This window comes from Campylobacter sp. JMF_15 NE4 (assembly GCF_027737645.1).
Classification (GTDB): Bacteria; Campylobacterota; Campylobacteria; order Campylobacterales; family Campylobacteraceae; genus Campylobacter_B.
Genome location: NZ_JAOVTY010000002.1, coordinates 57672 through 114287, shown reverse-complemented (window position 1 = coordinate 114287; position 56616 = coordinate 57672). Strand labels below are relative to the sequence as shown.

Annotated in this window: 65 protein-coding genes and 1 tRNA gene (2 of these 66 running past the window's edge); 52 read left to right on the top strand and 14 right to left on the bottom strand. The window is 40.9% G+C overall.

Features of this window, described 5'->3' with window-relative positions; genetic code table 11:
• The 3 genes from OFN98_RS04875 to OFN98_RS04865 all read right to left on the bottom strand — a co-directional run.
• A protein-coding gene (locus OFN98_RS04875; protein ID WP_270864835.1) for a LutB/LldF family L-lactate oxidation iron-sulfur protein crosses the window boundary here: on the bottom strand, positions 1 to 48 show its beginning. The gene continues 1380 nt to the left of window position 1, outside the view; only the first 48 of its 1428 coding nucleotides appear in the window; it begins with the start codon at positions 46 to 48; its stop codon lies off the left edge, out of view.
• Positions 45 to 782 (bottom strand): (Fe-S)-binding protein, encoded by a 738-nt coding sequence (locus tag OFN98_RS04870; protein ID WP_270874249.1) that lies wholly within the window; start codon positions 780 to 782, stop codon positions 45 to 47. The genes OFN98_RS04875 and OFN98_RS04870 overlap by 4 nt, the downstream gene beginning before the upstream one ends.
• A 236-nt stretch (positions 783 to 1018) precedes the next feature.
• On the bottom strand, positions 1019 to 2647 hold the full coding sequence (locus tag OFN98_RS04865) for an L-lactate permease (protein WP_270869400.1): 1629 nt from the start codon (positions 2645 to 2647) through the stop codon (positions 1019 to 1021).
• 317 nt (positions 2648 to 2964) lie between these two features.
• Between OFN98_RS04865 and rplM the strand changes: the two genes are divergently transcribed.
• The 6 genes from rplM (at position 2965) to OFN98_RS04835 (ending at position 7233) form a co-directional block, all read left to right on the top strand.
• A complete protein-coding gene (gene rplM, locus OFN98_RS04860) occupies positions 2965 to 3390 on the top strand; it encodes a 50S ribosomal protein L13 (RefSeq protein ID WP_270868454.1) in 426 nt (141 codons plus the stop codon).
• 2 nt (positions 3391 to 3392) lie between these two features.
• Entirely contained in the window at positions 3393 to 3782 is a 390-nt protein-coding gene (rpsI, locus tag OFN98_RS04855; RefSeq protein ID WP_270858389.1) for a 30S ribosomal protein S9, read from the top strand.
• Positions 3783 to 3899: 117 nt separating this feature from the next.
• Entirely contained in the window at positions 3900 to 4901 is a 1002-nt protein-coding gene (locus tag OFN98_RS04850; RefSeq protein ID WP_270865880.1) for an OmpA family protein, read from the top strand.
• A gap of 53 nt (positions 4902 to 4954) precedes the next feature.
• Positions 4955 to 5605 carry an HAD family hydrolase gene (locus tag OFN98_RS04845; protein WP_270858387.1) on the top strand — a complete coding sequence of 217 codons (651 nt, stop codon included), beginning with the start codon at positions 4955 to 4957 and terminating at the stop codon, positions 5603 to 5605.
• A 7-nt stretch (positions 5606 to 5612) separates the two neighbouring features.
• A tRNA-Gln gene (locus OFN98_RS04840) sits at positions 5613 to 5686 on the top strand.
• Between the two features lie 95 nt (positions 5687 to 5781).
• Complete coding sequence (locus OFN98_RS04835) at positions 5782 to 7233, top strand: leucine-rich repeat domain-containing protein (protein ID WP_270876632.1); 1452 nt, start codon at positions 5782 to 5784, stop codon at positions 7231 to 7233.
• A gap of 99 nt (positions 7234 to 7332) precedes the next feature.
• On the opposite strand, the gene OFN98_RS04830 is transcribed toward OFN98_RS04835, so the two are convergent.
• A complete protein-coding gene (locus OFN98_RS04830) occupies positions 7333 to 7794 on the bottom strand; it encodes a DUF411 domain-containing protein (RefSeq protein ID WP_270874246.1) in 462 nt (153 codons plus the stop codon).
• A gap of 91 nt (positions 7795 to 7885) precedes the next feature.
• Complete coding sequence (locus OFN98_RS04825; protein ID WP_270858384.1) at positions 7886 to 8320, bottom strand: hypothetical protein; 435 nt, start codon at positions 8318 to 8320, stop codon at positions 7886 to 7888.
• 206 nt (positions 8321 to 8526) lie between these two features.
• Between OFN98_RS04825 and rplU the strand changes: the two genes are divergently transcribed.
• From rplU to OFN98_RS04700, 25 genes are all read left to right on the top strand, one after another.
• Positions 8527 to 8835, top strand: coding sequence for a 50S ribosomal protein L21 (gene rplU, locus OFN98_RS04820; RefSeq protein WP_270858383.1), 309 nt, complete (start codon positions 8527 to 8529; stop codon positions 8833 to 8835).
• A 10-nt stretch (positions 8836 to 8845) separates the two neighbouring features.
• On the top strand, positions 8846 to 9103 hold the full coding sequence (gene rpmA, locus OFN98_RS04815; RefSeq protein WP_270858382.1) for a 50S ribosomal protein L27: 258 nt from the start codon (positions 8846 to 8848) through the stop codon (positions 9101 to 9103).
• A gap of 101 nt (positions 9104 to 9204) precedes the next feature.
• Entirely contained in the window at positions 9205 to 10251 is a 1047-nt protein-coding gene (gene obgE / locus OFN98_RS04810; RefSeq protein ID WP_270874245.1) for a GTPase ObgE, read from the top strand.
• Complete coding sequence (fmt, locus tag OFN98_RS04805) at positions 10248 to 11168, top strand: methionyl-tRNA formyltransferase (RefSeq protein WP_270874244.1); 921 nt, start codon at positions 10248 to 10250, stop codon at positions 11166 to 11168. Before obgE ends, fmt begins: the two co-directional genes overlap by 4 nt.
• Complete coding sequence (locus OFN98_RS04800; protein ID WP_270874243.1) at positions 11159 to 11794, top strand: biotin--[acetyl-CoA-carboxylase] ligase; 636 nt, start codon at positions 11159 to 11161, stop codon at positions 11792 to 11794. Before fmt ends, OFN98_RS04800 begins: the two co-directional genes overlap by 10 nt.
• Positions 11791 to 12573 (top strand): ParA family protein, encoded by a 783-nt coding sequence (locus OFN98_RS04795; RefSeq protein WP_270858378.1) that lies wholly within the window; start codon positions 11791 to 11793, stop codon positions 12571 to 12573. Before OFN98_RS04800 ends, OFN98_RS04795 begins: the two co-directional genes overlap by 4 nt.
• Positions 12570 to 13436: a ParB/RepB/Spo0J family partition protein gene (locus OFN98_RS04790; RefSeq protein WP_270874242.1), complete on the top strand. Its 867-nt coding sequence runs from the start codon at positions 12570 to 12572 to the stop codon at positions 13434 to 13436. The genes OFN98_RS04795 and OFN98_RS04790 overlap by 4 nt, the downstream gene beginning before the upstream one ends.
• A 71-nt stretch (positions 13437 to 13507) precedes the next feature.
• Entirely contained in the window at positions 13508 to 13930 is a 423-nt protein-coding gene (locus tag OFN98_RS04785; protein WP_270874241.1) for a F0F1 ATP synthase subunit B family protein, read from the top strand.
• A 9-nt stretch (positions 13931 to 13939) separates the two neighbouring features.
• A complete protein-coding gene (locus tag OFN98_RS04780) occupies positions 13940 to 14452 on the top strand; it encodes a F0F1 ATP synthase subunit B (protein WP_270858375.1) in 513 nt (170 codons plus the stop codon).
• Positions 14452 to 14982, top strand: coding sequence for a F0F1 ATP synthase subunit delta (locus tag OFN98_RS04775; protein WP_270858374.1), 531 nt, complete (start codon positions 14452 to 14454; stop codon positions 14980 to 14982). The genes OFN98_RS04780 and OFN98_RS04775 overlap by 1 nt, the downstream gene beginning before the upstream one ends.
• Before the next feature lie 13 nt (positions 14983 to 14995).
• On the top strand, positions 14996 to 16510 hold the full coding sequence (atpA, locus tag OFN98_RS04770; protein WP_270858373.1) for a F0F1 ATP synthase subunit alpha: 1515 nt from the start codon (positions 14996 to 14998) through the stop codon (positions 16508 to 16510).
• A 12-nt stretch (positions 16511 to 16522) separates the two neighbouring features.
• The gene (atpG, locus tag OFN98_RS04765) at positions 16523 to 17434 is read left to right on the top strand and encodes an ATP synthase F1 subunit gamma (RefSeq protein WP_270858372.1); all 912 of its coding nucleotides are present in this window, start codon (positions 16523 to 16525) and stop codon (positions 17432 to 17434) included.
• A gap of 18 nt (positions 17435 to 17452) precedes the next feature.
• Positions 17453 to 18850 carry a F0F1 ATP synthase subunit beta gene (gene atpD / locus OFN98_RS04760; protein WP_270858371.1) on the top strand — a complete coding sequence of 466 codons (1398 nt, stop codon included), beginning with the start codon at positions 17453 to 17455 and terminating at the stop codon, positions 18848 to 18850.
• A gap of 9 nt (positions 18851 to 18859) precedes the next feature.
• Positions 18860 to 19264, top strand: a complete 405-nt coding sequence (gene atpC / locus OFN98_RS04755; RefSeq protein ID WP_270858370.1) for an ATP synthase F1 subunit epsilon — start codon at positions 18860 to 18862, stop codon at positions 19262 to 19264.
• A 2-nt stretch (positions 19265 to 19266) separates the two neighbouring features.
• Entirely contained in the window at positions 19267 to 19833 is a 567-nt protein-coding gene (locus tag OFN98_RS04750; protein ID WP_270862173.1) for a MotA/TolQ/ExbB proton channel family protein, read from the top strand.
• A gap of 6 nt (positions 19834 to 19839) precedes the next feature.
• On the top strand, positions 19840 to 20238 hold the full coding sequence (locus OFN98_RS04745; protein ID WP_270858368.1) for an ExbD/TolR family protein: 399 nt from the start codon (positions 19840 to 19842) through the stop codon (positions 20236 to 20238).
• A complete protein-coding gene (locus tag OFN98_RS04740) occupies positions 20231 to 21163 on the top strand; it encodes a TonB C-terminal domain-containing protein (protein WP_270874240.1) in 933 nt (310 codons plus the stop codon). The genes OFN98_RS04745 and OFN98_RS04740 overlap by 8 nt, the downstream gene beginning before the upstream one ends.
• Positions 21164 to 21216: 53 nt before the next feature.
• Positions 21217 to 22464 carry a Tol-Pal system protein TolB gene (gene tolB / locus OFN98_RS04735; protein WP_270862171.1) on the top strand — a complete coding sequence of 416 codons (1248 nt, stop codon included), beginning with the start codon at positions 21217 to 21219 and terminating at the stop codon, positions 22462 to 22464.
• Positions 22465 to 22515: 51 nt separating this feature from the next.
• On the top strand, positions 22516 to 22986 hold the full coding sequence (locus OFN98_RS04730; protein WP_270858365.1) for an OmpA family protein: 471 nt from the start codon (positions 22516 to 22518) through the stop codon (positions 22984 to 22986).
• Between the two features lies 1 nt (position 22987).
• Positions 22988 to 23818, top strand: a complete 831-nt coding sequence (locus tag OFN98_RS04725) for a hypothetical protein (RefSeq protein ID WP_270858364.1) — start codon at positions 22988 to 22990, stop codon at positions 23816 to 23818.
• 38 nt (positions 23819 to 23856) lie between these two features.
• The gene (locus tag OFN98_RS04720) at positions 23857 to 24489 is read left to right on the top strand and encodes an FKBP-type peptidyl-prolyl cis-trans isomerase (RefSeq protein ID WP_270858363.1); all 633 of its coding nucleotides are present in this window, start codon (positions 23857 to 23859) and stop codon (positions 24487 to 24489) included.
• Between the two features lie 3 nt (positions 24490 to 24492).
• Positions 24493 to 25422, top strand: coding sequence for an ACP S-malonyltransferase (gene fabD, locus OFN98_RS04715; protein ID WP_270874239.1), 930 nt, complete (start codon positions 24493 to 24495; stop codon positions 25420 to 25422).
• Positions 25419 to 26102: a 5'-methylthioadenosine/adenosylhomocysteine nucleosidase gene (locus tag OFN98_RS04710; protein WP_270874238.1), complete on the top strand. Its 684-nt coding sequence runs from the start codon at positions 25419 to 25421 to the stop codon at positions 26100 to 26102. The genes fabD and OFN98_RS04710 overlap by 4 nt, the downstream gene beginning before the upstream one ends.
• Positions 26099 to 26848 (top strand): ATP-binding protein, encoded by a 750-nt coding sequence (locus OFN98_RS04705; protein ID WP_270874237.1) that lies wholly within the window; start codon positions 26099 to 26101, stop codon positions 26846 to 26848. Before OFN98_RS04710 ends, OFN98_RS04705 begins: the two co-directional genes overlap by 4 nt.
• A gap of 98 nt (positions 26849 to 26946) precedes the next feature.
• Positions 26947 to 27792 (top strand): thiamine-phosphate kinase, encoded by an 846-nt coding sequence (locus OFN98_RS04700; RefSeq protein WP_270874236.1) that lies wholly within the window; start codon positions 26947 to 26949, stop codon positions 27790 to 27792.
• A gap of 196 nt (positions 27793 to 27988) precedes the next feature.
• Here OFN98_RS04700 and OFN98_RS04695 read toward each other — a convergent pair whose 3' ends face one another.
• From OFN98_RS04695 to OFN98_RS04675, 5 genes are all read right to left on the bottom strand, one after another.
• A complete protein-coding gene (locus OFN98_RS04695) occupies positions 27989 to 28699 on the bottom strand; it encodes a hypothetical protein (protein WP_270874235.1) in 711 nt (236 codons plus the stop codon).
• 284 nt (positions 28700 to 28983) lie between these two features.
• Positions 28984 to 29769 carry a DUF817 domain-containing protein gene (locus OFN98_RS04690; RefSeq protein ID WP_270874234.1) on the bottom strand — a complete coding sequence of 262 codons (786 nt, stop codon included), beginning with the start codon at positions 29767 to 29769 and terminating at the stop codon, positions 28984 to 28986.
• A complete protein-coding gene (locus tag OFN98_RS04685; RefSeq protein ID WP_270874475.1) occupies positions 29766 to 30419 on the bottom strand; it encodes a tRNA threonylcarbamoyladenosine dehydratase in 654 nt (217 codons plus the stop codon). The genes OFN98_RS04690 and OFN98_RS04685 overlap by 4 nt, the downstream gene beginning before the upstream one ends.
• Complete coding sequence (gene surE / locus OFN98_RS04680) at positions 30416 to 31189, bottom strand: 5'/3'-nucleotidase SurE (RefSeq protein WP_270874233.1); 774 nt, start codon at positions 31187 to 31189, stop codon at positions 30416 to 30418. The genes OFN98_RS04685 and surE overlap by 4 nt, the downstream gene beginning before the upstream one ends.
• Positions 31189 to 31671 (bottom strand): hypothetical protein, encoded by a 483-nt coding sequence (locus OFN98_RS04675; protein WP_270874232.1) that lies wholly within the window; start codon positions 31669 to 31671, stop codon positions 31189 to 31191. The genes surE and OFN98_RS04675 overlap by 1 nt, the downstream gene beginning before the upstream one ends.
• A gap of 84 nt (positions 31672 to 31755) precedes the next feature.
• On the opposite strand from OFN98_RS04675, the gene lpxB reads away from it, so the two are divergent.
• The 19 genes from lpxB to serC all read left to right on the top strand — a co-directional run bounded on the left by lpxB (position 31756) and on the right by serC (position 50472).
• Complete coding sequence (gene lpxB, locus OFN98_RS04670; RefSeq protein WP_270874231.1) at positions 31756 to 32886, top strand: lipid-A-disaccharide synthase; 1131 nt, start codon at positions 31756 to 31758, stop codon at positions 32884 to 32886.
• A gap of 32 nt (positions 32887 to 32918) precedes the next feature.
• Positions 32919 to 33401 (top strand): transcription elongation factor GreA, encoded by a 483-nt coding sequence (greA, locus tag OFN98_RS04665; RefSeq protein WP_270859711.1) that lies wholly within the window; start codon positions 32919 to 32921, stop codon positions 33399 to 33401.
• A gap of 9 nt (positions 33402 to 33410) precedes the next feature.
• Positions 33411 to 34418 carry an N-acetyl-gamma-glutamyl-phosphate reductase gene (gene argC, locus OFN98_RS04660; RefSeq protein WP_270874230.1) on the top strand — a complete coding sequence of 336 codons (1008 nt, stop codon included), beginning with the start codon at positions 33411 to 33413 and terminating at the stop codon, positions 34416 to 34418.
• A 3-nt stretch (positions 34419 to 34421) separates the two neighbouring features.
• Entirely contained in the window at positions 34422 to 35138 is a 717-nt protein-coding gene (locus OFN98_RS04655; protein ID WP_270874229.1) for a UDP-2,3-diacylglucosamine diphosphatase, read from the top strand.
• Positions 35139 to 35177: 39 nt separating this feature from the next.
• Positions 35178 to 35801, top strand: a complete 624-nt coding sequence (gene serB, locus OFN98_RS04650) for a phosphoserine phosphatase SerB (protein WP_270872809.1) — start codon at positions 35178 to 35180, stop codon at positions 35799 to 35801.
• Positions 35794 to 36804 carry a transaldolase gene (locus OFN98_RS04645; RefSeq protein ID WP_270868835.1) on the top strand — a complete coding sequence of 337 codons (1011 nt, stop codon included), beginning with the start codon at positions 35794 to 35796 and terminating at the stop codon, positions 36802 to 36804. Before serB ends, OFN98_RS04645 begins: the two co-directional genes overlap by 8 nt.
• Complete coding sequence (locus OFN98_RS04640) at positions 36804 to 38024, top strand: type IV pilus twitching motility protein PilT (RefSeq protein ID WP_270869229.1); 1221 nt, start codon at positions 36804 to 36806, stop codon at positions 38022 to 38024. Before OFN98_RS04645 ends, OFN98_RS04640 begins: the two co-directional genes overlap by 1 nt.
• A 101-nt stretch (positions 38025 to 38125) precedes the next feature.
• Entirely contained in the window at positions 38126 to 38662 is a 537-nt protein-coding gene (locus tag OFN98_RS04635) for a 50S ribosomal protein L25/general stress protein Ctc (RefSeq protein ID WP_270874228.1), read from the top strand.
• 8 nt (positions 38663 to 38670) lie between these two features.
• A complete protein-coding gene (gene pth / locus OFN98_RS04630) occupies positions 38671 to 39228 on the top strand; it encodes an aminoacyl-tRNA hydrolase (RefSeq protein WP_270874227.1) in 558 nt (185 codons plus the stop codon).
• A complete protein-coding gene (locus OFN98_RS04625) occupies positions 39225 to 40271 on the top strand; it encodes an LptF/LptG family permease (RefSeq protein ID WP_270874226.1) in 1047 nt (348 codons plus the stop codon). Before pth ends, OFN98_RS04625 begins: the two co-directional genes overlap by 4 nt.
• A 47-nt stretch (positions 40272 to 40318) precedes the next feature.
• Positions 40319 to 41524, top strand: coding sequence for a diaminopimelate decarboxylase (lysA, locus tag OFN98_RS04620; RefSeq protein ID WP_270874225.1), 1206 nt, complete (start codon positions 40319 to 40321; stop codon positions 41522 to 41524).
• A complete protein-coding gene (gene pheA / locus OFN98_RS04615; protein ID WP_270872803.1) occupies positions 41524 to 42600 on the top strand; it encodes a prephenate dehydratase in 1077 nt (358 codons plus the stop codon). Before lysA ends, pheA begins: the two co-directional genes overlap by 1 nt.
• Complete coding sequence (gene hisC / locus OFN98_RS04610) at positions 42600 to 43700, top strand: histidinol-phosphate transaminase (protein ID WP_270874224.1); 1101 nt, start codon at positions 42600 to 42602, stop codon at positions 43698 to 43700. The genes pheA and hisC overlap by 1 nt, the downstream gene beginning before the upstream one ends.
• Complete coding sequence (gene dxs / locus OFN98_RS04605) at positions 43700 to 45550, top strand: 1-deoxy-D-xylulose-5-phosphate synthase (RefSeq protein WP_270874223.1); 1851 nt, start codon at positions 43700 to 43702, stop codon at positions 45548 to 45550. The genes hisC and dxs overlap by 1 nt, the downstream gene beginning before the upstream one ends.
• 55 nt (positions 45551 to 45605) lie before the next feature.
• On the top strand, positions 45606 to 46016 hold the full coding sequence (locus OFN98_RS04600; protein ID WP_270859690.1) for a Fur family transcriptional regulator: 411 nt from the start codon (positions 45606 to 45608) through the stop codon (positions 46014 to 46016).
• A 48-nt stretch (positions 46017 to 46064) separates the two neighbouring features.
• On the top strand, positions 46065 to 47483 hold the full coding sequence (locus OFN98_RS04595; RefSeq protein WP_270876631.1) for a CYTH and CHAD domain-containing protein: 1419 nt from the start codon (positions 46065 to 46067) through the stop codon (positions 47481 to 47483).
• A gap of 8 nt (positions 47484 to 47491) precedes the next feature.
• On the top strand, positions 47492 to 48208 hold the full coding sequence (ubiE, locus tag OFN98_RS04590; RefSeq protein WP_270859688.1) for a bifunctional demethylmenaquinone methyltransferase/2-methoxy-6-polyprenyl-1,4-benzoquinol methylase UbiE: 717 nt from the start codon (positions 47492 to 47494) through the stop codon (positions 48206 to 48208).
• Positions 48201 to 49370, top strand: coding sequence for an exodeoxyribonuclease VII large subunit (xseA, locus tag OFN98_RS04585; protein WP_270874221.1), 1170 nt, complete (start codon positions 48201 to 48203; stop codon positions 49368 to 49370). Before ubiE ends, xseA begins: the two co-directional genes overlap by 8 nt.
• 16 nt (positions 49371 to 49386) lie before the next feature.
• Entirely contained in the window at positions 49387 to 50472 is a 1086-nt protein-coding gene (gene serC, locus OFN98_RS04580; protein ID WP_270876630.1) for a phosphoserine transaminase, read from the top strand.
• Positions 50473 to 50909: 437 nt separating this feature from the next.
• Here the strand turns inward: serC and OFN98_RS04575 are convergent, their stop codons facing one another.
• On the bottom strand, positions 50910 to 51488 hold the full coding sequence (locus OFN98_RS04575; RefSeq protein ID WP_270859685.1) for a PAS domain-containing protein: 579 nt from the start codon (positions 51486 to 51488) through the stop codon (positions 50910 to 50912).
• A 150-nt stretch (positions 51489 to 51638) separates the two neighbouring features.
• On the opposite strand from OFN98_RS04575, the gene OFN98_RS04570 reads away from it, so the two are divergent.
• Together OFN98_RS04570 and OFN98_RS04565 are read left to right on the top strand one after the other, a co-directional pair.
• A complete protein-coding gene (locus OFN98_RS04570) occupies positions 51639 to 53546 on the top strand; it encodes a zinc finger-like domain-containing protein (RefSeq protein WP_270874219.1) in 1908 nt (635 codons plus the stop codon).
• A 201-nt stretch (positions 53547 to 53747) separates the two neighbouring features.
• A complete protein-coding gene (locus OFN98_RS04565) occupies positions 53748 to 54185 on the top strand; it encodes a hypothetical protein (RefSeq protein ID WP_270876629.1) in 438 nt (145 codons plus the stop codon).
• 206 nt (positions 54186 to 54391) lie between these two features.
• Here OFN98_RS04565 and OFN98_RS04560 read toward each other — a convergent pair whose 3' ends face one another.
• The 3 genes in view from OFN98_RS04560 to trpB are tightly spaced (at most 12 nt apart) and all read right to left on the bottom strand, a layout consistent with a single transcriptional unit that may run on beyond the window.
• On the bottom strand, positions 54392 to 55498 hold the full coding sequence (locus OFN98_RS04560; protein WP_270874217.1) for a hypothetical protein: 1107 nt from the start codon (positions 55496 to 55498) through the stop codon (positions 54392 to 54394).
• A 12-nt stretch (positions 55499 to 55510) separates the two neighbouring features.
• On the bottom strand, positions 55511 to 56257 hold the full coding sequence (gene trpA / locus OFN98_RS04555) for a tryptophan synthase subunit alpha (RefSeq protein WP_270859681.1): 747 nt from the start codon (positions 56255 to 56257) through the stop codon (positions 55511 to 55513).
• A protein-coding gene (trpB, locus tag OFN98_RS04550; protein WP_270874216.1) for a tryptophan synthase subunit beta crosses the window boundary here: on the bottom strand, positions 56250 to 56616 show its end. Its footprint extends 815 nt past the window's final position; the window shows 367 of its 1182 coding nt (coding positions 816-1182); its start codon lies beyond the right edge, outside the window; its stop codon occupies positions 56250 to 56252. Before trpB ends, trpA begins: the two co-directional genes overlap by 8 nt.

Below are 56616 nucleotides of genomic sequence, written 5' to 3'. Positions count from 1 at the left end.
TTGTTTGTCAGCAAGCTTTTGATTTACTAAATTTTCATGATTCATCATAGCGCTGCTCCTTCAATTCTTTTGATTATGAAATCATATAGATGAATACCTTTTACTCTTGAACCATTTTTTTTCATAGTTCCTGCGATATTCATCAAACAGCCGCCATCGCCTGAAACGATATAATCAGCTCCGCTTTCTTCTATGAATTTAATTTTTTGTTGAACCATAGCGTTAGAAATTTCAGGCTCTTTTACAGCGAAAGTTCCACCAAATCCGCAACACTCCTCTTCTCTTTGAAGCTCGATTAATTCTACATTTTTGAATTGAGCTAGTAAATTTTTAGCGTTTTGGATTGATTTTTGGACGCGCAAAGCGTGGCAGTTCGAGTGCCAAGTGATTTTTACTTTTTCGCCTTTGTCTTCGTATTTGACATGCAAAACCTTGTCCAAATACTCGCACAAATCATAAACCCTAGAACTAAATTCTTTGACTTTTCCTTCGTATTCTGTGCCTTTGAAAAGCTCGACATAATCGTGCTTCATCATACCAGCACACGAACCAGATGGAACGATAACAGGATAATTTTCGCTAAAAAGATTGATATTGTGTAGGGCTATTTTTTTAGTGTCTTCGAAATAACCTGTATTGTAGCTTGGCTGGCCACAGCAAGTTTGATCTTTTTTGAAAATAACCTCTACACCCTCTCTTCTTAAAAGCTTAACTGCATTTAAAGCGGTATCGGTAAAAACCGCGTTGCCAAGACAGGTTGCAAAAAAATAAACCTTATTCACCTTTATTCTCCTTTCTCGAATAAATTTAAATTTAGACTAGTTATTTTATCACGCTTTTGGAATATTTTGTATTAAATTTGGATTAAAATAACATTAAATTATAATTAAAATGAAATGTAATTTTTTTATTACAATATTTTTTAAGTTCAAAAAAAGAAAAATTTGAAAATTTTAAAATTTAAGCATAAAAAAATAGTGAAATTCTATCCGCAAAGATAGAATTTCACTCATAAAATTTATAGCAATATCACACCGATTATAACGGCTATTATTGCATAAAATACTGCTGGGGCTATATTGTAAGTAAGACATCTAGCCTCACCCTTACCTAGCAAGCCAACAGTCGCACACACAGCAACGATATTGTTGATACAAACCATGTTACCGATAGCACCACCAACATTTTGGAGTGCAACAATAACTTCGGTTTTTAAGCCAACAAGCGTAGCTGTTTCGTATTGAAGACCTGAGAAGAGCATATTTGATACTGTGTTTGAACCAGAGAAAAATGCTCCAAGAATACCAACTAGTGGCGCAACAGCAACATAAGCTTGACCTGAAATATCAGCAAAGAATTTCGCCATAAGTTTAATCATAGAGTAGTTAGTTCCATCAACTGTTGTGCCGACATTTAACATGATTTGAACCAAAGCCAAACCAGCTGCTAGTGGAATTGCCGCTGCTGCAACTTGTTTGAAAGTTTTGCTCCAAGCCTCTTTTACATCATTGCCACTCATTCTGTGCAAGAATATAGTAAGGATAGCAACCAAAATAAATGGAATAATACCTGGTAAATAGCCGTAGTTGAAGCTATATGCAGTGCCAGGGACACCAAACATCAAGTTATCAGGAGCAGTAAATAGATTTATTTTCCAGCTTTGTAGAATTGGTTTTAATCCGATTGCAGGAATACGAGTAACAACTAGTATAAATGAAATAAGGATGTATGGTAACCAAGCCATAAACAATGGCATCTCTTTTTTGCTACTCTCTTCTTGTTTAGGTGCATTTTCAGAAGCCTGAGTTGAACCTATCCAAAATTCTTGCCATTGTGCGCGAGGAACGAAATCCCAGTTCTCTTTTGGAGTCATAAATCCAGCTTTTGCAGATGCGATAAGGATACCAAGAGATATAAGACCAGCAAGAAGTGATGGTAACTCAATACCCAAGAATTTTGCGCCTATCAAATAAGGAACGATGAAGCTAACTGAGGCAAGCATAGCAAATGGCAATGCAGGAAGAGCGTCTTTGAAGCTTCTGTTTTTACCGAATAGTTTTACCATTATCATAACAACGATAAAAGGAATAAAAATAGCGCCTACTGAGTGGATGATAGCAGTATTTGTGCTAACGGTAGTTATATACGGTTCTATATTTCCACCGCTTCCTTCTACAAGACTTTGAACGGTAGTTTTAACACCAAATGTTGGAGTTCCAACCGCACCGTAGCTAACAGGTGAGCTGTTTAGCACAAGACATGCAAGAGCTGCACTAAGAGCTGGGAAACCAAGACCAACAAGAAGTGGAGCAGCCAAAGCAGCAGGTGTTCCAAAACCAGCCGCACCCTCAATAAATGCACCAAACGCCCAACCAATAATCAATACTTGAACACGGCGGTCAGTTGAAATTTTGGTAAAGCCGTTGTTGATTGAGTTCATAGCGCCTGAGTATTTCATAGTGTTTAATATCAAAATAGCACCAAAAATGATGACTAAGATATCAAACGCCTTCATAAAGCCCAAAAGCACATACGCCAAAACGCTGGTGCCATCGGCATTTACACTAAACGCAGACAGAGCTATACCAATCGCTAAAAACATGGCAACACTAAGCGAGAGCTTAGAACTAAGTTTAAACCCTATCATCATAACCAAAATGACGACAATAGGTAAAAAGGCCAGCAAGGTATGCATCGTTAGATCTCCTTTGCAAGATAAATTTAGATTATCTTTTGATAATTCTTAAATTGAAAGTCTATACAAAAATAAATAAATAATAAATAAAAAAGAATACTTTAATTATTTTTTAAAAAAATTTTAAAGAAAATGTATTTAAGGTATCAAAATTACGCCAAATTTTGCCCTAAAAAACTTAAATTCTTTAAATTTTACTTAAATTCAGTTTTTTATAAGGTTATTTCTGTAAAATCCCATTTTTCAAAATTTTTAAGAAGGCGGAAATCATGACAGAAATTACAAAGCCTAGCGAAGTCAAACGCGACTGGGTTGTTATTGATGCAACCAACAAAAGATTCGGTAGAATGCTAACCGAAGTCGCAGTTTTATTGCGCGGCAAACACAAACCATGCTACACACCAAATGTTGATTGTGGCGATTATGTCATTATCGTAAATGCTTCAAAAGCAGTTTTTACAGGTGCAAACAAAGGCGAGGATAAGCTATATCATAGCTATTCAGGGTATTTTGGAAGTCTAAAAAGCGTTAAATTTGAGGATATGTTGAAAAACAATCCTGCTAAATTATACAAACTTGCAGTTCGCGGTATGCTTCCTAAAACAAAACTAGGTAAAGCAATGATTAAAAAGCTTTTCGTTTATGAGGGTAGCGAGCACCCACATACAGCGCAAACAACAAGTAAAGGAAAATAATTATGGCAACAATTTACGCAACAGGCAAAAGAAAAACAGCCGTAGCTAAGGTATGGTTAAAACCAGGTAGCGGTAAAATGGTTGTAAATGGTATGGACCTAAATACTTGGCTTGGCGGTCACGAAGCTATTAAATTAAAGGTTATTCAACCGCTTTTAGTTACAAAACAAGAGACATCTATGGATATCACTGCTCAAACACTAGGCGGTGGCTATTCAGCTCAGGCAGAGGCGTTGCGCCACGGTATTTCACGCGCACTAGCAGCTATGGATAAGGATTTCAGAGCCGCTCTAAAACCAAAAGGTCTTTTAACTCGCGATTCTCGCTCAGTAGAAAGAAAGAAATTTGGTCGCAGAAAAGCGCGCAGAAGCCCACAATTCTCAAAAAGATAATAGGGTTTTGGCTGTTATTTTTCAATGTTTTTTAAACTTAATTGGAAAATTTTAAAAAATTTTAAAAAAAGATTTACTATAATTAAAAGTTTTAAATTCATTTCGAAAGGATGTTTAATGAAAAAAGTTTTACTTGCACTAAGCTTGTGTGCATCAAGTGCATTACTTGCAACAGATGCGGATTATCACTGGGAGATCACTCCTACAATCGGTGGCATGACTCACGAAGGTAATATGGATTTGGATTCAAATTTCATGGCAGGTCTTCGCCTAGCTAAAAACCTTCAAGATTCATTTATCGATCAAATCGAGTTAGGTTTTGACTATTCTCGCGATATCGGTTTAGAAGACCTTGCTCACAGAAATGGTGGCAAAGAGCCAAACGCTAAATACTACCACATCAATTTGGTAAAAGATTTAGTAAATTTCACTGACAACTTCAAACTATATGGCTTAACTGGTGTTGGTTATATGGATTATAGCAAAGATGTATTCAATGACGGCGACCAAGACAGCGGTTTCTGGCAATATGGTCTAGGTATGAAATACTACATCACAAGAAACTTCGCTACAAAACTTGAAGCAAGAGACGCTATCAGATTCGAAGACGGCAACCATGTTCTATTCTACACACTTGGCTTCGCTGTTGATTTCGGTAAAAGATTCGCTGACGCTGCAACTGGCTGCGTAGATTCAGACAATGACGGCGTATGCGATGATATGGACAGATGCCCAGGCACAGCTGCTGGTGTAGTTGTAGATGAATACGGCTGCGAAAAAGTAATCAGACTAAACCTAGGCGTAAATTTCGCTACTGATAGCTCAAAAATTTCAGATGAATACATGAGTGAAATCAAAAATGTAAGCGATTACCTAAATGAGCACTCAGATTACAGCGTAATCCTAGAAGGCCACACAGATAGCACTGGTTCAGATGCTTACAACCAAAAACTATCTGAGAGAAGAGCAGCTGCTGTTGCTGGCGCATTGCAAAACTTCGGCGTTGATGCTGCTAGAATTTCTAGCGTAGGCTATGGCGAGTCTCAACCAATCGCTACAAACGCTACAAAAGAAGGCCGCGCTCAAAACAGACGCGTTGATGCTAAATTTAGAAAATAATCTTTCTAAAAATTTTAAGCGGGGCTTAGGCTCCGCTTTTTTTATTTACAAAAATGCAGAAATTTAACACTACAATTTTATTTGATTTAGACGGGACTTTGATAGATTCGACCTCTGCGATTTTGGAGGGTTTTGCTTATGCTTTTTCTAAAATGGGCGAGGCTTGCCCAGATGATGAAGCGATTAAAAAACTAATCGGCTATCCGCTCGATGAAATTTTCGCTGGACTTGGTGTAGTGGGCGATACGAGCGAATATGTAAGGCTCTACAAAGAAAAATATGTCAAAATTTATCTAGATCAAACCACGCTTTTGCAGAGTGCTTACGAAGCTGTGGAATTTGGTGCTAAATTTGCAAATTTAGGCGTGGTTACCACGAAAACATCGAAATTCTCTAAACTCTTGCTAGACAAACTTGGCGTTGGTGAGTTTTTCAGCGTGATAATCGGCAGAGAAGATGTAGAGCATGTCAAACCGCACGCCGAACCTATCATAAACGCGATGAAGGGATTAGGCTTGCCTGTGGATAAAAGCGTTTTTATGGTGGGCGATACGAAGCTAGACGCACTAGCTGCGAGCAACGCCGGAGCGCGTAGCGTGGGTGTAATGTGTGGGTATGGCGATGAGGCGCAGCTTAGAAAGCACTGCGAGTTTGTCTGCGAAAACGCTTATGCGGCGGTGAGTTTAATCAAACAAAATTTATAATTCCCCTTGGGCTATCGTCTAATGGCAGGACAACGAACTCTGGATTCGTGAATATAGGTTCGACCCCTATTAGCCCATCCAAAATTTTAAATTTTTTCAAAATTCACAAAAAACTAAAAATTCACTTTTTTTGTTATAATTCCGCCTTATTAAATTTTTTAAATTTGGAGATTTATGTGAAAAAGATAATTTTAATACTATTGATATTTTTGACACCATTTATAATAGGACAAATTTTTCTAAATGCCGGCCAAAGCGATAAAGAGTTGATAAATTCGCCAGAACTAGATGATAAAACAAACGAGCAAATGCAAATTTTAGCAAAATTCGTAGATTATCGCCGAACTTGGAATTACGCCAAACACGATAAATTGAAACAAAAACTCGACAATAAGGAAATAACTGTTGCCGAATTTGAAGAAGCTATAAAAGATTTAAAGATAAAAACTACAAAAGATTATTATGATAATCTTGGCATTTTTAGCAAAATCGAGCTGTCAAAACACGCTAATTTTATGGTTAGCTCTGCCGTTAGGCAAGATGATATAAAAGAACTTCCAAGCGAAATTTGTATGCTTGAAAATTTAGAAGAAATCGATGTAGAAGGCACAGGTATCACCGACCTGCCACCTTGCGTGATAAATTTAACCAAGATTGAAAGGCTAAATTTCGGTAAAACTTACATAAAAGAAATCCCCGAAACCATAAGCAAAATTCCAAATCTAAAACGCCTATCTTTGCGAACTTCGAAGCTGGAAAGATTGGGAAATCATATATCAAATTTAAAAAATTTAGAAGAGCTAGACATTTCGCAAACAGCGATTTCTGAAATACCACCGCAAATCGAAAATCTTGTGAGTCTAAAAGAAATTTATTGCTACAACTGCGACAATCTAAACTCACTGCCAAAAGAGCTTGCAAATTTGCAAAATTTGGAAGTTTTGTTTTTGATGAATTTAACTATTAAGGATTTTCCAGATGAACTTCTAAATTCAAAAAGTCTAAAATCGCTCGATTTAAGCTTTGAAAATTTTCCGCAAAATTTTGCAAATTTGCAAAGCTTAGAAGCATTGAGTATAAGAAAAATAAATAAGGAAAATTTGGACGAAATTTTAAAATTGAAGAATTTAAAAATCCTAGATATAGCAGGAAATATTACCGCTATACCCGATGAAATCGGCAATCTAGACAAACTTGAAGAATTTTATTATAGACATGGGGGTTTAGAAACAATCTCACCAAAAATCGCAAATCTAAAAAATCTAAAAGAGCTTTCGATTTATGGTAACAAAAAACTATCACAGTTACCAGAAAATTTGGGCGATTTGGAGAATTTAGAAAGCCTACAAATAAGCGATACAAATATAACTAAACTGCCACAAAGCATGGTAAATTTAAAAAAATTAGATGAATTATGGATTTCAAATACGGGGATTAACGAACTTCCAAGCGGATTTGGGAATTTAGAAAATTTAAGAGAACTAGGTATAGATAACACCAAAATAACCGAATTTCCAAATGGTTTTGAGAATTTAGGGAAATTAGAGCAACTATATTTCAAAAACACGCCAATTAAAAATCAAGAAATTTTATCAAAAATGCCGAATTTAAGGATTATTGAGAAATAAATCAATTTCTACGATTTAATTCATCATATACAAATTCAATCAAAACTTCTTGTAACCTTGAAATTTGGCGAATTTGCGTTCGCCAAATTTTGCTAAATTTTATTTGATTTTTTCCTTGCCTTTGTATGTGGCGACGACCTTTGTGGTGCCGTCTTTTTTGATTGCGATGACATCGTAAATCTCAGGCTCGGCGCCCACTTCCATACCAGGGCTTTCTAGCGGCATGGCAGGAACTGCGATTCCTACAATATCGCTTGGTTTTTGATTTAGGATTATGCGGATTTCGCCTGCTGGGACATGGCCTTCGACGACATAGCCATCAATCAGCGCAGTGTGGCAGCTAGCAAGCTCCAACGGGACTTTTTCGTCGTATTTTTTTTGGATAAAAGCTTCATCGTCTAGGTAGATGTGTTTGGTCTCAAAGCCATTTTCGCGCAGATAAGCCGACCATTTGTGGCAGCACTCGCAGGTTAGTCCCTGATAAATTTCGATGAAATTACTAGCGTGCAAATTCGTGCAAAATACGCCAAAAAGCGCTGTGGAGAGTAAAATTTTATTCATTATAAATCCTTTGATTACAAAAATTGTGGCGATTATATGACAAAAGATTAAATTTTAAAAATTCCTTGCCAAATTTGGCAAGGAAGGTGGATTATAAGCATTTTGAGATTGCTGATGAGATCGCAGATTTAGGGACATAACCCTCAGAATCGCTAGTCAAAGAGACATCACAACCTGGTTTGTAGTTTTTCCAAGTGTAGATATTGCCGTTGTTTGCGGTAGTGCGGATAGAATCTGGCTGTTTATTCCACGCTGAAATTACTTGGTTGATATGAAAAGCATCGCTTTTATTGACTACGGCATCGGTTGTGCTTGCATCTGGTAGGTTTTCTTCGACCATTTCTACGGTGTCGTTTGAGACCTCTTGGACTTTGTCTGTCACGCCACTTATGCTTGGCTCATTTGCTGGGGCAGTGGTTTGAGAAGCGCTTTGAGTGCGTGCGCCGGTTGGTTGGTTGGCTATATTCCAGTTAGAACAGCCTGTGAAAATAGCGGATAAAAGGATTATCGCAGCTAATTTTTTCATCTAAATTCTCCTAAAATAAATTCACGCTGATAGTATCACATTTATGTTTAGTTTAAAATTAAAACTGCAAATATCTTAAATTTTATTATGCGTTTCAGTAGGAATTTATGAAATTTAAGATAAAATCCCAAGTTTATTACCAAATCGGGCTATTAAATTTTGCAATGCAAATGCCCTTTTGGCTACCAAATTTTTAAGGAGCTTTGATGTATGCAATCATCAAACACGGCGGCAAGCAATATAGAGTAGAAGAGGGAAACTACCTAAATCTAGATCATTTTGCAGCAGAGCCAAAAAGTAAAGTCGAACTTAGCGAAGTTTTAGCGCTAAATGACGGCGAGTTAAAGGTAGGTGCGCCATTTGTTAAGGGTGCAAAGGTGGTTTTAGAGGTCGTTACAGAAGGTAAAGACAAAAAAGTCGTAATCTACAAAAAACGCAGAAGAAAAGACTCAAAATTAAAACGCGGTTTCAGACGCCAATACACTCGCGTCAAAGTTGTCGCAATCAACGCATAAAGGATAGCTAATGGCACACAAAAAAGGTCAAGGTTCAACCCAAAATAACCGTGATAGTATCGGACGCCGCTTAGGTGTGAAAAAATTCGGTGGCGAGTTTGTTAGAGCTGGCAATATCATCATCCGCCAAAGAGGCACTGCAACTCACCCAGGTAGCAATGTAGGTCTTGGCAACGATCACACAATCTTCGCTCTAATCGACGGCGTAGTAAAATTCGAGCGCAAAGACAAAAATCGCAAACAAGTATCAGTTTATCCTGTTGCGTAATTTTAGGGGCATTTCGCCCCTTTTCTTCTTAAAATTTCCACTTTAAAAAGTATTTTTAACCGATTTGGCTATAATTGCCGTTTTTAAATTTAAGGATTGTTATGTTTATAGATAGTGCAAAATTTAGTGTAACTTCCGGCAAGGGCGGAGCAGGGTGTGTAAGTTTCAGACGCGAAAAATTTGTCATTTTAGGCGGACCTGACGGCGGAGACGGCGGAGCAGGTGGCGATGTATTTTTTAAAGTAGATAAAAACTCCCATACTCTCTCATTTTACAAAGGCAAACGCGCTTTCAAAGCCCAAAATGGCGCGCCTGGCGAGGGTCGCAAAAAAACTGGCAAAAGCGGCGAGGATCTATATCTCATAGTGCCACCCGGAACGGCGGTGTATGACGATGATAGTGGTGAGCTTTTGCTTGATTTGACGATTGACGGGCAAACAGAGCTGTTTTTAAAGGGCGGCAAAGGGGGCCTTGGAAATGTGCATTTCAAAAACTCCGTAAATCAGCGCCCTGAATACGCCCAACCAGGGCTTCCTGGCGAGGCTAAAAATGTGCGATTAGAGCTAAAACTCATCGCAGATGTCGGACTCGTAGGTTTCCCAAATGTCGGCAAATCCACGCTAATCTCTGTCGTTTCAAACGCCAAACCCGAAATCGCAAACTACGAATTTACCACAATCACGCCAAAGCTTGGCATGGTTAGCGTAGATGAGTTTAGTAATTTCGTCATCGCTGATATCCCTGGTATCATCGAGGGGGCAAGCGACGGCAAGGGGCTTGGGCTAAAATTTTTGCGCCATATTGAGAGAACTAAAATTTTGCTTTTTATGCTTGATCTTGCAAATTATCGAAGCCTAGGCGAGCAATACCGCGCACTTCGCGCCGAGCTTGAAAAATTCTCGCCAGATCTCGCAAAACGCGCCTTTGCGATTGCGCTTACGAAATTTGACGCATGCGAAAATTTTGAGGAAAAATGCGATGAATTTTTACGCGAATTTGGATATGAAAAAAGGCAAGATTACGAAATGTTTGGCAAGCTCGATGAGAGCAAACCAGCCTTTGTTATGGGGATTTCAAGCGTTACAGGCGCAGGTATAAACGAACTAAAATTTGAGTTATTTAAACTTGTGAAAAAAGGCGAAAAATGAGAATAGTTTTTATGGGCACGCCAGAGTATGCGACGACGATTTTAAGGGCATTGGCGGCTAAATTTGAGATTGTGGGGATATTTTGTCAGCCAGATCGCCCTGTGGGTAGAAAACAAATTTTAACCCCGCCAAGCGCGAAAATCTGGGCGCAGGAAAATTTGAAAAGCGTGCCGATTTTTCAGCCAAATAGATTGCGCGAGGGCGATAATGAGCGCATTATCAGGGAGCTTGCGCCCGATTTTATCGTCGTGGCAGCGTATGGTCAAATTTTGCCAAAAGGGATTTTAGAGATTGCGCCGTGTATAAATTTGCACGCTTCTATTTTGCCAAAATTCCGTGGCGCTAGCCCTATCCAAAGCGCGATTTTAGCGGGTGAAGCGCAAACTGGCGTAACGGCAATGCTCATGGACGAGGGGTTAGATACCGGCGATATGCTGGGTTTTGCCCGCACTTCGTGCGAGGGCAAAATGGCTAGCGAGCTTTTTAGTGAGCTTGGCGAGTTAGCAGGTGAGCTCATTGTCAAAGTTTTGCAAAATTTCACCCAAATTTCGCCGATTAAACAAAATTCCGCCCTTGCATCGCATTGTAAAAAAATCCTTAAATCTGACGGCCTTGTGGATTTTAGTGAGAGTGCAAGCGAGATTTATAATAAATTTCGCGCCCTAACTCCGTGGCCCGGAATTTACACTGCCTCGGGGCTTAAAATTTTAAATTTAGAGCTAGCGCAGGATTTCAAAGACAAAGAATTTGATAAATTTGGCCAAATTTTAAGTATCCAAAAAGACGGATTTTGCCTTTCTTGCAAAAGAGGCGCGATTAAAATTTTATCTTTGCAAGAACCAAGCAAAAAGCCCATAAGTGCGAGTGATTTTATAAATGGCAAACGCCTGGGTGTGGGCGAGTTTTTATGCAGATAGAATTTGCTGGGATTTTGCCCTCGACGCAAAGTGAATTAATCGAAAGATTGAAAAACGGAAGCGTTCGCACACCCTTTTGTCTAGTGGCGCAGGCGCAAAGTAGTGGTCTGGGCTCGCGCGGAAATGGCTGGGAGAGTGCAAGCGGAAATTTGGCGTTTTCGTTTTGCGTGGAGATTGGCGATTTGCCCCAGGGTGTGCCACTTCAATCGAGCAGCATTTATTTTGCGATGATAATGAGAGAATTTCTTGCTTCGTGCGGTTCTGAAATTTGGCTTAAATGGCCAAACGATTTTTACATAAATGATCGCAAAATCGGTGGAATTTTGACAAATAAAATAAAAAATATCCTAGTTTGTGGCATAGGTATAAACCTAGTTAGCGCACCCGAATTTGCGGATATTTTAGACATAAAAATCACTCCAAAAGACGCTGTGGAGGGGTTTTTAAATTTATACAAAAATAAAATCTCGTGGAAGCAAATTTTTAGTAAATTTTCGTTACAATTTCGCCTGTCTCAAAATTTTTGCGCTCATATCGAGGGCGAAAAGGTCCCACTCTCGCAAGCGAGGCTCTGCGACGACGGGGCGATAATAATAAATAAAAAGAGGATTTATAGTTTAAGATGAGCGAGATAATAACGATTGCAAACCAAAAAGGCGGTGTAGGCAAGACAACCACAGCGATAAATTTAAGCGCGTCGCTTGCGATGAAAAAAAAGCGAGTGCTTCTAATCGATGTTGATCCGCAGGCAAACGCCACGACTGGGCTTGGGTTTAACAGAAGCGATTTTGAGTTTAATATCTACCATGTCTTAACTGGTCGCAAAAAACTCTCCGAAGTCATACAAAAAACACAAATGGAGTATATGGATCTAGCCCCTTCAAATATCGGCCTAGTTGGTATCGAGCGCGAAAGTGCTGACGAGGCTGATTTCAAACTAATCCTAAAAAACAAAATCGAAGAGATAAAAGATATATATGATTATATCATTATCGATTCACCGCCTACGCTTGGCAGTATCACGGTAAATGCCCTAGCGGCTAGTAATAGCGTGATAATCCCGATTCAGTGCGAATTTTACGCATTAGAGGGTGTCGCACTCGTGCTAAATACCATAAAAATCGTCAAACAAACTATAAATAAAAATTTGCAAATCAGGGGCTTTTTGCCGACAATGTATTCTGCGCAAAACAACCTTGCCAAGGAAACCGTGGCGAATTTGCAAGAGTATTTTGGCGAAAAGCTATTTTACATCGGCAAGGATAAAAACCTTGTCGTAATCCCACGCAATGTAAAACTCGCCGAAAGCCCAAGCTTTGGCAAACCGGTAATTTTATATGATAAAAAATCGGCCGGTTCGCTAGCGTATCAGGATTTAGCAAAAGCAGTAATGGAGAAAAGATGAGCAAGGTCAAAAAAAGTGTGTTAGGACGGGGTTTAGGCAGTATTTTAGAAGATGTCGAAAAGGCATACACAAAAGAGCTAGAAGATGGACAATCTGAAAATTTAGTCATCGAAATCGATGTGGATAAAATTTCGCCAAATCCATATCAACCAAGGCTAAATTTCAACGAAGAAGCACTTCGCGAACTAAGCGAGAGTATCCTTAGACACGGCCTTATCCAGCCAATCGTAGTCATCGAAAAAAATGGCGCCTATGTCCTAATCGCCGGCGAGAGAAGACTAAGAGCAACCAAGTTAGCAGGTCTAGACAAAATCAAAGCCGTCGTAGCGGACCTTGGTTCGCAAAACATGCGCGAACTAGCCCTAATCGAAAATATCCAAAGGGAGAATTTAAACCCAATCGAGCTAGCCAAATCATACCGCGAACTAATCGAAGAGTATAAAATCACACAAGAAGAGTTAGCCGATATCATCAAAAAATCCCGCACGCAAATCACAAACACTATGCGTTTGCTAAATTTATCAGCCCCGCTCCAAGATGCTTTGCGCACAGAAAAAATCAGCCAAGGTCATGCTAAGGTCATCGTAGGTCTTAGCGAAGATGAGCAAATTTTGGTTTTAAATACAATCACTGGGCAAAAACTCAGCGTCAGAGAGACCGAGGATTTGATCAAAAAGCTAAAAAGCAAAGAAAATGTCAAAACTGCAAACAACCATAAAGAATTCCAAACCTTTAAGCCAGAACTTATGAAGCTGAAAGAAAAATTAAACAAATTTGGAAAAATCAGCGTGAAAGATAAGAAAATTCTCATAGAATTTAGCGAAATTTCACAAATTTCAGACTTTATGAAACAGATAGGTTAAAATTATATTAAATTTTAATCTTAATTATTGTAATATCCCAAGTTTATATAAAATTTAGCCAAGGAGGTGTAATGCTAGAAATTAGTGTATCTGCAATGCTGACGACAATCATTGTGTTTTTAGCTCTAATAGCATTTTTAAATACCAAGCTTTACAAACCGCTTCTTGCGCACATGGAAGCGCGCGAAAAAGCGATTAGAGAAGATGAGGAAAATGCTAGAAAAAACGCACAAGATGTCGATTCTAACAAAGCAGAGATAGCAAAGGTTCTTGACGCTGCGAGGGTCGAGGCAAGTAAAATTAAGCAAGAAGCGGTAGATAGCGCAAAAGAGGTTGCTAGCAAAGAAATTGCTGAGCAAAAAGCTAAATTAGAGGCCGATTTTGCGAAATTTAGCGAAAGCTTAAACGAGCAAAAAGCAAGCTTAAAAAGTGATTTGAGTGCGAAAATCCCTGATTTCAAAGACGAAATCAAATCTGCACTTTCAAGAATTTAAGGAGTCGGCGTGAAAAAATATCTAATTTTCCTTATTTTGCCACTTATCTCGCTAGCTAGCGGACATGACGGCCCCAAAGACTACGATATAGTATGGAGAACGATAAATTTCGTATTGTTTTTCGGCATTTTATATTACCTTCTAAAAGGCCCTGCAAAAGACGCTTTCAAAGCCAGAATCGATAGTATCGCTAAACGCCTTGAAACAAATCAAAGAATTTTAAAAGAATCAAATGAGAAAAAAGAACAAGCAAAAAAAGATTTAGAAGAGGCAAAAGCCCAAGGCGCATCTTTGATCGAAACTGCTAAAAAAGAGGCTGTTTTTGCGGCTGATAAAGTAAAAGCAATGAGCGAGCAAGAGATTAAAAATTTAAACAAATCTTTCGCTGAGCAAAAAGATTTCGAAACACGCCGTATCGAAAAAGAGGTCGTAAATGAAATCTTAGATGAGGTTTTTGCAAAAGATACTATGGAATTCAAGCAAGACAAGCTTCTTGATATCATTGAGAAAAAGGCTGTGTGATGATAGATAATACGGCGAAAAAATATGTAAGCGCACTGATTAAAACTTATAAAAAAGACGAATTAGGCGCTGTTTTAGGCACATTGGAGACTATCTCATCTGCGTTTAAGGTTTCAAAATTTGGCGATATTATAAAATCTCCAACAATCAAAGACGCTGATAAAGTGAATTTAATACTTTCTTTTATCAAAGATCCAAGCGATAAAATCGTAAATTTCATCAAATTTCTTGCCAAAAACAGAAGAATTGGTTTGATTCCTCAAATCACAGATGATTTGCGTAAAAATATCTCTGCTATGGATAACAAATTCCACGGCAAAATTTACTCAAATCAAGATATTAGCGAGGATAAAATCAAAGATTTGCAAGGCAAAATTTCAAAGAAATTTAACGCCGAAATTTTACTCGAACTAGTCAAATGCGACTACGAGGGTATCAAAATCGAGGTCGAGGATTTGGGATTTGAGATTAGTTTTTCAATCGATAGATTGAAACAAAAAATGAGTGAATATATTTTAAAAGCAATTTAATAAGGAGTAAAGTGTGGGTGCGAAAATTAAAGCAGACGAAATTAGTAGCATAATTAAAGAGCGAATTGAAAGCTTTGATCTTAGCGTTGATGTCGAAGAGACAGGTAAAGTCGTATCTGTCGCGGATGGCGTTGCTAATGTTTATGGCCTAAAAAATGTTATGGCTAATGAAATGGTTGAGTTTGAAAACGGCTCTCGCGGTATTGCGCTGAATTTGGAAGAAAGCAGTGTCGGTGTCGTTATTTTGGGCGATACAAGCGGTATCAATGAAGGAAGTAGCGCAAAAAGACTTGGCAAACTTTTGCGTGTTCCAGTAGGCGACGCGCTAATCGGACGCGTTGTAAATGCCCTTGGCGAGCCGATTGACGGCAAAGGCCCAATCGATACAAATACAACAAGATTCGTTGAAGAAAAAGCAAAAGGCATTATGGCTAGAAAATCAGTTCATGAGCCACTTCAAACAGGTCTTAAAGCGATCGACGCCCTTGTTCCAATCGGTAGAGGTCAAAGAGAGCTAATCATCGGCGATAGACAAACAGGTAAAACAACCGTTGCGGTGGATACTATCATCAACCAAAAAGGTCAAGATGTCGTTTGTATCTATGTCGCTATCGGTCAAAAACAATCAACCGTAGCGCAAGTCGTTAAAAAACTAGAAGAATACGGCGCTATGGAATATACTATCGTAGTTTCAGCTGGTGCTAGCGAGGCCGCTGCGCTTCAATACCTAGCCCCATATTCAGGCTGCACAATGGGCGAGTATTTCAGAGATAACTCACGCCATGCTTTGATTATTTATGATGATTTAAGCAAACACGCTGTTGCTTACCGCGAAATGTCATTGATTTTAAGAAGACCACCAGGTCGCGAGGCTTATCCGGGCGATGTTTTCTATCTACACTCTCGCTTACTTGAAAGGGCTAGTAAGCTAAGTGATGCGCTAGGTGCTGGTAGCTTAACAGCGCTTCCTATTATCGAAACACAAGCAGGCGATGTTTCAGCATATATCCCTACAAATGTTATTTCGATTACTGACGGACAAATTTTCCTTGAATCTGGTCTATTTAACTCAGGTATCCGCCCTGCGATCAATGTTGGTCTCTCAGTTAGCCGCGTTGGTGGTTCAGCACAAATCAAAGCGATTAAAAAAGTTTCAGGCACACTTCGCCTAGACCTTGCTCAATACCGTGAACTTCAAGCGTTTGCACAATTTGCAAGCGATTTGGACGAAAGCAGTAGAAAACAACTAGACCGCGGTCAAAGAATGGTTGAAATCCTAAAACAACCACCTTACAGCCCGCTTCCAGTTGAAAATCAAATCGTCATTATTTTTGCAGGTAGCAAGGGATATTTAGACGATGTCGCACCAAGCGCAATCGGCAAATTTGAAGCCGAGCTTTATCCATTTATCGAGGCTAAATACCCTGAAATTTTCGAGCAAATCAGAACCAAAAAGACTTTGGAAAAAGATTTAGAAGAGAATTTGGCAAAAGCATTAAATGACTTTAAAGCGACATTTTCGGCATAATAAGGCTAAAAAATGGCAAATTTAAAAGATATTAAGTTAAAGATAAAAAGCGTAAAAAATACAGAAAAAACAACAAAAGCTATGAAGCTTGTTTCTAATGTAAAGCTTAAAAATACCAAAGAAGCTGCTATGCGCTCTCGTGCTTATGCCGTGAAGATTAACGATGTTCTTGGCGAAATTTCAGCACGAATCAAAGACTATGTAGCCGCTAGCGTAGGTGATGATGATAAGCTAAAAATTTTTAACACAAGCAGAGAAGTCAAAGTTGTTGATTTGCTTTTTATCACAGCAGATAAGGGACTTTGTGGTGGTTTTAATATCAATACCATTAAACAAGTAAAAGCCCTAATCGAAGAGTATAAAGCGAAAAATGTAAAAGTTCGCCTAAGAGCTGTGGGTAAAAAAGGTATCGAGTATTTTAACTTCCAAGGTGTCGAGCTTTTAGAAAGATATGTTGGCGTGAGCTCATCGCCAAATCCTGAGAAGGCTAATGATATCGTAAATGCTGCGGTTGCTGATTTTAGAGAGGGCAAAACTGATAAAATCGTTCTTATCCACAATGGATATTTGAATATGATTTCGCAAGAAATGAGAGTTTCTACCCTCGTGCCTATCGGACAGCCAGAGATAGATGAGAGTGCTTTTAAAACTGGTTCTGTAATGGAAGTAGAAGTTCAGTATCCAGAAGATGAAGAAATTTTGATGATGAATTTGGTGCAAAGCTATTTGAGTTATAGTATGTATTATGCTCTGATAGATTCACTTGCAGCAGAACATTGTTCTAGAATGAATGCTATGGAAAACGCGACAAACAACGCAAAAGAGCGTGTCGCTCAGCTAAATTTGGCATATAATAAAGCTAGACAAAGTTCTATTACTACTGAGCTGATAGAGATTATCAGTGGCGTAGAATCAATGAAATAATAAATGAAAGGAGAATTAATGAAGGGAATAATTTCTCAGGTAATGGGTCCTGTCGTTGATGTCGATTTCAATGACTACTTACCTAAAATTAACGAAGCTATCGAAGTCAAATACGATGTCGAAGGCGAATCAAAAAGATTAATTTTAGAAGTTGCAGCTCACTTAGGTGATAACCGCGTAAGAACAATCGCTATGGATATGAGTGATGGTTTGCGCCGTGGTTTGGAGGCCGTGGCGCTTGGTGCGCCTATTAGCGTTCCAGTTGGCGAAAAAGTTTTGGGTAGAATTTTTAATGTTACAGGCGATTTGATTGATGAGGGTGAAGAGGAAAATTTCGAAACTCGCTGGTCAATCCACAGAGATCCGCCAAGCTTTGAAAATCAAAGCACAAAAAGCGAAATTTTCGAAACCGGTATCAAAGTCGTAGATTTGCTAGCCCCTTATGCAAAAGGTGGAAAAGTTGGTCTATTTGGCGGTGCCGGTGTTGGTAAAACCGTTATTATTATGGAACTAATCCACAATGTTGCTTTCAAACACAGCGGTTACTCTGTATTTGCGGGTGTTGGCGAGCGAACAAGAGAGGGAAATGACCTTTATAACGAAATGAAGGAATCGGGCGTTTTGGATAAAGTTGCCTTAACCTATGGTCAAATGAACGAACCACCAGGAGCAAGAAACCGTATCGCTTTGACTGGTCTTACAATGGCTGAGTATTTCCGTGATGAGCTAGGATTAGATGTTTTGATGTTTATCGATAACATTTTTAGATTTTCTCAATCAGGTTCAGAAATGTCAGCGCTTCTAGGACGAATTCCAAGTGCCGTTGGTTACCAACCGACTTTGGCTAGCGAAATGGGAAAACTTCAAGAGCGTATTACATCGACTAAAAAAGGCTCAATTACATCAGTTCAAGCTGTTTATGTTCCGGCTGATGACTTAACAGACCCTGCTCCTGCAACGGTTTTTGCTCACCTTGATGCTACAACCGTTCTAAACAGAGCGATTGCAGAAAAAGGAATTTATCCTGCGGTTGATCCACTTGATTCAACTTCAAGAATGCTTGATCCTCAAATCATCGGTGAAGAGCATTATAAAGTAGCTCGTGGCGTTCAAGCTGTGCTTCAAAAATACAAAGATTTGCAAGATATTATCGCGATTTTAGGTATGGACGAGCTTAGCGAAGAGGATAAACTTGTGGTTGATAGAGCTAGAAAGGTCGAGCGTTATCTTTCACAACCTTTCTTTGTCGCCGAAGTTTTCACAGGAAGCCCTGGTAAATATATCAGCCTTGAAGAGACTATCGCTGGATTTAAGGGAATTTTAGAGGGTAAATATGATGATTTACCTGAAAATGCTTTCTATATGGTAGGAAATATTGACGAGGTAGTGGCAAAAGCCGAAAAAATGAAGGCATAGGAATCTGCTATGAATAAATTTTTACTATTAGAAATCGTTACGCCAGAGGGTTTGGTATTCTCTGGCGAAGTTGCGTCTGTCCAACTTCCAGGTCAAACTGGCGAACTTGGCGTTTTGCCTGGACACTCTACCTTGCTGACTGGTCTGAAAAACGGCAACGAGGGTGGTATCGTTGAGATTGTAGATAAAGAGGGTAAAAAGCAATTAGTCATAGTAAATGGTGGATTTTTAAAAGTCGATGAGGAAAAAACCACTATTTTGGCAACTCAGGCTGTGGCGATAGGCGGTGATAGCGAAAATGCTGTCGCAAAATCGTTGCAAAAAGCCAAAGAATTGCTAAATTCTATCAGCACAGATACTATGGCTACCTCTGCTATCATGGCCAGAGTTGATGAATTTGCAAGGCAAAAATAAGTATGTTGGATCTTATTTTAAGTTATTTTACAAGAAGCACATTTATTACGATATTTGTGCTTTCTTGGCTTTCGATATATTTTATAGTTACATTTACCATTTTAATTTCGCGCTACGCAGGGCTTAGTGCATGGCAAGTCAAAGAAACAAAGGCGCTAGAATCGCTTTTAATGGGTGGCAAGATTGCACTTTCTGGATCGATTTTTCAAAAAATTACTCCCGAGCGAACGACCAAAGAGGCCCTAAATGTCTATAAAAGCAAGGCTGAGCGCGACGCTACTAGTGGGCTAACTTGGCTTTCCATCATCGCTTCGACATCGCCTTTTATAGGGCTTTTTGGAACGGTTGTTAGTATTTTGGATACCTTTTCAAAGCTAGGGGGCGGAAATTCAGGAATAGATACTATCGCACCAGCTATTAGCGAGGCTTTGGTTGCGACAGGTTGTGGAATTTTCGTCGCTATTCCTGCATATACTTTTGCTTTACTTATTAAGCGTAAAGCTTATGAGGTTACAAGCATTATAAACCGCACATCTGATATCTTGCTTCATAAAGCAGGCGCAAAGTAGAGTTGTATGTATAATTTCGATGAAAATCCCGAATTAAATATAACTCCGCTTGTCGATATTATGCTTGTGTTGCTTGCCATTTTAATGGTGGCGCAAACCGCGATTATTTATGATGAGAGAATCGAGCTTCCAAGCGGTTCGAAATCGGCTTCATCGCAAAATACAGCCGAATTTATGCTCGTGCGCGTGGATGCAGATAGTAAAATTTATATCGACACTAGCACTATGAGTTTGGCTGAATTTCCGGATAATTTGCAACTCATTAAAAGCAGTGGCAAATACGCTGTGGATAAGCCAGTTTATATCCAAGCCGATAAAAAAATCATTTATGATAATGTAATGTTTGTTTTAAAGACGCTAAAACAAGCTGGTTTTAATAAGGTTGTGCTTCAAACAAATGGCTAGATATTCAAATTTCACCGGGGTTAGATATGATAATTTTAGATCATTTCTAATCGCTTTGGCTCTGTATTTTAGCTTGCTTGCTATTTTTCTTTATCAAATTTCAGAATACAAAAACAAAGCGAAAAAATACACCGATGATTTAGGCGCGATTATGGATATCGCAATCCCAATAGATTTTGACGATTCGCCGATACCAACAGCCCCAAATATCGCCGAAGAGGACAAAGAGGGCGACCAACACGAGCAAGAAGAAAAGCCAGTCGAAGAAGAAACTCTAAAAACTACGACTGAGGTTACTACCCCACCTCCACCACCTGCGTCAAAACCAGAGCCGGCAAAAGAGGAAGTAAAAAAAGAAGAGCCAAAACCAGAGCCAGAACCCGAGCCAATCCCAGAGAAAAAGCCAGAAGAGCCAAAGCCAAAAGAGGAGGCTAAAAAAGAGCCTGAGCCAAATTTGAACGATCTGTTTTCTGATACTACGAAAGATAACAAAAAGCTAAGCGAGAGTGTTTCTAAAAACGACGCTGTGCAAAGTAGCAAAAAATCAGACAAACAAACTCAAACAAAGGCAAAAAAACAGGCGACTTCTCGCAATGCACTGGTAAAATCAAATGTTGTAACTGGTAAAACTCAACTTACCGGCGAATACGACGCATACCGTGGCAAGATAAACAAAATCCTCCAACGCCTTTGGAGCAAATACGCAACCACCGTCAATGACGATTCTACCGTCGTTGTAACCTTTGGCGGGGACGGCAGGATTAGCGATTATCAGATCAAAAGACTTGGAGCAAATACCGAATTTAACCAAAAACTAAGAGATTTCCTAGGAAATTTGGAAATGCAAAATTTCCCAAAATCGCCTGACGGAAAGCCTTTTATTTATGAGATAAATTTAAACGATGTAGTTAGAAATAAATTTTAATTTACAAATTTTTACTACAATTGCATTTTTTTAAAATTTTGCAAGGAGAGATAATGAAAAATTTAATGTTGATTTTTGCATTTTGTATGGCTGTTTTTGCGGCAGATGCGACGACTACGATTACAAACGAGGGCGTAAGCCTGCCAAGAATTGTCGTTCAAAATGCATCAAATCTTTCAAACGCTGAGTTTAACAACAAATTTTTTAAACTCATGGTAGGGGATTTAAAGGTTGGCGCTACTTTCGATGTTAGCGACGAGTATTTGGTGAGCGATTATAACGGGGACGCTAATTCAAATTTGGGCGAGCTAGGGGCTGCGCTTATCGTAAGATACGCAGTTAGCGACAAAACATCGCCTATGAATTTAAAGGCCAAAGTCATCGAAGCTGGGACTGGCAGAGTAATGTATGAGAAAAGTTTTTCTCTCTCAAACGCCGAGAAATACCCATTTTTGGCTCACATGGCAGTTTCTGAAATCGTAAAAGAGCTAGGATATTCTGATGTGGATTGGATGAAAGAGATGATTTTGCTCTCTCGATATACTTCGACAAAAGAGAGTGAGATTATGGTGGCTGATTATACGCTGACATACCAAAAGGTAGTTTTGCGTGGCGGATTAAACATCTTCCCTAAATGGGCAAGCGCAGCACAAAATGAGTTTTATTATACTTACTATGTGAATCAAAATACCCCTGCGATTTATAAATACAACCTTTCAAACGGCTCAAAAAGTAAAATTTTCACAGGTAAAGGTATGACAATCGTAGGCGATGTAAGCTCTGATGGTCGCAAACTTCTAATCACAAACGCACCAAAAGACCAACCAGATATTTATCTATACGATATAGGCTCAGGTTCAGCTAGACAGATTACAGATTATCCTGGAATTGATGTAAATGGAAATTTCATCGACGGCGATTCTAGGGTGGCTTTCGTAAGCGATAGACTTGGGTATCCAAATATTTTTGCCACTAGCATAAATGGCGGAAATGTAACACAAATGGTATATCACGGCAAAAATAACAACTCAATTAGCACAAATGGAAATTACATAGTCTATTCTAGTCGCGACGGATCTGGTAGCTTTAATATCTATATGATCTCAACTCAAACAGATATGATTCGCCAGCTAACATCTGGTGGCAAAAATATGTTCCCTAGATTTTCTAGCGACGGTGGCAGTGTTATGTATATCAAACAAGCAGGCGGTGGAAGTTCAGTAGGAATTATCCGTGTAAATGAGAATAAAAGTTTTCAATTTCCATTAAAAATCGGTCAAATTCAATCGGTTGATTGGTAATTTTAAATATTTTTATGCTATAATCTTGTAATTTTTTTTGAAAGGATAAGTATGAAACATTTAGTTTTAACTTCAGTTGCAGTTGCTGCTCTACTTTTGAGCGGTTGTTCTAAAAAGAATCCAGAGGTAGATTCAAATTTAAGCGATGCTGACAGATTGGCTGCATTAGCTGCTCAAATTCAAAGCGAAGTTGGCAATGTATATTTTGATTTCGATAGATTTAATATCCGCGCTGATCAACAAGGTACAATCAACAACAACGCAGCTTTATTCAACCAAGCTGGCGCAGAGGCTTTAACTGTTAAAGTTGAAGGTAACTGCGATGAGTGGGGCACAGATGAATACAACTACGCTCTTGGTCTAAAAAGAGCAAAAGCTGCAAAAGATGCATTGGTTGCACAAGGCGTAAATGGCGACAGACTATCAGTTGTTAGCTACGGCGAGAGCAACACAGTATGCAAAAATGGCACAAAAGAGTGCGACGCTCAAAACAGACGCGACGAATTCAAAGTAGGTTTCTAATTTGAGTTTCAAATCAAATTTAGCTGTGGCGCTTCTTGGCGTTACAGCTTTTTTACATGCAGAAGTTTCGGCATTTGATGCTGGCAATATCGGTTCAGATAGCTCTTATGGTCTGACAGAAAACGAGCAATTCCTACGCGACAATCGTAAAAAAGTAAATGATATGCAAAACAACCTAAATAGTGTTAATGAAAACATGGAGGGTTTGCGCACTGTCGTAGAAGGAGCTAATGAAAAAGTTTCAAATTTAGAAAGCAGAGTGGCTGATTTGGAAATTCGCACGACTGGTCGCAGTAACGGCAGTAGCGAGCTAGATCAGATGAAAAAAGATATCGCATGGCTAAAATCTCAAATTTCTGAAATTAATGCAAAGCTTGGAAATTCAAGCGTAAAAAAAAACGCTGAAATAAGCAAAAATACTGGCGCTCAAAGTGCCAAGGGCGCTAGTGCAACTACTACAAATAAATCAAATTTTAGCGCCAAAGACAATGCTTCAATCGCAAAAGAGGCAGAGGAATTATTTAAGAAAAAAGACTATGCAGGCGCCAAAGAGCGCTACGCTTACCTTGCTAGCAAAAATTATCAACCAGCAAGATCAAATTATATGTTAGGCGAAGTGGCGTATTTTTCGGGCTCTTACGGGGACGCGATTAATTACTACAAAAAGAGCATTTCGCACAATCAAAAACAAGACTACACGCCAAGACTTTTATATCACACGGCAATTAGCTTCGATAAAATCGGGGATAGCGCAAGCGGAACGAAATTTTACAACGCTCTAAAATCATCTTACCCTGATTCAAAAGAGGCCAAAGCTGCACCAACACGCTAAAATCAAAATTTGATAAATTTTAATTTAAGGAGAATTTTATGGCGCAAAACAGAGTTATAAAAATGTATTATGAGCTAAAAGACGCAAATTCAGGCGAAATTTTAGAGTCAAATTTCAACGCAAATCCGATTGCCTTCATCACTGGCAAAGAGCAAATTATCCAAAAACTAGAAGATGAAGTTCTAAGCCTAGGCGAGGGCGAGAGCAAAATCGTTAGAATTTCACCAAGTGACGGCGTTGGCGAATACAACGAAAACGCTATTCAAATTTTGCCAAAAGAGGAATTTGCAGGTATTGATTTGGTCGTAGGCATGGAGCTTTTCGGTCAGGCAGAAGACGGCGCGACAACCCGCGTAATCGTCAAAGCAATCGGCGAAGAGGATGTTACAATCGACTTTAACCACCCATTTGCGGGCAAAGAGTTAGAATTTAATGTCAAAGTCGTCGAAAATCGTGAGCCGAGCGAAGACGAGCTAATGACAGGCGTGCCAGAGGGCGAGCATACTTGCGGTTGTGGCGGACACGGACATCATCATGGCGAAGACCACGAGTGCTGCGGCGGACACGGACACCACCACCACGGAGATCACGAGTGTTGTGGCGGGCATGGACACCACCACCATGGCGATCATGAGTGTTGCGGCGGACACGGTCATCACCACGAGGACTAAGATATGAAATACGCATTTATTTTCCCGGGTCAAGGCTCACAAAGCGTGGGTATGGGCAGAGAAATTTACGAAAATTTTGCCAGTGCAAAAGAGCTTTTGGACACTGCTAGCGCGCATACTAAAATCGATTTTGCAAATTTGCTTTTTGAGGCAAATGACAAGCTTGATATTTCTGAATTTACTCAACCTGCGATTGCGCTAAATTCGATGATGTGTGTTTTGGCGCTAAATGAGCAGATTAAAATTTCCCCTGAGTTTTTGCTAGGACACTCGCTTGGCGAGTTTAGCGCACTTGGCACTGCTGGCGCGATTGAGGCAAAGGAAATTTTAAGGCTTGTAAATATCCGCGGGAAATTAATGCAAAATGCTTGCGAGGGCAAAAATGCCGGTATGATGGTGGTTTTGGCCCTTAGCGACGAGGTAGTTTGCGCTATTTGCGATGAGGCTAGGGCGCAGGGCAAGCAGGTTTGGGCCGCGAATTTCAACTGCGACGGACAAATCGTCGTGGCTGGCAACCGCGATGATTTGGCGAGTTTGGAAGCCAAATTTAAAGAAGCTGGCGCAAAGCGCGCAATGTTGCTTAATATGAGCGTAGCTAGCCACTGCCCAATGCTTCAAAGCGCAAGCGACGAGCTTGTGAGCCATTTAGAGCCTGCGCTAAATGAGAGTTTCGCCCCAGTCGTAGCCAATGCAACGGCTAAAATTTACAGCACAAAAAGTGAAGCCCTAGGGCTTTTAAAAGCGCAACTAATCAGCCCAGTGCTATACAAACACAGCGTGAAAAACTACGAAAATAGCGTGGATTGCTTCGTCGAATTTGGCGCAAGCGTGCTAAAAGGGATAAACAAAAAAATCACCGACAAACCGACTTTTAGCATTTCAAATTTAAGCTCACTAAAAGAATTTGTAAAATTCGCAAAGGAAAACGCTTGAAAATCGCAATTTTAGGCGCAATGCCAGAGGAAATAGAGCCACTTTTGGCGAATTTAGACGCCAAAAAGATTGATTATGCAAACAACGAATTCTACCTTGCGAAATTCGGCGCGCACGAGCTTATCATCGCTTACTCAAAAATTGGCAAGGTAAATTCTACCCTTACTGCCACGCTGATGATAGAAAAATTCGGCGCGGGGAAGCTTATTTTCACGGGCGTTGCAGGCGCGCTTAAAGAGGGTTTGAAAATTGGCGAAATTTTATACGCTACCCGCCTAGTCCAGCATGATTTGGATATTACAGCCTTTGGTCATCCGCACGGATTTGTGCCAGGAAGCCCGATTTTTGTGGATACTGACGCAAACCTTAACGAAATCGCACAGCGCGCGGCAAGGGAATTGGGGCTAAATTTAAAATCAGGCATTATCGCAAGTGGTGATCAATTCGTATGCGACGAGGCGCGCAAAGCTTGGATTAAATCCGAATTCGACGCGAGCGCGGTCGAAATGGAGGGCGCTAGCGTGGCGCAGGTTTGCCATGCGCTAGGTGTGAGCTTTTGCGTGTTAAGAGCCATTAGCGACGAGGCTGGAAACAAAGCTGAGTTTGATTTCGACGAATTCGTCGTAAAAAGCGCAAAAATCAGCGCAAATTTAGCCCTAAAAATGGTCGAACTTCTTTGATAAATATCTCCAAAAAACTTTTGCGCGTGGTTGGTCAAACCAACGCAAAATACAAAATGTTCGAAGAGGGCGATAAAATTTTGCTCGGACTTAGTGGCGGCAAAGACAGCATGTCTTTGGCACACATTTTGAAGCATTTCCAAAGTGTAAGCCCGCTAAAATGGGAGTTCGAGGCCGTAACGATAAGCTATGGCATAGGCGAGAATTTAGGCGAAATTTCAGCGCATTTTAACAAGCACGAAATCCCATATCGTATCATTGAAACCAAAATTTTCGAATTTGGCAAGGAAAAAATCCGCGCAAACACCACATTTTGCAGTTTTTGCTCGCGCATGCGCAGAGGCTATCTCTACACATACGCACTCGAAAACGGCTTTAACAAAATCGCCATAGCGCACCATTTAGATGATGCTGCGGAGAGTTTTTTTATGAATTTCACCTACAATGGCGCACTTCGCACCCTAGCTCCCAAATACACCGCCCAAAACGGCCTAGTGATAATCCGCCCACTAATCCTAGCCAGAGAGCGCCAGCTAAGCGCGTGCGCAGTGCAAAACGAGCTTCCAGTGATGAACGAAGAAGATAGTTGCCCAGCCAAACAATACGGAGGCAAGGAACCAATCGCCAGAGCCCAAACCAAGGAGCTTTTAGCTAAGTATGAAAAGGCTCACCCGAAATTTTTTATCAGCTTAGAAAGTGCGTTTAACAACATCCACGACGACACATTTTTCACACCGAAATTTTAAGATAATGTATAAAATATTTTTTCAGATAGGATAACTTATAAATTTAAGCTAAATTTCATATAATAGCAAAATTTAATTCTCGCGAAAAAGGTTAGCAAATGGACAAAGAGGCCTACATTTACACGAAATTCAAAAGCAAACTAAACGGCGATGATTGCGCTATCGTGGGCGATTTGGCGTATTGCAAGGACCTTTTTGTCGAGGGCGTGCATTTCAGGCGCGAGTGGCTTAGCATGCACGAAATCGGCGCGAAAGCCATGCTGGTAAATATCTCGGACATGATCGCCAAAAACGCTAAGCCAAAATATGCTCTAATCGGGCTTTCGCTACCAAAGGACATCACCACCGCCCAGATCGACGAGTTGTGCGCTGGGTTAAACGAAACCGCGCAGAAATGGGGCATTGAGATTATCGGCGGGGATACGATTAGCGACGATAAAATTTCCATTAGTATCACGATGATAGGCAAGTGCAAAAAGCCGATTTTCAGAAATGGCGCGAAGTGCGGGCATTTGATCGCGCACACGGGCAAGCTCGGCTATGTGGGAATTGATTTGCAAATTTTGCTTGGAGGGGGCAAAAGAAGCGAAATTTCGCCAAATTCTCGCATGCTCCGCCCAGAACTCAGGGCGAAATTTTTCTACAAAGCCGCCAAATACATAAGCGCGTCTATGGATATCAGCGACGGGCTTGGGCAGGATTTGGAGCGCCTTTTGCATGCGAGTGGCGTTGGTATGAGCTGGCTTGTTAGCCCCAAAGAATATGTGCTAAACTCGGGCGAAGAGTATGAGATTTTATTCGCGTTCGAGCCAAAATTTCTTAGCAAAATTTACGAAATCGCCTCCAAAACCAAAACCCCAATTAGCGTCATTGGCAGGGCAGAGGATCGAAATTTAGACAATACTTGTGAATTTAAGGGCGCAAGGCACCATTTTAGCGAGTAAATTTGCAAATTTTAAAATTTCGCTGTCGCAACCTCGCAATACTGCGCCGAAATTTTAGTTATAGAGTGGATATTTTGTCTAGCAAAATTTTGACAACCTTATGGTGAGCAAGGATACCCACCCTACGATACTAAAATTTGCTAGATTTGTCGTAGGCAAGGATGCTGCCCCGCAATACTCCTTATAAAAAATTTGATTACATAAAATAATTGATTTTATTGCTAATATCTATATTGAGTTTTTTTAAAAAATATTCTCTTACTTCTATTGTGTCTTTTTGTGAAACCAAAGGAATTATTGTTTTACCACCCGATTTTGTTTTGATAGATAAAAATCTAGGGTTATAAAAACCTTTATTTTGCCAAAAAGAGAAAAGAAAAATCGGAAAAAATCTAACAAAAATAAATGAAACAGCAAAGATAATTCCTTGATAATCAAAATTTGGAATTAAAGACAAAATTACAAAAAATAAACACAAAAGATTGATTTTAATTTTATGATTTTCCATTATGAAACTATTTTTGTTTATATTTTTAATTTCAAATCCCTTTAAATTATTTCCGAAATATGTAATGTATGAATTATTTATGATAATATCGCTTTCCTTTTTTGCAAAATAAGAATAAGTGGCAATAACAATTAAAAATAAAATACTTAAAATAAAAGTGGAATTTTGGTTATACAATAAATACGACCTGCTACCATAAGTTAAATTTATCGCTCCATAGTTATACAAAATTTTTATAAAAATAGTTGGGATAATAATTGCTACAAGGATATAAAATAATAAATTCATAGCGCTATAATTTGTAAGTATTATCGGCTCTTTGTCGTAATCTCTTTGGTTTAAATTTTCATCTGAATTTTTATTTCTTACATTTTTATTCCAGTTTTCAAAATTTTCCAAATTCAATCCTTTATATTTAATTTCCTATCATTGCGAGACGGCGAAGCCGTCGTGGCAATCCAGCAACAGCGAAAGCTGTTTTTAAAATCAAACATTGTTTCAATTCACTGGATTGCTTCGAAATGCTTCGCATTTCTCGCAATGACACCTAACTGCAAATTCAAATCGCGCAAAGCTCGCGAAGACTTTCGAATTTAAACGCCACAAGCAAAATTTGCAAAATCAAAGCCGAAATTTAAATTTTAAATTTCGCGCTTAGTATTTCAAAGTTGCGCTAGCGAAATTTAGCTTTTATCCAAAATTTTACTCTCAATTCGTTTCAAAACAGCCACGATAATAAAGCTAATAATACAAAGCAAAATCCAGCTAGAAATCTTGCCAAAGCTCACAATATGCCAAGTCTGAGCTTGGTTTGGATAAACCCACGCGCCAAAAAATGTAGCGATATTTTCGGCAACCCAGATAAAAAATCCGATTAGGCAAAACGCAAGCAAAAGCGGCATTTCATACTCTTTTTGGCGCGGGCGAAAATAGACTTTCGCGCGAAAATACAGCGCGCAAACAGCGATTAATAGGACATAGCGAAAATCATAACCTATGAAATGGTGCGTGAAAAAATTCGCATAAATTAGCGCGCAAAGGGCGAAACTAGCGTATGAGCGGGGCATGTTTTCTAGCCGTAAATGCAAAATTCGCCATGCCTGAATCATATAGCTTCCCACCGCCGCATACATAAATCCGCTATAAAGTGGCACGCCATAAATTTTAAACACTCCCGCCTCCGGGTAGCTCCACGAGCCGATAGCTGGGTGGGTTTTGAAAATCTCTAAGGCTAGCCCAATGGCGTGAAAAAGGCAAATCGCGCAAAGCTCGCGAAGACTTTCGAATTTAAACGCCACAAGCAAAATTTGCAAAATCAAAGCCGAAATTAGCAAAAAATCATAGCGCGCGATGAAGCCCAAATTTAGGTGTTTTGAGGCGAAAAGTAGCACAAAAAATGAGCCAGCAAAAATGCAGGCTCGGATTTGTTTTAGCCCAAAAGCCCAAAATTCGGCGATGAAAAATTTCATTTTTCGCCTATTAGATTTCGCACGACATAGCTAGCGATAAAAAGCCCAAAACTAGCCGTTACGCCCATAAAACTGCCAAGCTTTTCGCAACGCGGAAGCTCGGAGCTAAAAACGCAAGGAAAATCGCCAGAAAAGTCCGCTTTTTTGAGTTCGTAGCGAAATTTGCGCGCAAATGGGTCGGTGTGGGTTTTCCACACGGAGGCGATTTCGATTTTGGCGGGATCTAGGCGTTTGGCGGCGCCAAGAGAGCTTATGAATCTCACATTTTTTTCGTGAGCAAGCGTGGCAAGCGCGATTTTGGCGCCCACATCGTCGATTGCGTCGATGATAAAGTCAAATTCGCCTATGTCAAAACTAGCTAAAAATTCGCTATCTATTTTGGCACAGATTGCGCGCACGCCCTTAAATTTGCGCGCGAAAACTTCTGCTTTTTTCTGCCCTAAATTTTCGCTTGCAAACTGCCTATTTTGATTGGTGATGTCAAATTCATCGCAGTCAATCACGCTCAAATTTACCACGCCACTGCGATACAGCGCCTCGATAACTGCGCCTCCTACGCCACCGCACCCGCACACAAGCACGCGCGCATTTTGCAAAATTTCAAATTTCTCGCCAAAAATCCAGCGCGCTCTGGTGAAGCGGTCATTTATTTCATAATCCACTCTTCAAGCCCCTTTAATTGCTCATTTGCGGTCAAATTTAACTGCACCGGCGAGAGCGTAGCGTAGCCCTTCATCAAAAGGTCTATGTCGCTGCCTGCGTTTTTTTCGCTATCAAACTCAAAAACCGCATTTCCTAGCCAGTAATACTCCTCTCCGCGCGGATTGCGATTTAGCGTGGCGTCGTGTCCGTAAAATTTCTCGCCAAGCCTTGCGCATTTTAGCCCCAAAAACTGGGGCGCACTCACGGCTGGGATATTTAAATTTAAAAACTGCTTTGGCGGAAGCGGAAAACCTTGCGAAAAGATTTTTTTAACCAAATTTCGCGCTAATTTGCAAGCTAGGCTAAATCCGTATTTATCCAGCGAATCTGCGCTGTAATACTGGCTGATTGCGATAGATGGAATTCCTTGCAAAACCCCTTCCATAGCCCCTCCGCAAGTGCCTGAGTATGTGATATCCTCGGCTATATTTGCGCCGTGATTTATGCCAGAAATCACGAGATCAGGTTTGCGCGAATACAGGGCTTGGAGTGCGAGATACACGCAATCGCTAGGCGTAGCGTCGTCGAGTTTGTAAAAATCATCGCCGATTGCGATGAAGCGAAGCGGTCGAGTGAGCGTGAGAGAGTGCGAGCAGGCGGACTTTTGCGAGCTTGGGGCTACGATAGTGATATGTGCGATATCCCTTAGTGCGCTCGCAAGTTCTAAAAGTCCCCTAGCTTCGAAGCCATCGTCGTTTGTGATTAAAATTTCGTGCATTAAAGCCCCTTGCTTAGGCAAAAGCTCTCATCGACATCACTAGATGAGAGTGGCGAAGCTGGGTCATCGTAGAAAAATCTATGGCTAAATTTCACGCCATGTCGGAGCAAAATGCGCTTGCTAGGCGAGTTGCAAGCTTGATTTGCTAGGACGATTTGGAAGGATTTGAGATAATTTTCCTTATTTTTTGGGCTCATTTCGCCCCATTTTGAGGATAGTTCGAAGTGATAAACAGCACTTGCTCCCTCGTTTGTAACATCGACTAGCCTTGCGCCGTTAAAATCAGCCTGCGCGCCAGGGTGAGCGCGAAAACTATCGCTGATTTGCCTTGCGATACCCTCTGGGGCGTTGTTTGCGGTCATTGTCTTTGCCACTTTTATGGCACTATCTGGTTCGTCGATTTGCATTTTTTGGTAGGTTGGAGTGGAAGCGCACCCTGCCACAAACAGCGCGCAAATGGCGCAAATTAGGGATTTTTGCATAATTTTTCCTTGTGATTAAAATTTAAAAATGTTTAATTTTAGCACATTTTGATATAATTGCCAAAAATTAAAAAAGGTAAGAGTTTGAATTATTTGATTTCGTGTTTGGAGCCGTCTGCAAATCTGCATTTTAGCGAGGTTTTGCGTGAAATTTTAGCCCTCGATAAAAACGCTAAAATTTATGGCATTTTTGGCGAGGAATTTAGCGCGCACGGCGAGCCGTTGTATAAATCGAGCGAATTTTCGGCAATGGGATTTGTGGAGATTATTCCGCTGATTTTCAAGGCAAAAAGGGCGTTAAAGCAGATGTGCGAGCTAGCAAAAAACTGCGATGTGGTGCTATTAATCGATAGTCCAGCCTTTAACCTGCCCCTTGCAAAGGCTCTGAAAAAATCGGGCGCGAGTGCGAGGATAGTGTATTATATCCTGCCCCAAATTTGGGCGTGGAAGCGCGGTAGAGTCAAAGCTCTGCAAGAAAATTGCGATTTTTTGTGTGGAATTTGGCAGTTTGAGAGGCAGTTTTATTCTAAAATTTTGGATCTAAATTTTGAAAATTTGCCAAATTTAAGCGATAAAAGTGGGTTTTGCTTCGTAGGACACCCACTTTTAGATGAAATCAAAGAGCGCAAAAGCTCGTATGAAAAAAACGGCCTAATCACTTTTATGCCGGGCTCTCGCAGGGCTGAGATTTCGCGGCTTATGCCAGTTTATAGGGAGTTAGCTAAAAAGTTAAAAAGCGAAAATGCAAATTTAAAATTTAGCCTAGTTGTGCCACCATTTTTGGCGGATAAGGTGGAGCAAATTTACGGCGATACGCGCGGTTTTAGCATAGAAACAGACGCTATAAAAACCCTAGCAAAAAGCGAATTTGCCTTTATCTGCTCTGGGACTGCGACCCTGCAAGCTGCCCTTATTGGCACACCTTTTGTGCTTTGCTACAAAGCCAAAGCCCTAGATGTCGCGATCGCGCGCAGGTTTGTGAAGCTAAAACATGTCGGTCTTGCAAACATAATCTTTGATTTTTGCGAAAAAGACGAGCTTCACAAAGAATTAATCCAAGAAGAAGTAAGTGTCTCAAATCTCTACGACGCATACGCCCTGCGCGATGACGAGCGATTTGCGCGCGCTTGCGTGGAGCTTAGAGAGTATTTGGCTATGCCAAGTGCGAAAAATGTGGCGCGAATTTTAACGACAAACGCGAAATTTAAAGTATAATTAGAAAAATTTGAAAAAGGATTGCTATGAGTATCACAGAACCCATGACCTCTTACGGATACGAAAAAATCACTGCCGAGCTTAAAGAGCTCCAAAATGTCAAACTCCCGCACATCATCAAACAAATTGATATCGCGCGAGATCACGGCGATTTGAAGGAAAATGCCGAGTATCACGCGGCGCGCGAGGAACAGGCGTTTTTGCTCTCTCGCATTGCCGAGCTAAACGACATACTCTCACGCTCTCGCATAATTGATCCCGCAAGCTATGAGCACGATAAGGTCAAATTCGGCTCTACCGTGACTTTCATGGATGTGGAAACCGAAATCGAGGAAACCTATGTCATCGTGGGGCTTATGGAGGCTGATATTTCAAAAAGACTGCTTAATATCAACACCCCGCTAGCGCGCCAGCTTTTGGGCAAGGCCGAGGGCGATGAAGTGGTGCTAAACCTGCCAAGTGGCACCAGAGATGTCGAGATTATCAGCGTTAGCTACAAACCGATTAAATTTTAAGGCGAGACTATGAAAAGAGCTGGAATTATCGGTGTAGGGGGATATACTGGGCTTGAACTAGTTAAAATTTTACTAGCTCACAGAGGCTTTGAAATTTCGTATCTTGCCGCTACGAGTGAGGGCGAAATTTCTGAGATTTTCCCGCAGCTTACTGGGATTTTGGATATGAGGGTGCAAGTTGCCGACCCAAAAACTGCCGCGCAAAGTTGTGATGTGGTGTTTTTGGCACTTCCGCACGAAAAGGCAATGGAGTTTGCGAGTGAAATTTTAAAATTTCCTAGCGTCAAAGTCGTGGATTTAAGCGCGGATTATCGCCTATCGCTTGAACTTTACGAGAAAAACTACACCAAACACTTAGACCCGCTAAATTTAGCCCACGCTGTGTATGGTTTGGCTGAGCTAAACGCCGAAAAAATCGCCTCTGCAAGGCTCGTGGCAAATCCTGGCTGCTATCCGACATGCTCTATTTTAGCCACCGCGCCGTTTGTGAAATACATGGATAGTAAAATCGGCGTTTTTATCGACGCTAAAAGTGGCGTCAGTGGCGCAGGCAAGGGGCTAAAAGCCACTAGCCATTTCGTGAGCGTCAATGAAAACATAAACGCATACTCACCACTCACTCACCGCCACGCAGACGAGATTTGGGAGCAACTTAGCCTAATAAATGGCGCGGAATTTAGCGTATCTTTTGTGCCAAATTTAGCCCCATTTACGCGCGGAATGCTTGCAAGCGTCTTTGGCGTGCTAAAAGAGAGTATCGACGCGGAGAAAATTTTGCGCGAATTTTATGCAAATTCGCCTTTCGTGCGTGTGCGTAGTGAGCCAGTGTCTGTGAAAAATGTCGCAGGAACGCATTTTTGCGATATTTTCGTTAAAACGCAGGGGGATAAAATTTGGATAAACTCGGCAATCGACAACCTGCTAAAAGGCGCGTCAAGTCAGGCTGTGGCAAATGCGAATTTGATGTTTGGCTACGATGTGGGCGAGGGTTTGCCACGCCTAGGAAATAGCATTTAAATCGTGGAAAATCTGCAAATAAAGCCCGGAGCTATTTTTATCAGCGACGCGCACGATAACGCGAACAAGCGAAATTTCCTGAAATTTTTGCGAAATTTAAGGGGCGCGAAAACACTGCCGCCGCAAATTTTCATGCTTGGCGATATGTTTGATTTCCTCGCAAATACGACATTTGTGCGCGAATTTTACGCCGAATATATCGCCATAATCAACGAAATTTCGCAAAAATGTGAAATTTATTATTTCGAGGGAAATCACGATTTTAATTTAGAGGCTATTTTCCCGCACGCAAGGGTCTTTGCAAACTGCGCCCAGCCAGCAAATTTTAGCTTTAAAGGCAGGCAAATCCAAATCTCTCACGGCGACATTTTTTTGCCAGCTTTGACAAAATTTGCGCTTTTATCACTGCGAAATAGGGCGTTTTTGAAATTTATGGATAAAATCGATTGCGCGCTAAATTTTAAAATTTCAAAAATGATTTTAAAAAGCCAAGAAAATAAAATTTTGTATAAAAAGGCTGGGAGTTTCAAATCCTATATCGAGCCAAAAATCCACAACTACACCGCGCCTATCGTAATCGAGGGGCATTATCACCAAGATGAAATTTTAGAATTTGAGGGCGTAAAATATATAAATTTAAACTCATTTGCCGTGAGTGAGAAAATTTACGAGGTGCAAAATAGCCAAAATTTTGAGCTCTTTTCAAAAAACTTAAATTAAAACTTAGATATAATTGCTTTTTTTTATAAAGGAAATTTAATGATAAAACTTTGTGTGTTTGATTTCGATTCTACGCTTATGGACGGGGAGACGATAACGAATTTTGCAAAAAGCGTAGGAAAAGAAAAAGAGGTTAAAGAGATTACAAAGCGCGCAATGGCGGGCGAGATCGATTTTTTCGAGAGTTTGCAAGAGCGGGCTATGTTTTTAAAGGGTATGAAATTTTCGGATATGCAAAAAATCGCGCAAAATTTGCCCTTTGTGCCAGGCGCAAAAGAGCTTATAAGCTACCTTAAATCCAAGGGAATTACCGTCGTGGTGTTTAGTGGTGGATTTCATGTGGCGACAGACTGGGCAAAAGAGGTACTGGGATTTGATGCGAGTTTTGCCAATATCTTGCACCGAAAAGATGGAATTTTAACCGGTCATGTGGGTGGAGAGATGATGTTTGGCTACTCCAAAGGCGTGGTCTTGCAACAGCTCAAAGCGATTTTGCATTTAAGTGCAGATGAGGTTATGTGTGTGGGAGATGGGGCAAACGATGTGGCGATGTTTAGAGAAGCGGGGCTAAGAATCGCGTTTTGCGCTAATGAAATTTTGAAAAAAGAGGCAACTCATTGCGTGGATAAAAAAGATTTAAGGGAGATAATGCAGTATGTATAACGACGATATCAAATTTAGCTTGTGGTGCGATTTTATCGAGCGCGATTTTATCGCAAAGGAATTTGGCGAATTTCTCGCAAAAGGCACATTTAACGGCGCGACCTCAAATCCCTCTATTTTCAAAAACGCCATTACCACCTCCCAAGCTTACGGCGCGCAAAAGGCGAAATTTGCGCACAAAAACACAAAAAAGCTTTATGAAATTTTAGCTATAACTGATATCAAAAACGCCGCAAACGCGCTTTTGGCAAACTACGCCAGAGGCGATGACGGCTTTATTAGTATCGAAGTAGATCCTAGTATCTCAGATGATGCAGAGGCTATGATAAAAGAGGGCAAAAGGCTTTACGCGCAAATTGCCATGCCAAATGTGATGATAAAAGTCCCAGCGACCCAGGCTGGATACGAAACGATGAGAGCTTTGACGAGGCGGGGTATAAATGTAAATGCGACCTTGATTTTCTCGCCAGAGCAAACCGCAAAATGCCTAGAAGCGATTAAAGAGGGCACAAGCGAGTTTGCGGCTAAATTTGAAGGCGCAAAACTTCCGCAATCTGTGATTAGCATTTTTGTTAGCCGTTTTGATAGAGCCCTTGATGAGGATATGAAAAAAGCTGGCTTAGAGCCTGCAAAAATCGGCATTATGAACGCTACGAAATGTTATAATATAATTGCAAAAGAAAATTTACCGTTTGTTAGGGCGCTTTTTGCTAGCACAGGGGTAAAAGGTGGCGAAATCCCTGCGGATTATTATATAAAAGAGCTTTTGTATCCGCTTAGCGTAAATACTGCTCCGCTTGATACAATCAAGGCTTTCATAGGAGCAAAATGTGAGCCAAAAACTCCATTTAGCGATGAGGAAATTGATAAATTTTTCGCAGATGTCGCGCAAAAGGCTGGCATTGATATGGATAAAATTTATAAAAAGCTTTTAAAAGATGGCTTGGTGGCTTTTGAACAAGCATTTGATGAGATTATGACAACACTTGAAAAGGAGAAATAATGGCTGACGCAATTGATTATTCACAATATCAAGTCGATGTAAGCACGCTGGATTTTAAGCAACGCGATAGACTTGATAAATTTTTGAATTTTTTGGTTCAAAATGGTGGTAGCGACTTGCACCTAAAAGCAGGTTCTGTGGTGCGCGGTAGGATTAATGGTGAGCTTGTAAAATTTACAAAAGATCCTTATCTTAAAGAAGATATGATGACTTTGGCAAAAGAGCTTTTAAAAACTCGTTTCCCAGAGATGATTAAAAATAAAAGCGTGGATTTTACATACAAATTAAACGACGAATACCGCTTTCGTGTAAATATCTTTTTTCAAATTGACGGCGTAAGTGCGGTATTTAGAACGATTCCAGTTAAAATTCCTACAATTGATGAGCTAGGACTTCCAAAAAGTATCAAAGAGATCTGCGATACTGCTATGCGTGGCGTCGTGCTTCTAACTGGCCCAACAGGTAGCGGTAAAACAACCACAATCGCTTCTATGCTAAATCGCATAAACCACGCTAGAACGAGCCATATCGTTACGATTGAAGATCCAGTTGAGTTTGTTTTCAAAGATGATAAATGTATCATCAACCAGCGCGCTATCGGCGAGGACTGCAACACTTTCGCTGATTCACTTCGTGCGGCACTGCGCGAGGATCCTGATGTTATCTTCGTGGGCGAGATGCGTGACCTTGTGACGATTGAGACTGCATTGCATGCTGCTGAGACTGGCCACCTTGTCTTTTCTACCGTGCATACAATCGACGCCAAAGAGACAATCAACCGTATCGTTGCGATGTTTGAACAAGCAGAGCAAGAGCGTATCCGTATGACACTAGCTAGCGTTATCGAGGCTGTAATCTCACAACGCCTTGCACGCACAATTGATGGAAAACGCGTGGCGGTAGTTGAAATTTTGCGTAAAAATACCCGTATTAGAGATATGATTTTAGAAGGACGCGACTCCGAAATTCCAGACGCAATCGCCGATGGACGCAATACTTACGGTATGCAAACCTTCGATCAACACCTGCTTGATCTGTATGTCCAAGAGGTCATTAGCAGGGACGAAGCCCTTGATAAGGCCTCTAAACGCAACGACTTAGAGCTAAAAATGAAAAACGCAGACCTAGCGAAAAAACGCGGTATGATGCTCGCAAACGGCGAGGATATCCCAGATCAACTCGCAGAAGAAGTCGTTCAACTCCAAGATATTCGTCGTTAAAATTTATGCTAGCAAGAATTTCTTGCTAGCACCCTTTTATAAAGCTATATTAAAGTTAAATTTTAGTAAAATCAGCCCCTATTTTTTTTAAAGGAAAACTCATGTTAGAAGGTATCGTTAGAGATAGTATCGGTAAAAAGGCTTCTAAGTCTTTAAAACGAGATGGTTATCTAATCGCTAATATTTATGCGAAAGGATTACAAAATATAAATGCTGCGTTTAAAATAAACGATTTTATCAAAGCAGTTCGCAGCAAAAATACTTTGCCTTTCGAGGTAAAAGTGGGCGATAGCACATACAAAGTAGTAGTGCAAGAATACCAAAAACACCCTGTAACAAACGCCCTAACTCATGTTGATTTACGCGTAGTAGATGACAATGTAGTAAGCAAATATCTTGTTCCAGTTTATACAACAGGTATCGCAAAAGGTCTAAAAAACAAAGGTGTTTTGGTTCAATCAAAACGCAGATTGGCTGTAAAATGCGCTGGTAAAGATTTGCCAGATAATTTTACATTAGATGTTACAGACCTTGATTTGGGTGATTTTATTTTAGTTCGTGATATCCCAGTAAAAGAGGGTGTAAGTATCATCATGGACGGTTCTGTTGCGGTAGTCGGAGTAACTTCGGCTAAATAAGGCGCGCAATGATACTGCTCGTTGGACTTGGTAATCCAGGGGAGAAGTATTCTCATACTAGGCATAATGTAGGATTTATGCTAATCGACGCTCTGCTAAGCAATGGCGGTTTTAGCGATGTTAGTGGAGCAAAATTTAATGGTGAGCTCTATAAAAAGGGCTCACTTCTACTTCTTAAACCTCACACATTTATGAATCTTAGCGGAAATTCTGTCAAAGCAGTTTGTGATTTTTATAAACCAGAGCGTATTATCGTAGCTCATGATGATATTGATCTGCCTTTGGGTGCGATAAAATTTAAATTTGGTGGAAGTTCTGCGGGTCATAATGGGCTAAAATCAATCGATAATCTAATCGGCACTGAGTATGAGCGTGTGCGAATAGGTGTAGGCAAAAAGCCAGAAGGTTTTGACGCTGCAAATTTTGTTTTGGGTAAATTTAGTGAAGATGAGAGCGAAAAACTAAATAAAATTTTATCTTATGCAAAAGAGGCGACAAGTGAGCTTTTACGAAGCAATATTGATGAAATTTCGCAAAAATACACGATAAAAAAGGTATTAGAGTGAAACTATACGCAAAATATGTAAGCCTTGTTTATATAAAATATTTTTTTATTTTGTTTTTGGCTTTGGATTTTTTCTATGTGGGAATTGATGTTTTAACAAATCTCAAAGACTTCCCCCAAAGCGCAAATACAGGGCTTTTATATGTTGCATTAACAGCTGGCGTGGCGATTACTTATATTTTGCCATTAAGCCTGATTTTTGCGCTGATTATAATGATTTTTAACATGATTCGAAGTAGCGAGCTTATCAGCTTTTACGCCCTTGGCGTGAGCAAAAACACCCTGATAATCCCGCCGTTTTTGATATCGCTTTTTATCACGCTAGGATATATTTATCTAAATACCACGCCTTTTGCCTATGCTTTGAAATTTCAAAAGAATTTGACGGATTTTACCCCAGTAGGACCTGAGATGTTTTTAAAATACGAGGGAAAATATGTCTATATCAATGGCCTTCACCAAAACCACGCTGATGAGATGATAGCATTTGATATCAACGCTAGCGAGTTGCAAAGTAGAATTTGGGCTAAAAACGGCGAATACAGCGCGAAAGAGTGGAAATTTAAAGAGGGCGAAAAAACCCAAATTCCTACAAATTTAAGCCTTGGCGAGGCTGGGTTGAAAAGGGAAAGTATCCAAAACGAAGCCATGCTAAGGGGTTTTAACCCAAGCTCGATCGAAAGCGTGTATGATACGAGCAATGTATATTCGATCAAAGACGCGATTCGCTCTATCAAAACCTTCGCAAACCAAGGCGTTAATGTAAATTCAATCAAGGCAAATTTATACAATATGATATTTTTCCCGCTTTTTGCGCCGATTATGATTTTAATCCTTTATTATTATTTTCCGATTACTGGCAGGTTTTTTAACCTAGCTCTTATGAGTTTTGGGTTTTTTATCATTACGCTGTGTGCGTGGGGGCTGTTTTTCGTGCTGATTCGCTTCTCGCTTAATGGCGTGATACTCCCAGAATTAGGCGTTATCGTGCCGATTTTGCTACTTTTAGTATTTGCGATTTGGCTGGTTTTTAAGCATCGTTAAGTCCGAATTTGCTAAAATGCGCAAAATTTTTTACCGAAAGAAAATATATGAATTACAAAAATTTGGTCTCAAAATACGGCTCTCCACTTTATGTTTATGATTTCGACGAGATTACGAAAAATTATGAATTGCTCAAAGGTGCATTTGCAGCGCGCAAATCGCTAGTTTGCTTCGCTATTAAGGCAAACTCGAATTTAAGCATTTTGCAACATTTAGTAAGGCTAGGAAGCGGTTTTGATTGTGTGAGTATCGGCGAGGTCAGACGCGCGCTACTAGCTGGGGCAAATCCGTATAAAATCATATATTCAGGCGTGGGCAAGCAAGATTACGAGCTAGAAGAGGCACTAAAAAGCGAAATTTTATATATAAATTTAGAGAGCGAAGCCGAAATGTATCGCCTAGAAAAAATCGCGCAAAATTTGGGCAAAACCGCTAGGATTAGTATCCGCGTAAATCCAAATGTCGATGCCAAAACCCACCCATACATTTCTACTGGACTTAACGAAAACAAATTCGGCGTTAGCATTGATAATGCGCGCGCTATGTATCTTTACGCTAAAAAGTCTGAATTTTTAAATCCAGTTGGGATCCACTTTCACATAGGTTCGCAGCTAACTGACATTTCGCCAATCCACGACGCGGCGAAAATCGTAAGCGATCTTTTGCGCGAACTGCTTGCAGCGCAGATTGAGATTAAATTTTTCGATATCGGTGGAGGGATTGGAATCCGCTATAAAGACGAGAAACAGGTTAGTTTGTATGATTATGCGCAAGGAATTTTGGCTGTTTTAAGTGGGCTAGATGTTACGATTACATGCGAGCCGGGCAGGTTTATCGTAGGAAATGCGGGCGAGTTTATCACTAGCGTTTTATACGAGAAATACAACGGCGCTAAACGCTTTGTCATCACAGACGGAGCTATGAACGATCTAATCCGCCCAAGCCTATATCAAGCCTATCACGAGGTCGTAGCTGTGCAAAAAGAGGGCGAAAATTCGCTTTGTGATATCGTAGGGCCGATTTGCGAGAGTGGCGATTTTTTAGCCAAAAATGTAAATTTGCCAAATTTAGACCACGGCGATATTTTGGTGATAAAAAGCGCAGGAGCGTATGGGTTTAGCATGTCTAGCAACTACAATACGCGCCCGCGCCCAGCTGAGGTGGCTATTAGCGAGGGCAAGGATCGCTTAATCAGAGCCAGAGAGAGTTTCGAGGATCTCGTTGCAAACGAAAAAAAATATATGGAAGAGTGATGAAAAGCATAGAAGATTTACGCGTAGGGATTGATAAAATCGACGATGAGATTATTCGTTTGATTGATTTGCGTATGGATTATGTCAAAAAAATCGGCGAATTGAAGCAGACCACAGGAAGCGCCGTGTATCGCCCAGAAAGGGAGCGTGCGATAATTTCTAGGCTCGATGGGGTAAAGCTAAAAAATTTAAACAAAGAGGCGATTGAGGCGATATTTTTTGAAATTTTCTCAGTTTCTAGAAATTTAGAAAAACCGCAAGTCGTAGCGTTTTTAGGGCCTTTTGGCACATACACTCACCAAGCAGCCAAGGCTAGATTTGGCGCGATTAGCACCTATGAGCCACTCTCAAACATCGAGGCAGTGTTTAAATCCCTAATCACCAAAGAGGCAAAATACGGCGTCGTGCCCATAGAAAACAACACCGAAGGTGCAGTCGGCGTGACGCTGGATTGTTTGCGCAAATACCAAGAGGTCAAAATCGTAGCTGAAATTTATATGGATATCCACCACTCTTTGGTTACAAACTGCACGCAAACAGCCGAGATTACGCAGATTTTCTCTCACCCGCAAGCATATAATCAATGTTTGAAATTCTTAGACGATCACGGACTTAGCGGGGTTAAATTTACAGCCACCAAATCCACTGCCAAAGCCGCGCAGGCAACGCTAGAAAATCCAAATTCAGCAGCGATTTGCTCTAAAATCGCAGCCGAGCTGTATGGCGTGCCTGTAATGTATGAAAAAATCGAGGATAATGCAAACAATCGCACGAGATTTTTCGTGCTAAGCGACTTTAAAAACCAAAGAAGCGACCGCAACAAAACTAGCATTTTGGCTAAAACCGATGATAAACCGGGCGGTTTAGTGGAGTTACTTCAAATGTTTCGCAATGAGGGGATAAATTTGACTAAATTAGAGAGCCGCCCGATTAAATCGCATGATTTCAAAAGCGTATTTTATATCGATTTTGAGGGGCATATCGACGATGAGGGTGTGATTAGAGTGCTAGAAAATGCCACTCGCCACGCTCATGAAATAACTTGGCTTGGAAGCTATTTAAATGGAGATGAATAATGAAATTTAACAAATTTTTGGACGATTTGAGTAATTACGAGGCTGGAAAGCCAATCGAGCTAGTGGTGCGCGAATTTGGCGTGAAGAAAAAAGATGTGCTAAAACTAGCTAGCAATGAAAATCCATTTGGATCTAGCAAAAAAGCGCAAAAAGCCATTAAAAAATGCGCCACCTGTGCTCATCTCTACCCTGATGATAGTATGTTTGAGCTAAAAGACGCGCTAGCAGCGAAATTTGGCGTAAAAAGCGAAAATATCATAATCGGCGCAGGTAGTGATCAAATCATCGAATTTGCCCTTCACAGCGTGCTTAGCAAGGGTTTTGCGATACTTCAAGCAGGGGTAAGCTTTGCGATGTATGGCATTTACGCAAGGCACTGCGAGGGCAAAATTTATAAAACCAAAGAAATTTCGCACGATTTAGAGGCGTTAAAATCGCTTTATGAGGCGCACAAAAACGAGATTAAAGCGATATTTTTGTGTATGCCAAACAACCCTCTTGGCGAGTGTTTGGACGCTGAGAAAATTTACGAATTTATCGCTAGCGTGGATAAAGATACCCTCGTCATCATCGACGCGGCGTATAATGAGTTTGCCACATTTAAGGACAAAAACAAGCACCTTGATCCTAAATTTATAGCCACGCATTTCACAAACGCCCTCTATCTTGGGACATTTTCTAAGGCGTATGGGCTTGGGGGCATGAGAGTGGGGTATGGAATTGGCGAGAGTGGAATTATTAGCGCGCTTTATAAACTGCGCCCGCCATTTAATATCACCACGCCGACCTTAGCAGCGGCGATTGCGGCACTTGGCGATGATAAATTTGTGCAAAAGACCTTGCAAAACAATTTTAAAGAAATGAAAAAATTTGAAAAATTTGCCACCAAAAACGGCATTAAATTCTTGCCAAGTTATGCAAATTTCATAACATTTATGCTAGGCGAAAATCAAAATTCAACTAAAATTTGCGACGCACTTTTGCGCCAAGGCATAATTTTGCGAAATTTAAAGAGTTATGGATTAAACGCGATTCGCATTACAATCGGACTTCCGAAGCAAAATTTGCGCGTTTTTAAAGCCTTAAAAGAGTTGTTATAGTGGATATCAAAAACAAAAGCCTAACCGAACTTAGCGAGCTTTGTGAGCAAATTCGCACCAGAATCGTCGAAGTCGTGAGCCAAAACGGCGGTCATCTTAGCTCAAATATGGGGGCAGTCGAGGCGATAGTGGCTATGCATGTGGTTTTTGATAGCGCAAAAGATCCATTTATCTTCGATGTCAGCCACCAAAGCTACGCGCACAAGCTTCTAACTGGGCGTTGGGAGGAGTTTGGCTCTTTGCGTAAATTTGGCGGACTTAGCGGATATACTAAGCCTAGCGAAAGCGCGCATGATTATTTCGTAGCAGGGCATGCTAGCACCTCGATTAGCCTAGCTGTGGGCGCAGCAAAGGCGATCAAACTCAAAGGCGAGGATAGGGTGCCTGTGGTGCTAGTAGGGGACGGCTCGATGAGTGGGGGCATGACTTATGAGGCGATGAACGAGCTAGGGGATTTGCATTTGCCTTGCGTAATCATACTAAATGATAACAAAATGAGCATTTCTAAGCCAATCGGCGCATTTAGCAAGTATCTTAGCCAAATGATGGCGGGCGAGACATATCAAAAATTTAAATCGCGCATAAGAGAGCTTTTATCTCACGCGCCAGAGAGTGCTACATACATGGCAAGGCGCTTTGAAAACTCGCTAAAACTCATAATCCCTGGCATGTTTTTCGAGGAGCTTGGCCTTGAATACATCGGCCCCGTTGATGGACACAACCTAGGCGATTTAATTAGCGCATTTAAGGTCGCAAAGAGTGCTAAAAAGCCCGTAATCGTGCATATCCAAACAATCAAAGGCAAGGGTTATAAAAACAGCGAAAACGACGACGGCAACTGGCATGGCGTGGGAGCTTTCGACATAAAAAGTGGCGAATTTAAGAAAAAATCGGGCGCGAAATCAGCTACAAAAATTTACCAAGAAGCCCTTTTAGAGCTAGCGCAGGCTCACTCTGATGTAGTTGGCGTAACAGCTGCTATGCCAAGCGGGACTGGGCTAGACGCGCTAATTGAGCGTTTTCCTGATAGATTTTGGGATGTGGCGATTGCCGAGGAGCATGCGGTAACCTCAATGGCAGCAATGGCAAAAGAGGGTTTTAGGCCATACATTACGATATATTCGACCTTCATGCAGCGCGCGGTCGATCAAGTAATTCACGATTTGGCGCTTATGAATTTAAACGCTGTGATTGCGATGGATAGGGCTGGAATCGTGGGCGAGGACGGCGAGACGCACGAGGGGGTTTTTGATATAAGCTTGTTTAATGCTATACCAAATTTAAGTCTGTGTGCGCCGTGCGATGAGGCGAGTTTTAGGGCTTTGATGAGGTATTCGCACGAGCATAGGGGGATTTTGGCGATTCGTTATCCGCGCGGAAGTTTTACGATGCAAAGCTTGGAGCCAAATTTCGGGCAAATTCCTGAAATTTTGCCATTAAAATCGAGATTTATCAAAGAGTGTGAGGCTAGCCAAATCGCATTTATCGGCTATGGAGATAGCACCGGCAAGGCGTGCGAGGTAGCAAAAATCCTAAATGATAAAATGAGCGTAAATATCGTTGATTTGGTATTTGTAAAGCCACTGGATAGAGAATTTTTACTAAATTTAGCGAAAAAAACCAAAATTTGGTTCGTATTTAGCCAAAGTATGAAAAAAGGCGGTGTGGGCGAAATACTAGGCGCGTTTTTACAAGAGGAAAATATTCAAAATGTAAAAATTATTTCTTATGAGTTTGAGGATAAGTTTTTGCCACATGGAAGCACCGCAGATGTGGAGAAATCGCTAGGTTTAGATGCGCAAAATTTGGCAAAGGTAATATCAAATACAAAAAATTATCAATTAGTATAATTTTAGTTTAATATTTTTTGCATATAATGAGTAAATTTTATCTAAGGACGACATTATGACACATGTAGATTTGCTCAAAAACTGCGGGCTCAAAGCCACGCCACAACGCCTTTGTATCCTAAAAGTGCTAGACCGCCACGAGCACCCAAATATCGACTCGCTTTATGACGGGATTAAAGAGGATTACCCATCAATCTCACTTGCTACGGTTTATAAAAATTTAAATAGATTGCTTGATGAGGGCGTGGTTGTCGAGGTAAATACTCCAAACCAAAAGCCAAGATACGATATCTACAACACCCCGCACATGCATGTCGTTTGCGAAAAATGTGGCAATGTCAGCGATATGTTTATGGGCGATATTTTTATGGACGATATGCGCACCAGTGTCGAAAAACAGCTTAAAAATTTTGTCCGCAAACTAAATATCACAGCCACGGTTGAAGACTGCGAGTTTTGTAGGTAATATAAGCTTAAATTTGCTATCATTACCCATTTTATTTTTGGAGTGGGTATGAAGACAAAGCGCAAATTTCTACTTTATGATAGGGCGATTTTATTTGCATTGCAAGATGCTGGCGTCAAACTTCGCAAAAGCGATGTTAGCTGGTTTTATACATCATTTTCGCCCGAAATTTACTATGTCTGCGAAAACAATACCTTTACGCTTCATCATAAAAAAGAAGATCTTATCCGCGAGGCTTTAAAATTTAAAATTTCCAAAGACGATTTTAACGAAGCCAAGGCCGATATGCAGGGCGAAATGGTGCAAAAATGCCGTTATGGCTTTGCGAATTCTCAGGCTGATTTTCACCTAGAAATTTACTCTTCCAGGCTATCTACGCTAATCACGCTAGTTGCGAATTTCAAAAGCGAAGAAGCTAGCAAGAAGTTTGATTTTATCAAAACATTTGGCGAGCACGAATTTTTAGATATCAGCGATGATTTTCGCTACAAAACACGCTATTTAGCGCGTTTTGGTAAGCCTTGCGAAAAGCTAAATTATGGCTTTGCCAAAAGCGTTTTTGAAAAATTTGACGATATGAAATTTCAAATCCCGCCATACGCCGATAGCGCGCAAAGTGCTGGCGTGATTTTTGCTAAAATTTATTCGCAAATTTTAAAATCGCACGATGAATATATGGGTGCCAAAGATGAGGAAGCGCTTCATAAATTTCGCATTGCAATGCGCAAAATGCGGGTTATGGTGAAATTTTTCGCTCCGCTTTTCGCACCAAAAATTACTGATGAAATTTTAACTCATCTCAAAAACATCGTCGGCAAAACAAACCAAATGCGAGATATCGAAGTATTTAGCAAATTTTTGGTGCAAAACTCCGCCCCAGCGCACTTTGGAGCGCAGATGAATACACTTGGGCGCAGTATTAATGAGCGCACAAAAAGAGCTTTAAGCGACGCTGAATTTGATAAATTTAGGGCTAAATTTGAGGATTTTTTGAAAAATTTAGGCGGAATTTACCTTAGCCCAGAGTATGAAAAAATCGCCAAAAAATTTATCTCAAATCGCCTAAACAAGGCGTTAAAAGCACTTAGAGGCGTGATGGGCGAATTAAACGAAAAAAGCGAAATCGCCAAATTTCACGACGCGCGAATTTATCTAAAAAAGGTTCGCTATGAGCTTGAATTTTGCGCTAGGATTTATGAGAGCGCTAGGATTAGCGAGGCTTACAAGCAGGTTAAAATCGCGCAAGAGAGCTTTGGTGCGCTCCAAGATGTGAGTATTTGGCAAAATTTCATCGCCATGTATCAAAAAGCAAGCGATAAAAACGACGAGAGTTTTAAATACCTTTTGGCTCTAAATAACGAGCTAATTGCCAAGACAAAGTCCCTAAAAAGCGAGATTTTAGCTCACAAAGATGAGTTTTTAAAATCCATAAAAAAAGCAATTGCAAAAATCAAAATATACAGATAGGAAAAATCGTGGAAAAACAAGAAAAAATCATAAAAATGTTCGATGAAATCGCGCCTACTTATGACAAGGCAAACCGCGCAATCAGCCTTGGCGTGGATACTTCGTGGCGCAAAGCAGGCGTGGGAGCGGCGCTTGAATACTGCAAAAACAAAAGCGTAAAAATTGCCGATGTAGCGTGCGGAACTGGCGATATGATTAAAATTTGGGAGGAATTAGCCCCAAAACACGGCGTTTCAATCGAGCAAATCATAGGAATTGATCCAAGCGTTGGTATGCTAGGCGTAGCCAAAGAGAAATTCAAAGACCACACCTTTATCACCGCGACTGCGACGCAAACGACGCTAGAAAACGCTAGCGTGGATATCGTAAGTATCAGCTATGGCATACGAAATGTAGTGGCCCTAGATGAAGCTTTGCGCGAGTTTAACCGCGTGATAAAACCAGGTGGCTTAGTCGTGGTGCTAGAATTTACCAAAGCCCAAAACGGCGGGCTAGTATTTAAAATGCGCGATTTTTATGTCAGCAAAATTTTGCCATTAATCGGTGGCGCGATTTCGAAAAACAAGGAAGCTTACGAGTATTTGCCAAGCTCAATCGGCAATTTCCTAGACACCGCAAGCTTCAAAGAAAAGCTCATAAATTCGGGCTTTGAGCCACTTGTGATAAAGGGATTTAGCTTCGATGTGAGCACGCTTTTTATCGCCAAAAAGGTGCGCGATGCTTAGCGTCAGCGAAGTCAATGAAAAGGCCAAAGCGCTACTAGAAACGACCTTTGCTGGTATCGAGGTCGAGGGCGAGATCTCGAAATTTAGCGAGCAAAGTATAAGCAAACACTGGTATTTTACGATAAAAGACGAAAACTCAGCCCTTAATTGCGCTATGTTTCGCTTCGCCAATCAAAAGGTAAATTTCGCGCCAAAAATCGGCATGCGTGTCGTGCTAACGGGCAAACTTACGATTTATCCAGCCACTGGTGCGTATCAAATCCAAGTAACGCAAATGCGAGAAGCTGGGGCTGGCGAGCTAGAAATGCGCTTTAACGCGCTTAAAGAAAAGCTCTTTTCCGAGGGGCTTTTCGACGCGTCGCACAAAAAACCGCTTCCGAAATTTCCGCGCCATATCGCGCTTATTACGAGCGCAGGATCGGCAGCGTGCGCGGATATGCTTAGAGTAGCAAACGATAGATTTCCTATGCTTAAAATTGATATTTACAACTCTTTGGTGCAAGGAACTAGCGCGCCAAACTCGCTCATATCGGCACTACGCAGGGCTGATAGCGCTGGGTATGACGCGATTATTATCGCAAGGGGAGGTGGTAGTAAAGAGGATTTGTGGTGCTTCAACGACGAAATGCTCGCCCGCGAAATTTACGCAGCGCAAACACCGATAATTTCGGCTGTGGGACATGAAATAGATTTTAGCATAAGTGATTTTGTCGCAGATCATCGCTCGCTCACGCCAACAGCGGCTATGGTGGATTTATTGCCTGAAATTTCCACACTTTATCAGAATTTAGACGGCGCGGAAAATTATTTGAAAAAATTTATAAATGAAAAAATCGCAAATTTGCATAGTGAGCTTAAAATGCGATATTTCGAGCTAAAAAGCAAGTCCGTGGATACCAAAATCACGCAAAATTTATTAAATTTGCAAAATTTAGAGATTAAATTTAAAAACACAATCAACGCCAAATTTGCAAATTTAACTCACCAAATCGAGCTAAAAAACGAAATTTTAAAACAAAAAGCAAGCTATTTTGAGCTTACCAAAGATTTAGTGCAAATCCAAAAAGATGGCAAAAAAATCAGCCTAGAAGAGCTACAAAGTGGCGATAAAATCGCGATTGTATCGCAAAATGCTAAAAAAGAGGCGCAAATATTAGATTAAATTTTAAGGAGGCAAAATGAGTAGAGTTATTAATTTCAGCGCTGGTCCTAGCACGATCCCGTTAAGCGTTTTAGAGCACGCCAAGGCCGAATTTACCGACTACAAGGGTCATGGATATTCGATTATCGAGATTTCTCACCGCACCAAAATTTTCGAGGAAGTCCTACATAGCGCAATGGCGCGCGTAAAACGGCTCTATGGCTTTGGCGAGAATTTTAAAATTTTGTTTTTGCAAGGCGGCGGCAGTTTGCAGTTCGCGCAAGTGCCTATGAATTTGATGACGCCAAATGGCTACGCCGAATACGCAAACACCGGCAACTGGACGAACAAAGCCATAAAAGAGGCGGAAATTTTAGGCATAAATCACCGCGTAATCGCAAGTAGCAAAGAGAGCAAATTCGACCATATCCCAGAGGTGAAATTCAGCGACGACGCCGATTATGGCTATATTTGCTCGAATAATACGATTTATGGCACACAGTATAAGGCTCTACCAAAGTGCAAATGCCCGCTAGTCGTGGATAGTTCGAGCGATTTGTTTTCTAGGCCTGTGGATATTTCAAGCGTGGGGCTGTTTTATGGTGGTATCCAAAAAAACGGCGGTCCGGCAGGTGTAACAATGGTGGCGATCCGCGAGGATTTGCTTGATAGGGCTGATGATACCAGCACGCCTATGATTTTGCGCTACAAAACCCAAGCAAACGCCGATTCTATGTATAATACCCCAAATACCTTTGGAATTTATATGCTTGATTTGATGTTAGAGTGGATCGAAAACGAAATCGGCGGTCTAGCCAAAATGGCTGAGCGCAACGAGCAAAAGGCTGCGATTTTATACGAGGCAATCGACGCGAGCGGCGGATTTTACGCTGGGCATGCGAGAGCAGATAGCAGAAGCTTGATGAATATTAGCTTTAATATCGCAAGCGGGGCCGAGGTCGAGGCGAAATTTATCGACGAGGCTAGCAAGGCTGGTATGATTGGGCTCAAAGGACACCGCGTGCTAGGCGGAATCCGCGCGTCGCTATACAATGCAATCACAGCGCAAAATGTCAAAACTCTCGTGGAGTTTATGAACGAATTCGCCCGCAAAAACGGCTAAATTTTAAAATCCAGGCTAAATTTGGCAAAGGCTAAATTTAGCCATTTTCTTCAAATTCCGCTAGCGCAAACTCCAAAATACTGAGTCGAAATTATTCTTATTGCAAGCGCAACGCGCGAAGTAATTTAGGCAAATTTTGTAAAAAAACTGACTTTAAATTTTTAATTCGTAGATTGCTTCGAATTTGCTACGCAAATTCTCGCAATGACAGATTATGCAAATTTTGCTCGCTATGTCATTGCGAGGAGCGATAGCGACGAAGCAATCTACGAGTTTGAAATTCATAAACGATAAATTTGCAAAATACTGACTTTAAAATTTTAAATTCGTAGATTGCCACGCTCGTTACACTCGCTCGCAATGACAAATTGAGCAAATTCTTGCAATGACAAATCAAACGCGCGCCTGCTTACAACGACAATGAATAATGCAAAATTTCAAATCTCGCCGCGGTTAAAGATATTTCTCATTGTGCGGAAAAAATTATCGGTAAATGTATCTTTGCGTAGTGTCAGCTCCAAAATCCACTCTTTGTAAGTTTTGCCCTTGCTAGCTAAAAGCTCGTCCAAAATTTTCTTACTAGCCTTAATCCCGCCTGTTTTCTCAGCCTCCAAAAGCTTGGCATAAATCGGCGCAATTGTCTCAATCGCAGAGCGTGGCGGAGCCTTGCGATATGCGGTATGCTCGTAAATCTCGCCACTTAGGGGATCGCGGTATGGGCGAAACTCTGTCATCACCCAATAATACCGCCCGTCTTTGGCTAAATTTTTAACCAGCGCGATAAAATCATGCCCTTGATTTATCTCGTCCCACATCATTTTAAAGGCGAGGCGTGGCATGTCTGGGTGGCGTATAATCGAGTGTGGCGAGCCTAGAAGCTCATCGGCGCTGTATCCGCAAATATAGCAAAAATAAGTGTTGGCAAAGGTGATAAAGCCCTTGGTATCGGTTTTGGATACGATGTAGCGATCGGGTTCTAGGCGAATTTCTTCGTTTTTGGGGGTTGGTTTTTTCATTTTGTCCGTTTTCCTTTTTTATAAAGCGATTATAATTTAAATTTGCTTATAAAACAAAATTTTTATCCTAGTTGCGCCTTGGTGGGCGAAATTTGAAAAATAATAAAGCAAAATTTGATTATAATTAAGGATTAAATTTGAGGCGATGAAATGGACGAAATATACGAAGCACTGATACAAAAATTACGAAATTTAATCGACAAAAACTCTGCCAAGGCTAGCGATTTGCGAAATGCTAGGGGGGACTTTTTCCCTAGCGAGGTCAAAATTTCCATTAAATGGGAATTTGACGGCGAATTTAGCGATGAGGTCGTAGCTGGTGGAGAAAACGCCTCAATCCATTTTGGCAAGGATAGAGCGGGGTTTGAAGCGCACGCAAGCGAGTGTATGAGCGAGGCCAAAAACAGCCAAAAACTGCATGAAATTTTACTTAGTTCGCTAAGAGAGGGCGCAAATTCGGCAATCGCAAGCGCGCAAGCACAGCAAAGGTATTATTCATTTAGCCCATTTAGCGTCTATGAGGGTTGCGAAAAATGCGCCCAAGAGGGCAAAATCGCCTGCAAAAAATGCGCAGGTTCAGGCACGCAAGATTGCTTGGCATGCGAGGGTGCGGGCAAACAGCCCTGCTTTGTCTGCGCAGGCGCAGGTCAGATCCCAGCCACATATATTAGGGAGCAAAGCGACGGCTCTACCAAAATGGTCGAGGGCGTGCAAACCTGCCAAAAATGCGGTGGCGCGGGCTATGAAGAGTGCCAAAAATGCGCTGGCACAGGGAAATTGAAGTGCAAAGCCTGCGACGGGGCTGGTTGGAGCGATTGCGAAGTATGCGCGGGAAATGGCTTTTTTATCCGCACTAGAAGCGTTTGCGCAAATGCAAGTGCAAGCGCTAGAATCGGACTGCGCCAAATCGCTTATAATGATGAATTTTTGGCGTATTTGTGCGCGCAAAATTTAGAATTTATTTCCAGCAAAATCGCCTTTACCCAAAGCGGGGAAGAGCTTAGCGAAAGTGCGTGCGAGGCCGAATATATCGGCAAATGCAAGGTGGTCGAGCTAAGGTTTGAAATTTTTGATAAAAATTATGTTTTGGTGGGCTTTGGCGATCCGCTTAGTATCTTTATAAAGCCTAAAATTTTCGATGATTTATTCGCCGATGACGCCATAAATTTGGTCAAAATTCAATCCCAAGGCGGTATGAGTGCGCGTCAGGCTTATGGATTTTTCGAGAAATATTCCGCTCAGCCCGTGCTTGATAGCGCGATGAAAAAAATCGCTAGCGCGCCAAATCCTAGCGAGGACGAGGCTACAAATATCGTAAAACGCTCATGCGAGGGCTTTATTGGCGATGAAATGGCGCGAAATATGAGCGCGATGATAAGGGGCTGTCTAGATAGGGTCTCGCCTACGCACTCGCGCGCTGTGTGGGGCGTGCTAGGCGCGATAGTGTGGGTGCTAGGCGCACTTGGGGCGTGTGGATTTATGACGGGGGCGCTAGGCAAAAGCGCGCTAGTGGGGATTTTGGGTGCGTTGTGTGTTTTCGCTCTGGCTGCTGGCGTGTGCGGTGCGGTGCTGTGGGGGCTAAGTAGCGTTTGGACGCTGATAAAACAGCGCGAAATCCCAAGCGGGTATCGCAGAAGTCTGCGAAATCGCCCTGCGTTTGTGAAATTTGCGAAAATTTTGGCTGTTTTTGTGCTAGCAGGGGGCGTGTATGGGGCACTAGCGGCTAAAAACAGCGTCCCAAAAATCGCGCTTGCGGGCAAATTTGAAAATTTAGCCAGCCAGCTGTGCGCGAAATTTAGCCATGAGGATAGCGCGAGCGCGCCAGTGGCGATAAAGGACGAGGGCAATTTCACCGTCGTGATAATCCGCGATGCAAACGATAGCGCAAATATCAGTCAAAAAGAGAAAATCCTCTTTATCCAAAAGGCTGTCGGAGCCAAGCAAGATGGGATTTTTGGTCGCAAAACCCGCCAAAGCGCGCAAAAATTTATCGAGCAGAATTTAACCAGCGTAGATGAAATTTACGAGGCTGTGAAAAAGAAGCAGAATTTAGAATAATATAGAAAAAGAATTTGAACAATGCACTTAATAAAAACTGATTTAAAAAAATATAAGAGATATATACATATTCAATTACTTATAGTCAGCGTTTGTGTTTTGTGTATAGATTCTCACCCAGATACAATCTTTACAAATTTAGGTTTGGTTTATTTTGCTTTATTTTCTGTGCTTTTAATCAAAATAAAGCAATTTTACATAATGTCAAAAACTGCAAAAAACAAAAATTCTTGGATTTTATATTTGATTGGAGTTTTGATTATTATGTTGGCGACTTGTTTGCATTTTCGTAATTTTGGATCTGATGATAGTTTGATGATTAATATTATTATTTTTTTAGGTTACCTATTTGGCGGTATTTTTATATACAAAACCTATTATGTTTTTTACAAATTGAGTGATAATGGTAATTTTTTAGTCAGCGTTTTTGCGATTTTGCTTATATTTGTCCCAAATTTTTATTTTGCTTTTGCAGCTATTGTTTCATATATAGAATTTATAAAGAATAGCCTAGAATCAATTACTTTTTTATTTTGCCTTTTTGTTTTTTTCATACATATTTATGTGATTATTTTGATTTACGCTAATTTATTTTTTGAATTTTTGATATATAAAAAAATGGCAAAATTAAATAAATAAAATTATTGAAAAAATTTGTGCGTTGTAAAAAATGCAAAAAATATATAATTTTTACGATACAAAAGATATGACTTGTCCAAATTTGTGACATACTCTAAAATTATGTAGAATTTGGAAAAGCACAAAAATTACAAGATGAGTGTATAAAATAAGATAAGAAAGATAAAAAAGGCGAAATTTAACCAAATTTCGCCCTGAATTTAGAATTATTCGATGATATTTGAGTTTTTGAGCACGACAAGGTGTTTTTTGCCAGCAAATTTCAACACCACAGCGGTGCTACTTTCGTCGATTTCTTTGACAAACTCGACGCCGATATCGCTAGGGCTTGCGCTCACGCTCTCTTTGATTTCATTTCGCAAAACGCTTTCAAAGGCTGAAATTTTATCGCTTTTAGCCTCCAAACGCTCTTTAAGCTCTGAGCTAAACGAGCTTTGCGGCGCAGTGTTTTTCGGGGCAGTGTTTTGAAAAGCGCTGTTTTGTGGGACTTCTTCAAATTCTTCTTCTATTTCATCTTGCATTTCATCGTCAAATTTATCGTCGCGTGGCTCGTATTCCTCCGCCATGACTTCCTCTATTTCGTCGCTTTGGGCTAGTTCTTGCCACGATTTTTCGCTCTCTTGGGTGAAGGATATGTTTTGGGCTACTTCGTCGCTGATTTCATCGTCGAAATTTGCCCGCGCTTCATAGCTACGCTCACCACCCTGCGCGCTTAAATCCTCGCTCTCGTCGCTACTTTGGCGTTCTAGCACAGATGAGTTGAACTGCTCCCAGGTATCATCTATGCTTTTGCGCCCTTTAAATCCCTTAAATTTGCGCACGAGCACCATTATTGCGCCGATTAGTAGCAAAATGACAATGCCGGGCAGTATCCAGCCAAGGCCAGAATTTGAGCTAGGCTTTTCTTGCTCGGTTTCGCTTTGGCTAGGCGAAACGCTCATTTGGCTTTGGTCGAAATTTGGGTTTTTGATATTGATCGAGAGCTTTAATTTCGCGTCTTGCGAAATCGCATTTGCGATCAAATTTGCCCCTGTGGGGAAGTTGATTTCGACATTGTTGCCCTTAGGCGCGATAGTAAATCCGCGCAAAACCTTTTGGTTGGTGCGCATTTCGTTGTATTTCTCTTCGCTGCCTAGGTTTTTTAGCACTAGGCTCATAGACTGCCCGTCAATCGTGCGCGTGATATCTGGCTCATACGACGAGTCGAAAGAGAGCACGATATCGACGCTATCGTCGTTGTTGAAAATTTCGTATTGTAATAAATTTGCCCCGAGGGCGAAATTTGCAAGTAAGATTAAAAGTAGTTTTCTCATTTTTTTCTTTCTTTATTCAAATAAATTTGCGATTTGTTTTTGTAGCTCGGCTCCGCTAAATTTCGCACACAAATTCACAATCGCAGTGCCGATTATCGCGCCGTCGGCAAAGGATTTGATTTCTGAAACATTTTCTTTGGTGCGGATTCCAAAGCCAATAGCCACTGGCAAATCGCTCATTTTATGCAGGTCTGCGACCATGTTTTTTAGCCTATCTAGCGGGGTTTGCTTCGTGCCGGTTACGCCGATCGCGCCCACACCGTAGATAAATCCGCTCGCCCTGCTTAAAAGCCTCGTGGCTCTATGCTCGCTAGTAACGCTAATTAGCGGGATTAGGGCAAGGTTAAATTTTTGGCACAGAGCGAATACTTCCTCGTTTTCCTCAAATGGCAAATCAGGGATTATAAATCCGCTAATCCCGCACTGCGCGGATTTTTCTATGAATTTTTCCACGCCGTAAGCGAAAATTAGATTGTAATACACTAAAAAAACTAGCGGTTTTTGCGTCTTTACTTCGCCTAAAATTTCAAACACCGTGTCTGTGGTAACGCCATTTTGCACGGCGCTAAAACTAGCGTTAAAAATATCTTTGCCATCGGCGATTGGGTCTGAGTATGGTATGCCGATTTCTAGCAAATCAAGCGCGCCAGCGTCTAAATTTGATAAAAATTCCTTCGTGTGCGCCACGCTTGGGTATCCTGCGACGATGTAGCCGATATTTGGCTTTTTGCCCTTAAATGCGCTTGCTATCTTATCCATAGATTGTTCCTTTTTGATAATTCATTACGGTGTTCATATCCTTATCACCGCGTCCGCTGACATTTACGATTATGGTTTTTTTCTCTTTCAAATTTGGGCAGAGTTTTTCGAGATAGGCTAGGGCGTGTGAGCTCTCAATCGCAGGGATAATGCCCTCTAAACGCGAGCAAAGTTTAAGCGCGTTTATGCACTCATCGTCTGTGACGGCGGCGTATTTGGCGCGAGCGATATCGTGCAAATGCGCGTGCTGTGGGCCCACACCCGGATAATCAAGCCCTGCTGAAATGCTATGGACCGGGTCGATCATGCCGTATTTGTTTTGTAAAACGATAGTTTTCATGCCATGGATTATGCCGGGT

Excerpts from the sequence above, each read along its gene's own strand:
- OFN98_RS04830 (WP_270874246.1), bottom strand. The coding sequence starts at position 7,794 with ATGAATAAAATTTTACTCTCCACAGCGCTTTTTGGCGTATTTTGCACG.
- fmt (WP_270874244.1), top strand. The coding sequence starts at position 10,248 with ATGAGAATAGTTTTTATGGGCACGCCAGAGTATGCGACGACGATTTTA.
- serB (WP_270872809.1), top strand. The coding sequence starts at position 35,178 with ATGATAAAACTTTGTGTGTTTGATTTCGATTCTACGCTTATGGACGGG.
- argC (WP_270874230.1), top strand. The coding sequence starts at position 33,411 with ATGAAAAGAGCTGGAATTATCGGTGTAGGGGGATATACTGGGCTTGAA.
- pth (WP_270874227.1), top strand. The coding sequence starts at position 38,671 with ATGATACTGCTCGTTGGACTTGGTAATCCAGGGGAGAAGTATTCTCAT.
- OFN98_RS04635 (WP_270874228.1), top strand. The coding sequence starts at position 38,126 with ATGTTAGAAGGTATCGTTAGAGATAGTATCGGTAAAAAGGCTTCTAAG.
- OFN98_RS04675 (WP_270874232.1), bottom strand. The coding sequence starts at position 31,671 with ATGCAAAAATCCCTAATTTGCGCCATTTGCGCGCTGTTTGTGGCAGGG.
- OFN98_RS04645 (WP_270868835.1), top strand. The coding sequence starts at position 35,794 with ATGTATAACGACGATATCAAATTTAGCTTGTGGTGCGATTTTATCGAG.
- OFN98_RS04850 (WP_270865880.1), top strand. The coding sequence starts at position 3,900 with ATGAAAAAAGTTTTACTTGCACTAAGCTTGTGTGCATCAAGTGCATTA.
- OFN98_RS04565 (WP_270876629.1), top strand. The coding sequence starts at position 53,748 with ATGTCAAAAACTGCAAAAAACAAAAATTCTTGGATTTTATATTTGATT.
- rplU (WP_270858383.1), top strand. The coding sequence starts at position 8,527 with ATGTATGCAATCATCAAACACGGCGGCAAGCAATATAGAGTAGAAGAG.
- trpA (WP_270859681.1), bottom strand. The coding sequence starts at position 56,257 with ATGGATAAGATAGCAAGCGCATTTAAGGGCAAAAAGCCAAATATCGGC.
- lysA (WP_270874225.1), top strand. The coding sequence starts at position 40,319 with ATGAATTACAAAAATTTGGTCTCAAAATACGGCTCTCCACTTTATGTT.
- rpmA (WP_270858382.1), top strand. The coding sequence starts at position 8,846 with ATGGCACACAAAAAAGGTCAAGGTTCAACCCAAAATAACCGTGATAGT.
- fabD (WP_270874239.1), top strand. The coding sequence starts at position 24,493 with ATGAAATACGCATTTATTTTCCCGGGTCAAGGCTCACAAAGCGTGGGT.
- surE (WP_270874233.1), bottom strand. The coding sequence starts at position 31,189 with ATGCACGAAATTTTAATCACAAACGACGATGGCTTCGAAGCTAGGGGA.
- OFN98_RS04740 (WP_270874240.1), top strand. The coding sequence starts at position 20,231 with ATGGCTAGATATTCAAATTTCACCGGGGTTAGATATGATAATTTTAGA.
- OFN98_RS04730 (WP_270858365.1), top strand. The coding sequence starts at position 22,516 with ATGAAACATTTAGTTTTAACTTCAGTTGCAGTTGCTGCTCTACTTTTG.
- OFN98_RS04595 (WP_270876631.1), top strand. The coding sequence starts at position 46,065 with ATGAAGACAAAGCGCAAATTTCTACTTTATGATAGGGCGATTTTATTT.
- pheA (WP_270872803.1), top strand. The coding sequence starts at position 41,524 with ATGAAAAGCATAGAAGATTTACGCGTAGGGATTGATAAAATCGACGAT.
- OFN98_RS04700 (WP_270874236.1), top strand. The coding sequence starts at position 26,947 with ATGGACAAAGAGGCCTACATTTACACGAAATTCAAAAGCAAACTAAAC.
- OFN98_RS04570 (WP_270874219.1), top strand. The coding sequence starts at position 51,639 with ATGGACGAAATATACGAAGCACTGATACAAAAATTACGAAATTTAATC.
- atpG (WP_270858372.1), top strand. The coding sequence starts at position 16,523 with ATGGCAAATTTAAAAGATATTAAGTTAAAGATAAAAAGCGTAAAAAAT.
- OFN98_RS04845 (WP_270858387.1), top strand. The coding sequence starts at position 4,955 with ATGCAGAAATTTAACACTACAATTTTATTTGATTTAGACGGGACTTTG.
- xseA (WP_270874221.1), top strand. The coding sequence starts at position 48,201 with ATGCTTAGCGTCAGCGAAGTCAATGAAAAGGCCAAAGCGCTACTAGAA.
- OFN98_RS04720 (WP_270858363.1), top strand. The coding sequence starts at position 23,857 with ATGGCGCAAAACAGAGTTATAAAAATGTATTATGAGCTAAAAGACGCA.
- OFN98_RS04775 (WP_270858374.1), top strand. The coding sequence starts at position 14,452 with ATGATAGATAATACGGCGAAAAAATATGTAAGCGCACTGATTAAAACT.
- OFN98_RS04865 (WP_270869400.1), bottom strand. The coding sequence starts at position 2,647 with ATGATAGGGTTTAAACTTAGTTCTAAGCTCTCGCTTAGTGTTGCCATG.
- OFN98_RS04750 (WP_270862173.1), top strand. The coding sequence starts at position 19,267 with ATGTTGGATCTTATTTTAAGTTATTTTACAAGAAGCACATTTATTACG.
- atpC (WP_270858370.1), top strand. The coding sequence starts at position 18,860 with ATGAATAAATTTTTACTATTAGAAATCGTTACGCCAGAGGGTTTGGTA.
- obgE (WP_270874245.1), top strand. The coding sequence starts at position 9,205 with ATGTTTATAGATAGTGCAAAATTTAGTGTAACTTCCGGCAAGGGCGGA.
- OFN98_RS04785 (WP_270874241.1), top strand. The coding sequence starts at position 13,508 with ATGCTAGAAATTAGTGTATCTGCAATGCTGACGACAATCATTGTGTTT.
- OFN98_RS04575 (WP_270859685.1), bottom strand. The coding sequence starts at position 51,488 with ATGAAAAAACCAACCCCCAAAAACGAAGAAATTCGCCTAGAACCCGAT.
- OFN98_RS04560 (WP_270874217.1), bottom strand. The coding sequence starts at position 55,498 with ATGAGAAAACTACTTTTAATCTTACTTGCAAATTTCGCCCTCGGGGCA.
- OFN98_RS04745 (WP_270858368.1), top strand. The coding sequence starts at position 19,840 with ATGTATAATTTCGATGAAAATCCCGAATTAAATATAACTCCGCTTGTC.
- tolB (WP_270862171.1), top strand. The coding sequence starts at position 21,217 with ATGAAAAATTTAATGTTGATTTTTGCATTTTGTATGGCTGTTTTTGCG.
- OFN98_RS04690 (WP_270874234.1), bottom strand. The coding sequence starts at position 29,769 with ATGAAATTTTTCATCGCCGAATTTTGGGCTTTTGGGCTAAAACAAATC.
- OFN98_RS04790 (WP_270874242.1), top strand. The coding sequence starts at position 12,570 with ATGAGCAAGGTCAAAAAAAGTGTGTTAGGACGGGGTTTAGGCAGTATT.
- OFN98_RS04640 (WP_270869229.1), top strand. The coding sequence starts at position 36,804 with ATGGCTGACGCAATTGATTATTCACAATATCAAGTCGATGTAAGCACG.
- OFN98_RS04795 (WP_270858378.1), top strand. The coding sequence starts at position 11,791 with ATGAGCGAGATAATAACGATTGCAAACCAAAAAGGCGGTGTAGGCAAG.
- atpD (WP_270858371.1), top strand. The coding sequence starts at position 17,453 with ATGAAGGGAATAATTTCTCAGGTAATGGGTCCTGTCGTTGATGTCGAT.
- OFN98_RS04800 (WP_270874243.1), top strand. The coding sequence starts at position 11,159 with ATGCAGATAGAATTTGCTGGGATTTTGCCCTCGACGCAAAGTGAATTA.
- rplM (WP_270868454.1), top strand. The coding sequence starts at position 2,965 with ATGACAGAAATTACAAAGCCTAGCGAAGTCAAACGCGACTGGGTTGTT.
- rpsI (WP_270858389.1), top strand. The coding sequence starts at position 3,393 with ATGGCAACAATTTACGCAACAGGCAAAAGAAAAACAGCCGTAGCTAAG.
- hisC (WP_270874224.1), top strand. The coding sequence starts at position 42,600 with ATGAAATTTAACAAATTTTTGGACGATTTGAGTAATTACGAGGCTGGA.
- serC (WP_270876630.1), top strand. The coding sequence starts at position 49,387 with ATGAGTAGAGTTATTAATTTCAGCGCTGGTCCTAGCACGATCCCGTTA.
- OFN98_RS04600 (WP_270859690.1), top strand. The coding sequence starts at position 45,606 with ATGACACATGTAGATTTGCTCAAAAACTGCGGGCTCAAAGCCACGCCA.
- OFN98_RS04825 (WP_270858384.1), bottom strand. The coding sequence starts at position 8,320 with ATGAAAAAATTAGCTGCGATAATCCTTTTATCCGCTATTTTCACAGGC.